Raw genomic sequence first — 57671 nt, forward strand, 5'->3', positions numbered from 1 at the left:
AATGTTGTTAAAATTAAATGCTCCTTCAGAGAGGGTAGTATGTTGAACAGGGTTTTTATTTTCTAAAAAAAAGAGATACGCATCTCCCGTTTTTATTAGAGCGTTATTTTGATCTGTAACAGTACCTGATAATTGATATAATGGTTGCCCATATCCTATCGATGATACTATTAAAAACAGTAGACAATATGTTTGCTTCATTATAGTTTTATTTTAGAAGCAAATAACTATCGAAAATTGATGATAACTACTATGGGATGATGCTGAATAAGGTACTAGTACCGGTATGATTTTATTTTTTTAATAATAAATCTTGTCGATTACTAATGTTTAATTTGCTGTAAATGTTAGTGATATGTGTTTTTACAGTACTTAGACTAATAAATAATTCATTAGCAATCTCTTTATTACTTTTTCCACATACGATAAGATCTTTTACAGCTTTTTCTTGTTTACTTAATGGTATAGGCTTGGGGATAACTACTTTTTTTCGTGATTTTATAAGAGTTAATGAAAGTATAATGATAAGCATTACTCCGTTAGTCCATAAACTGATGTGATACTTTTGAGTAGTGATTTGTTGATTGAGTATCGCTAATTTGTTCTCTAAGTATGCATATGTTGATGATTCTAACTCACTAGATTTTAGTTCTTTTAAAAGACTTATGTAATATTCTGGGTTTGCTTTAATGTCTTTATCTAATAGATTCTGATCATCAAGTTTTTTGATACCAATAAGTTTTACTAATAAAATTTGTAATGAATCTTTTACATAACCTTTAGTTTCTAAAAGGTATTTTTTTGTGTCAAAATCAGAGGTTAAGTTTTCATATTTAGCTTCAAAATTTTTCAATTTTTGCCACTCACGATCTGCATTATTGTCAGTAGTGTATGTTGCAAATAGTTTTTCTTCTTTGTTAAAAAAGATAGTATCATTTTTAGAGACAATAAATAGCCTGAAATTTTTTATAGTAGTAGAGAGTCTTTTTTTTGTTTCAGCAGTTAAGGGATTGAGTTGTATTTTATAAATATGATTTTTTTCTGTAAACAGGTTTTTATCAAACTTAAAAAAACCATCTTTTTTTAGTGGAGAGGATGCAATTGGTAATGTTGTATAGGTATTCGTATTTCCTTCAAAAATAACTTTACTAAGATATACTTTGTCATCCCATTGATTTGGTTTTTCTATAGTTACATATCCCGAAACACAATTTTGACCAAATAGAGATATGTTAAGGAAGAGTAGGAGTATACTAATATAATTAGATCGTTTCATACGTATTGTTATAGAGGATCATTACGAATGTAAAAGTTTTGGGATATAAAACAAAAAAGATTATAATAAAAAAAACCGCTTCAAGCTTTTGACAGCGAAGCGGCTTATTTTAATTTATTGTGTTATTATCACCTCATTATTAGAAGCATTCACACGATACGATATTTTTATTTAATCATATCATAACTACGTTTGATAAAATCAGTCAATTCCTCTCCTGTTAATAGGTTTTGAGAAAGTCTAGCTAAGTCTAATGATTGCTTGATTAAACGTTCTTTTTTCTTATCCGTTTTAGCTTCTTTAATTTGTCCTACCAAATCATGATTTGTATTAACAATTAGGTTATACATTTCTGGCATATTACCCATACCAAACATTCCACCGCCACCACCGGTTTGTTGCATTTCTTTCATACGACGCATAAACTCTGGTTGTGTAATTATAAATGGAGAGGCATCGCTATCCATAGCTTCTAATTGCACTGTATACTTCTCTTTAGGAATTACTTTTTCTAAATCTGTTTTTAGTACTTCTTTTTCTTCATCAGATAACTTAGAGATCGTTTCTTCATCTTTTTTAATAAGGTTGTTAATATGATCTCCATCCACACGAGCAAAAGTGACATTCTCTTTAGAAGTCTCTAACTTTTGGATTAAGTGAGAAACAATAGGAGAATCTAATAATAGAACTTCATATCCTTTATCTCTGGCAGCAGAGATATATGAATGTTGCTCATCTTTATTAGAAGCATAAAGAATAACAAGTTTATTATCTTTATCAGTTTGTGTATCTTTAATTTTCTCTTGTAACTCTTCGAATGTTAGGAATTTACCATCTACAGTTGGGTATAATGCAAATTTATCAGCTTTTTCAAAAAACTTTTCTTCGGATAACATTCCATACTCGATAACGATTTTTATATCGTTCCATTTTTGTTCAAAATCTTCTCTATCATTTTTGAACATACTATTTAGCTTATCTCCAACCTTACGAGTGATATAACTAGAGATTTTCTTAACATTACCATCTGCTTGTAAGTACGAACGAGATACATTAAGAGGGATATCAGGAGAATCAATTACTCCACGAAGCATGGTAAGAAATTCTGGGACTATACCTTCTACGTTATCAGTAACAAATACTTGATTTTGGTATAATTGGATTTTATCTTTTTGCATGTTCATATCCTGTCCTAATTTTGGGAAATATAAAATTCCTGTTAGGTTAAAAGGATAATCTACATTAAGATGGATATTAAAAAGAGGTGCTTCAAACTGCATAGGATATAACTCTCTATAGAAGCTTTTATAATCCTCATCTTTTAAATCAGCAGGTTGTTTTGTCCACGCTGGATTAGGATTATTAATAATATTGTCTACTTCTTGAGTTGGAGCAGGATCTTCTTCCTTAGCATCTTCAGGTTTTGGTAACGTTTCAGTCTTAGTACCAAACTTGATAGATACGGGCATAAATTTATTATATTTTACCAGTAATTCTTTGATTCTATTTTCTTCAAGAAACTCTACATCATCTTCATTGATGTGTAAAATAATTTCTGTTCCTCTTTCAGTTTTATCATGTGCTTCTAGGCTATATGTTGGTGATCCATCACAAGTCCAATGTGCTGCTGGCTCATCTTTATAGGATTTAGTAATGATTTCTACTTTATCTGCAACCATAAAAGCAGAGTAGAATCCAAGACCAAAGTGCCCAATAATTCCTGAGTCTTTAGCACTGTCTTTATACTTGTCTAAAAATTCTTCTGCCCCAGAAAAAGCAACTTGATTGATATATTTCTCAACCTCTTCTGCAGTCATACCAAGACCTTGATCAATAATATGTAATTGCTTTTTATCTTTATCTACTTTAACTTCAATAATTGGATTACCATATTCTACATTAGTTTCACCAATACTAGTTAAGTGTTTTAATTTTAAAGTTGCATCTGTTGCATTAGAAATTAACTCTCGTAAAAAAATCTCATGATCAGAATACAAGAATTTTTTAATTAATGGAAAAATATTCTCTACAGATACATTAATACTTCCTGTTGCCATTTTTATTTTATTTTAATTAAATTATCATCATTAGCAAATTCTTATAGTCAAAAAAAATACCAATACTGCATATATGACAAACTGGCATTTAATCATTTTTTATCTCTTGTTTATAGCTAGTAGTCTGTAATTGACTCTGGATGATTGTTTCATTTTTTTTGAAACAACTTTAACATATATTTTGTTTATCTATTTTTATGTAATGTTAAACAATTAGTATATTTACATATGAAATTTAAACACTTAGATATGGATTCTTTAAGTAATGATCAAATTGTAGATAGCAAGCTAATTATATCAAAGTATATGGATTATGTTTTGGAAAATGATGGTTATCCAAAATCAGTATATAAGTTTTGTAAAAATGTGGAGATAGAGGAAAAAGATTTTTATTCATTTTTTAGTAGTTTGGAAAGTTTAGATAAAGGTATTTGGACAGCTTTTTATGAGACTACAATAGATGTTATGTATAAGAATGATGAATATTTAAGTTTTTCTAATAGAGAAAAAATGTTGACTTTCTTTTTTACATTTTTTGAACTTTTAACATTGAATCGTAGTTATGTCTTATTTGCTCTTAAAAGGTATGATGTTCCTTTTGAGAATTTAAAACAATTAAAAGGGCTACGAAGACATGTTAAAAAATTTGCTAGTGAATTGATAAAAGAAGGAAATGATGAAAAGCAATTTAAAATTATTAAAAACTCAGAAACAGTATATTCAGAAGGAGCTTGGTTGCAGTTTTTATTTTTATTAAAATTTTGGCAAGAGGATGAGTCTATTGCTTTCGAGAAAACAGATATAGCTATAGAGAAATCGGTGAATACAATATTTGATTTATTTGATAATACTCCGTTGACTAATGTATTAGATTTTGGGAAGTTTTTGTGGAAAGAAAAAATGAATTGGAATTAATTAGTTGATTAATTATCGACTATTACTACACTATAAATACAAAATAAAATCTGAGGGATAAATGAAGACAATTGATAAAATACCAACAACAAAGTTAAGTCGTACAGCAGAACTTGTAAAAACAGGTGTAAAAGTTGGAGGAAACTATCTTAAATATTATAGTAAAAAAGCAATTAATTCGGATCTTACTAAAGATGAATTAAATGAAGACAATGCTGCAGATATCTATGATGGGCTTAAAAACTTAAAGGGGAGTGCTCTTAAAGTAGCACAGATGCTATCTATGGAAAAGAATATTTTACCAAGTGCATATGTCGATAAATTCTCATTATCACAATTTAGTGTTCCACCTCTATCAGCACCATTAGTACGAAAGACGTTTAAAAAATATCATGGAAAATATCCAGAAGATTTATATGATTCATTTGCAACTCAATCTGTAAATGCTGCTAGTATCGGTCAGGTACACAAGGCTAATAAAGATGGGAAAAAACTTGCTGTGAAAATTCAATACCCAGGAGTTGCAAATAGTATAGGTTCTGACTTGGCGATGGTAAAACCTATCGCCATCAGAATGTTTAATCTAAAAGGAAAAGATTCTGAAAAGTATTTTAAAGAATTAGAAGGAAAACTGCTAGAGGAGACAGATTATATATTAGAGGTTAAGCAGAGTAAGGAAATTACAGAATCTTGTAGCAAAATTCCTAATCTAAGGTTTCCTAAATATTATGAGACTTTATCCAGTGAACGTATTATTACTATGGATTGGATGGATGGATTACATCTGAGTGAGTTCACCAAAAAAAATAAAGATCAGACAGAAGCAAATAAAATAGGGCAAGCACTTTGGGACTTCTATATGTATCAGATGCATATTCTCAGAGCTGTTCATGCAGACCCACATCCTGGGAATTTTTTAGTTGATAACAATACTAATTTAATAGCAATAGATTTTGGATGTGTTAAAAAAATACCTACAGAGTTTTATACTCCTTATTTTGAGTTAGCAAATCAAAAAAATATTGATGACCCTGTTTTTTTTGATCAAAAAATGGTTCAGCTAGAAATACTTAGAGAAGATGATTCTCCAGAAGAAAGAGAGTTTTTTTCAAAACTGTTTCATGAGATGCTTAGCTTATTTACAAAACCCTTAAATGCAGCAGTATTTGATTTTGCAGATAAGGAGTTTTGGAGTAAAATTACAGAATTAAGTGAGAAGTATTCTAAGGATACAGAATTAAGAAAAATGAATGGTAATAGAGGTAGTAAGCATTTCTTGTATATTAATCGTACATTTTTCGGATTATACAATTTATTGAATGATCTTAAAGCAAAAATTGAAGTTAGAAATTTTGAAAAATATATATAACTACTATTACTTAACTAATTTTACATGATATATTTTATTGTTTTAAAGTTAATTAAGCTTAATTAAAATTATAAGAAAGATGCACGAGAATTCATGCATCTTTTTTTTAGAGTTTTTGGACAAAAAGGTAGCCATATTTTATTAGTTGTTATGCGTGCATAGAATATAGTTGAAGTTTTTTTTATCAAGATCGTAAGAATACATATATTGAACTTTAGTTTTTAATTAAGAACAGAAAAAAAGAGAATTACTATATGTATACTTCAAAAATATCAGGTTTAGGACATTATGTTCCAGAAAATATTGTAACCAATAATGATCTTTCTAAGATGATGGATACCAATGATGAGTGGATTCAGGAACGGACGGGGATAAAAGAAAGAAGGCACATCAAGAAGGGAGATGGTAATTCAACTTCTGTAATGGGAGTAAAAGCGGCCAAAATAGCTTTAGAGAGAGCAGAATTGACTACAGATGATATAGATTTGATTGTTTTTGCGACACTTAGTCCTGATATGTATTTTCCTGGAGGAGGAGTACAAGTTCAGGAGATGATGGGTATGAGAACTATTCCTGCATTAGATATTCGTAACCAGTGTAGTGGTTTTGTATATGCTATATCAGTTGCAGATCAGTTTATAAAAACTGGGATGTATAAAAATGTACTGGTTATAGGAAGTGAAAATCATAGTGGAGGATTAGATATGACGACTCGTGGTAGAGGAGTTTCGGTAATCTTTGGAGATGGAGCAGGAGCTGCAGTAGTAACAAGAAGTGAAGAAGAGGGAAGAGGTATTCTATCTACTCATTTACATAGTGAAGGAGCACATGCAAAAGAATTATCTCTAGAAGGACCAAATACAAGTCACTGGGTTCCTGAGATTATTGCAGAAAACCCTACGGAAAACATCCCTTACTATCCATATATGAACGGTCAATTTGTCTTTAAGAATGCAGTAGTACGTTTTTCTGAAGTAATTAACGAAGGGCTACAAGCGAATAATTTATCAGCTGTAGATATAAATATGTTAATACCACATCAAGCAAATCTTAGAATATCTCAGTTCGTACAGAGACAGTTTAAATTATCAGACGATCAAGTTTTTAATAATATTCAAAAATATGGTAATACTACAGCTGCTTCTATTCCTATTGCACTTAGTGAGGCATGGGAGCAAGGTAAAATAAAAGAAGGAGATGTAGTAGTATTAGCCGCTTTTGGTAGTGGATTTACTTGGGGTAGTGCTATCATTAAATGGTAACTCAATTGTATATGGCTATATAAGAATAAAAATATATTTAAATAAAAAAACGCGAAGATTCCTTGCTTCGCGTTTTTCTGGTTTAACAACTCGGTTATTAATTTTTTAAAGGCTAATTCAAATAAATCATAACCATGATTCTCTTATATAAACGAGGTAAAATTTAATGTGTTACATAAATTTCATTTTTTTACATTTTTTTAACTTTATGTTCTTTTTATAAGAGAATAAAATAGAAATAATAAGTAATAGATCTATTAGTTGAGGTGTTACTGTAATTGAGAATTATAAGATTCCTCCTCCAGATTTTTCGTTGTCATCTCTTCTTTTTCTAGATACTTTTTTGTTTTTTCCATCTCCGAATCGATATGATAATCCTAAGAAAACAGTTTGTGTTTCTCCCTGAAATTTTCCACTCTGAGGATATGGGCTATCACTAGAAAACCTAAATCGCATTGTATTAAAAATATCATTAAAGTTAATACTAGCAGTCCCTTTACCTTTCATAAAATTATATCTTGCACCAGTATTTACAAAATAAAATGGTTTTGTTTTGAATTGTACTCCTTCTTGTTCTCCTCGATAAAACCCAAATATCTGAAAAGTTAAATTTTTAGTTGCTTTTAAGTTATTATTGATTCTAAAACTGTAAAGAATAGCATCTACTTCTTTATTGATAGAATTAACAACTCCTTTCTGGGTTTGCCCATAAAGATCAAAACTGGCATTAAAACTCCACCAACTTGTCGCTTTGTAATTACTGGATATCTCCATACCGTAGGCAGAATTATCATCAAAATTTTGAAAAGTTAATATCTGCCCTTCTTCAACATTTGGATTTTCTATAAGAGCTTGATTAATTTCATCATTAATCAATCGATAAAATACACCTCCTGTAATAGATCCTTTTCCTAATTTTCGAGTATAATTTGCTTCAATAGAATTGGTGAATTGTGGAGCTAGCGATGGATTTCCCATAGATGTAATTCTAGGAGTACTCCACTCTCGTATAGGATTTACCTGATTTAATCCTGGTCGATCAATTCTACGACTGTAACTTAATTGATAACTGTTTTTTTCTCCAGGGGTATAGTTAAGATATCCTGATGGATATATTGTAAAAATATCATCTTCAAATATTTTCTTTCCATTAAAAATAGCTTCTACTTCATAATTTTCTGCTCGTGCTCCTAATTGGTAGGACCATTTTTCAAAATTTTGACCATAAGTTGCATAAAAAGAATGTATATTTCTATCGTAATTGTATTTAGAATTTGGAAAAAGTGTTGATGTATATATATTATCAGTTCTTCTTACTCTAGCTTCATATCCTAATTCTAATTTAGTTTTTTCTGATAATGGGTTTATATAATCTAAATTGATGGTCGTATTTTTTCTTTTATTATTAATAAGATCATTATAGTTGGTCAGTGAACCATTACCTCCAAGAAAACTAAATTTATCATCATTATCACCATCAAAAATATTATAATCAACTTCTAACTCTATATTATGTCCTTCTTTTTTAAAATCATGCTTATAGTCAAAATTATAGGTAGAGCCTAAATTGTCATTATCGCTTATTAGATTTTGTGTTACATCATTTTGATCTTTATTAAAAAAAGTAATATCAGTACTACCAGTAGTTAAACCGTCAAATAAGTTTTGATTCGTATATACAGAAACTGTATTATGATCATTGATAAAATAATCTAAACCTATTTTAAACAGATGGGATTTATTATTATCTAAAAATTTAAAATCTGTTTGATAATTTTCATCTTCTCTCAGTACATACCCTTGATTTAATCTTTTATTAATATTGTTTCCATAATTACCATAAAAATTAACTTTCCCTGTTTTGTAGTTTAAATCCACAGAACTATTAAAACGTGCATTTTTATCAAAATTAAGCCCTAGATTAACAGCTCCATTAAATCCGATATTACTGTTTTTATGTAATATGATATTAATAATACCACTCATCCCTTCTGGGTTATATTTTGCAGATGGATTAGTAATTAATTCTATTTTTTTGATAGAGGTTGAAGGGATTTGCTTCAATAATTGTGTTGCATCTATATTCGTTGGTTTACCATCAATAAGGATACGTACATTTTGATTCCCTCTTAGGGCAATATTACCATCTTGATCTACATTAACAGATGGAATATTATTCATAATTTCGGCAGCAGAGCCCCCTGTTGTTGTTAGATCTTTTCCTACATTAATAACTTTACGGTCAATTTTTTGTTCGATAGTAGTTCGTTCTGCAACTACAGTTACATCATCTAAAGCTTCGGCAGTTTCTTCTAATGGAATAGTTCCGACATTGATATTTTTATTCTTTTTAGAAATTTTTATAGGTTGTGAGTACGTTTTGTATCCTATGAATTGTATTTTTAAAGTATAAGTTCCACTAGGAATATCGGAGATTAAAAAAATTCCATCTTCTGTACTAATACCTCCACTAATCACTTTATTACTTCCATCATAGATAGCAACAGTGGCATAAGGTATAGGCTGGTTTAAATTTTTGTCAATAACTTTTCCTTGTATAGAGCCTACTATATTATTATTACTCGGTTGTGCAATCATAAATAGACAGCAAAAGAAAAAAAAGAGAAAAGTGATTTTTTGATTGATTGTTTTCATCTGAACAGTTATTTGATTGATGTTTGTTATGCATTGTACTTTGTATAACATAATACAAATACATAGTTTTTTGATAAATTTTGCATGTTGATTAACAGTATTGTATAATGGTAAGACGGGAGAGCTTAAACTCTGTTACACCTTTTTTTTAACTTTAACATAATATTAAATAATTAAAAACCGCCCCCTTTAAACAGAGAGGCGGTTTTTTTGTCTAATAATCGAGTTATTAACACTAACTATCAATTACGAATGAAATTCGATTATTATACTATTCAACTACTTTATTATGAAAAAATTACTCTTTGTATATAAGACGTTATGCTGTAATAGGTATTACAATTTTCTTCTATTTTTAACATTTTTCGTTTTATTTTTAACATTTATGTTTTACTTTAATTATTTTTATTATTGATTAGGAACTAAATGAAATATTTACTAATAGGAGAGGAAACAGAAAAATTAAAATTTAGATTGCTCAAAGATGAAGATTTTGAATCTTGGATAAATTTATTTAGTGTAAATAATATCGCTGAATTTTTAGACCTAGACCCAATTTATCTGATAAAGAATTATGTAAAATATGGTTTGATAAGGTGTTTTATAGATACGAAAATAATCTGGGCGGAATAAATGTATTAATTGATAAAAAAACAAATAAACTTGTAGGTCAGTGTGGTCTTTTGGTTCAGACTGTTAAAAATTATAAGAGGTTAGAAATAGGGTACTCTATACTTCTAGAATTTTGGAACCAAGGATTTGCATCAGAATCGGCAATTAGATGTAAGAATTTTGCATTTGAAAATAATTTTGAAAACTCATTAATTTCAATGGTTCATATAGATAACATAGGTTCTGAAAAAGGTGCGCTAAAAAACGGAATGATTTTCGAAAATAAAATAGAATCTTTTAATATTTTTTCTATTGATAAGACACATTGGATGAATACTAAATAATTTATATGGAGATACTTCTTACGATCACTATAAATAACCTAAATCGATTAACAAAAATTATATTATAATTATTAAAAAACACTCATGAGCATCAAAACATTAGTACTGGGAGCTTCTTTAAAAACAGATAGGTATTCGAATATCGCTATTCGTAGATTGATAAGCTATAATCATCAGGTCGTAGCTATTGGTTTAAAAAAAGGAGAAGTTACAGGTGTAACTATACAAACTAGTATAGGAAGTGTAAAAAATATTGATACAGTTACTTTATATCTAAACCCTTTTAGACAACAAGAATATTATGATCAGATATTACAGTTAAAACCTAGAAGAGTAATTTTTAATCCAGGTACAGAAAACCCTGAATTCTATGAGAAATTAAAACAAGCAGGGATAGCGGTAGAAATAGCGTGTACCTTGGTATTACTTTCTACGAATCAGTATTAATCCTAAAAAAGTTAAAATTCCATTAAGAATTAGAATAAAAAAACCAAACTTAAAGCCGAACCAGATCTCACTATTAATGCTAATGATATATGATAAAATAGGAGATAAGATTCCAATAATTGGAACTAAATGATCTTTGACTTTAAATTTAGTAAACAGCCCAAAAGCATATAACCCTAATAAAGGACCATAGGTATATCCAGCAAATACAAAAAGCTTAGCAATTACACTTTCATCTTTTATAATATACTTAAACGCAATTATTACTGTTACTAAGATAAAAGAGAATAGGATATGAATTTTTTTTCTGATTTTAACCTGATCAGCTACATCATAATTCTTCTCAATACCCAGAATATCTATACTAAACGATGTCGTTAATGAAGTTAATGCACTATCAGCACTACTATAAGCTGCTGCTATAAGACCAAGAACAAAAAAGATTGCAATTCCTACACCATTCTGAGTAGCAATTGTAGAGAAAAGTTGATCTTTATGAGCATCAATACCATACTGTGATGCATATTGTGTTAGTAATAATCCAAGTCCTAAAAATATAAAATTTACCACAGTTAGTACAATGGTAAACCAAAACATGTTTTTTTGTGCATCTTTAAGGCTTCTACAGGTAAGATTTTTTTGCATCATATCCTGATCTAATCCTGTCATAACAATAGCGATAAAAGCTCCTGATAAAAATTGTTTCCAAAAATAATTTGCACTTTTAAAATCATCAAAGAAAAATGTTTTAGAAAGATCACTATCTATAATATATGTAAGCAAATTTGACCCCTGAATTCCTAAATCATCAGAAATATAATATATCGCTACTCCCAGCGCAATTAGCATAAATAAGGTCTGTAATGTATCTGTCCAAACAATGGTTTTGATTCCAGATTTAAAGGTGTATAGCCAGATTAGTAAAATAGTTATGATAACAGTAACCCAAAAAGGGATATGTAATGCATCAAATAATATAGATTGTAAAACATTGGCAACTAAAAATAGCCTAAAACTTGCTCCAACTACTCGTGATAGTATAAAAAAAGAGGCTCCAGTTTTATAAGAATACGTACCAAAACGCTCTTCTAGATATGTATAAATAGAAGTAAGATTAAGCCTATAATAGAGAGGTAGTAATACTAAACCTATAACAATATATCCTAATATATATCCTAATACTACCTGCATATAGCTAAATTGTGAAGCTTCTACCCAGCCTGGAACTGAAATAAAAGTAACACCACTTAATGAGGCTCCAATCATCCCAAAAGCAACAATATACCATGGTGATTGTCGATTAGCTTTAAAAAAAGCATCATTTCCTGAATTTTTTCCTGTGAAATACGAAATAAGAAGAAGAACCCCAAAATAAGCTTTAATAAGAAGTAAGATGTATAAAGGTTTCATAAAATTTGATTAAAAATAAATCCAAAATACAAATTAAAACCTTCTATTCAATTAAGTATATGTGTATTTGTTTATAAACCTGTTTTAACGTTCTGTATTTTGTGTCTCCTTCAATTTTAGCACTTATAAAATTAGCACTAAGCACTTATCAATAGAAATGCGACAAATATAAAATACCTCTTTTTTAAACAGTACAGTAGTATATTTTTATCAAGGCATAGGAGTTTAGGTTTTATATAAATTTTTATCAGAACTTAATATTGTATTAGTATTATAATGAATGTAATTAATGGGAATAATAAACCAACCTAAAGATGATTGTTTGATAGAGAATTTTGATACGATAAATTTATATCAAGTAGGGAAAACAAATCTTTCTGAATTTTCTGAATTTGTTTTTGAAATGTACTCATATCACTATTTAAAAAAATATGATTGGCTACCGAATACTAAAGAGTTAGAGGAAATGAAGCAAAGTGATTATAACCATTTTGATGACTCTGTATATTTTGGGTTTAGAAGCTCAAAACAAAAATTTTTAGGAACTATAAAAGCAACAAAAAGGTCTAATAAAAAGACTTTTCCTATAGAATACGAGTTTAATATTGATATCGAAAGAATAATTAGCCAAAAGAACCTAAAAGTAGATGAAGTATGGCATTTAGGGAGATTAGCAATAGATTCTATAGTATTACGGGCTCAGAATTCAACTCTTACTTCGATGCAGATGGTGCGTCTCTTATTAATACACTCTCTACGAGTAATTAACCATAAACCTAATAGTTTAATGATCGCAGAATCAGATGTCTTGATTCATCAAATATTTCAGGATTTAGGGATTCATATGGAGATTGTAGGAAAAGTTAAAGAGTGTTTAGGTAGTCCAACATATCCTGTAATTTTTACGGGAGAGAATATTGATAAATGGCTCAAAAATAATCCTATAGAACAAAGTGTGTTAAAAAATGTTTTGATGTAATTAAGAAAAGTACTTTAACTGTTTTTAGCAAAAAAAATAATAAAATAAAGTGTACTAATGTTAGAAAAATTAATGCCTGAAGAAAAGAAGAAAAGTATTCCTGAAATGCACGATAGTGAGCGATATCATAAAAATGTACTATATATTACACCAGAGCAACAAGATAAAATTAAGGATGTAAAGATTCTTTTTGGAGGGGTTGGCCTTGGAAGTGTTTTGGCGGAGAATTTATTAAGGTTAGGATTTGAGAATTTTGTGTTTATAGATGGAGATGAGGTGGAGCTATCAAATTTAAATCGCCAGAATTACCAAGAAAAAGACATTAATGTATCTAAAGTAGAGGCAATAACACAACGACTTTTGGCTATTAATCCTAATGCAAAAATAGAATATCATCATTTATTTTTAGAACCAGATACTATTCCGGAATATTTACAAGGATGTGATATTGCGGTTAATGCTATTGATTTTGATACAGCAGATACACCCTTTGCTTTTGACCAAGAGTGTAAAGAAAAAGGAATACCGGTAATCCATCCATTAAATTTTGGTTGGGCAGGAGCAGTATATGTCGTTACACCAGATAGTGAACAAATATATGATGTTGCTCGTAATGAAGGTAGTTTTGAGTTAGTTTTGATTCAGAATATGCTTGATTATTTTAAGTATGAGAAAAGTATGGATCTAACATGGTTTTATGATTTTTATGAATCATATAAAGTAAACGCTACAAAAATCACACCACCACAATTAGTAGTAGGTTCTTTTCTAGCAGCTGCATTAGTGACTAATGTAGTATTTAGTTTAGTTAACGGTCTAGAAGTAAAAACGTTCCCAGAACCCTATTTTTTATCTACTAGATGATTATTAGTGGGTAGTATTTATAATCAATGATAGAGTGTGATTATAAATGTTATCTATTTCGTACATCACTTTCGATCATACCATCACGTAGACGAATAACTCTATGTGCATGTTCTGCGACTTCTTCTTCATGAGTAACTAGGATTACAGTATTACCAGCAGCATGAATTTCGTCAAAAAGCTGCATGATTTCTAATGAAGTTTTAGAATCTAAATTTCCTGTAGGTTCATCTGCTAATATGATTGAAGGTTTGTTTACTAATGCACGCCCTACGGCTACACGCTGTCGCTGTCCCCCAGATAATTGATTTGGTTTATGATCCATTCTGTCAGAGAGTCCAACATCTGTAAGCACTTCTTCGGCTCTAGTAGTTCTATCTTTTTTAGAAATACCTGCATATACCATTGGTAATGCAACGTTATCTAATGCAGTAGTTCTGGGTAATAAATTGAAAGTTTGAAAAACAAAACCAATTTCGCGATTACGTATATCTGCCAGTTCATTATCTGTCATCTTGCTAACATCGTTCCCGTTTAGAGTGTATGTTCCTCCTGTAGGAGTATCAAGACAGCCTAGAAGATTCATCAGCGTAGATTTTCCTGACCCCGAAGGTCCCATTATTGCTAGATATTCTCCACGAATAATATCAAGATCAATCCCTTTAAGTACATAAACCGTTTCCTGACCTAGTTGAAAATTTCTGATAATCCCTCTAATCTCTATCACATTTTCCATATGGTACTATATTCTTTACAGATTGTTAAGATACATTGTTTAGACTATATGACGCAGTAGGCAAAAAGTTGTTACACTCTAATGAAAAAATGTTTTTTTAGAACCTTTGGTATCATAAACTATAGTAGGATTTACTGTAAACACATAATCATTTAAATGTTTATAGATACTCCCAATAATACTATGATTTTTGTCATTTTTTAGAGCCCCTGTTACGTTTAATTTTGCACTAAATTACTAACTAACAATACGTAAAATGAAAATACTAAAACGTCCCGCTCCTATTAATGTAGAGATTCCTTTAGACCCAAAGAAAACAATTATGAGTAAAACAGATCCTAAAGGGATTATAGAGTATGCGAATGATTATTTTATGGAGATATCTGGTTATGAAGAGCATGAGCTGATCGGTCAACCTCATAATGTAATTAGGCATCCGGATATGCCTAAAGTAGTTTTTAAATGGTTATGGGAAAGATTAGGGGAAAAAAAGAACATGCATGCTGTTGTAAAAAATTTAGCAAAAGACGGAAGGTTCTATTGGGTAATCACTGATTTTGAAGTTAAGTTAGATGATACAGGTGAGGCATCGTCTTATTTTGCAAGAAGAAAAGCTCCTCCAAAAAAGACGATAGATTTAGTAAGCGAATTATACAGAAAGATTTTATCGATTGAAGAAGCAAGAGGGGTAGAAGTTGCAGAAAAGTACTTAATAGGTTTCTTAGAAGAAAAAGGAATGACTTATGATGAGTATATAGAGAGTATCTGTTTTACTGAAGAAAAGAAGCCTTTAGATATGAAAGATTTACAATACCACAAGCGTAAAGGTTTGTTTGTGAGAATGTTTAAATAAAATAATTTAGAACGAGTATATATGATATAAAGACTACGTACTATTATTTATTGCGCGAAGCTTAGAGGTTATTTATAAAGATCTCTAGGCTTTTTTGTAAAGGACTAAATTAATCTGCTACGATACTCTAATTATAAAATCTTCTTTCACTTGTTCTTGTCGAATAAAAACAAATCCTAAATAAAAAATATCAATTGTTACTGTAACTTTAGAATGTTCTTTTACTTTTTTCCAGGAAAAAGCATTCTCTTGTTTTTGATGAGTAGCATTAAAAATAAGAACACTATTATTATGCATACTAGATAATAAAGTTTCTAAAGTTTTGGTATTATGAATATCAGTTATATCTACATAAATCAGATCATATGTGTTTTTTTCTGATATGCTTGTCTCAATAGCAAGGTTGTTTAGAGTTACAATTTTAGAAATCACCTCAGCGGGTTTTGCTAGAATAAGTGTCGATTTAATATCTAAATATTGAAGTAAGCGATTTAGTAATTTTGCGGTTTGATAATTAATTTCTGGTTTTTTTGTAGACTCCTTAATAATTGATCGTATCGATACATCTGTTTTTCTTTTTTTTGTATTATAAAAACATTTGGTAACTAGATTGTATACAAAAGGCGAGTGTACCCCATGTTGATTGGTCGACTTAAAAAGAAACTTGAAATATGCCTTTATCCTGAAGTACATTTTTTAACCTAAATCAAATTAAGAGGTGTCATCTGAGGAATTCAATAAATTACCCTTCCATTTTTTCAGAAAGCTCTAACCAACGCATTTCTCCTTCTTCAATTTGTTGAATGATTTTTTTTAGTTTTAAAGATTCTTCATTAATCTTTTCGGCATCTAGATTTCCTTTAACAAATAAGGTTTCAATATCTTTTTTCTGAATTTCTAATTTTTTTAGATCTCTCTCGATTCGATTAAACTCTTTTTGTTCGTTATACGAGAGTGTGGTTTTATGATTTTTTTTCCAAGAGTTTTTTGGTTTTGACTCAGTAGTATCAGATGATTTTACTTCGGGTTCTTTACTACTTTCATAAATACGATAATCAGTATAATTACCCGGAAAATCTTGGATAACGCCATTACCTCTAAATACAAATAGGTGATCTACAATTTTATCCATAAAATAACGATCATGGGATACTACAATCAAACATCCAGGGAAATCCAATAAGAAATTCTCTAGCACATTAAGTGTTACAATATCTAGATCATTAGTAGGCTCATCCAGAATTAAGAAATTAGGATTCTGAATCAAAACGGTACAGAGGTATAGCCGTTTTCGTTCACCACCACTTAGTTTTTCTACAAAATCATATTGTTTTTTACGATCAAAAAGGAAGCGTTCTAATAATTGTTGGGCAGAGATTTGTCTACCTTTTTTTAGAGGGATGTAGTCTCCGAATTCTCTAATTACATCAATTACTTTTTGTCCTTCTTTAATAGTAATACCACTCTGCGTATAATATCCGAATTTTATAGTATCACCAATAATTATTTTTCCATGATCAGGAGTAATTGCTCCTGTAATCATATTTAGAAATGTAGACTTACCAGTTCCGTTTTTACCAATGATACCGATACGTTCTCCTTTTTTAAAAACGTATTCGAATTTGTCTAATAATAATCGGTTATCAAAAGATTTAGAAATTTTATGAAGTTCTAGGATTTTACTTCCCATACGCTCCATATTAATTTCTAATTGTACCTCATGGTCATTACGACGTTTATGAGCGCGATCTTTGATTTCATAAAAATCATCAATCCTAGATTTGGATTTGGTAGTACGTGCTTTGGGTTGGCGACGCATCCAGTCTAATTCTTTTTTATAAAGTTGTTTAGCCTTATCAGTAGCGATTTGCTCATTAGCAATTCTAGATTCTTTATTCTCTAGATAATATGCATAATTCCCTTTATAACTATAGAGTTTTCCATTTTCTAATTCTACAATTTCATTACATACATTTTCTAGAAAATAACGATCGTGAGTGACCATAAAAAGAGTAAAGTTCTCTTTTGCAAAATATTCTTCTAACCATTCTATCATTTCTAAATCTAGGTGGTTAGTAGGTTCATCAAGATATAATAGATTAGGTTTGCTTAATAAGATATTGGCTAGTGCTAATCGTTTTTTTTGCCCTCCTGATAATTCGTTTACTTTTTTACTTAAATCATCTAGCTTAAGTTTAAAAAGTATTTGTTTATACTGCGTCTCAAAATCCCAAGCATTAATAGCATCCATTTTTTCGAAAGCATGTTGATATCCCTCTGCATCATCAGGGTTTAGTAATGCTTTTTCATATGCATTAATTACCTGTAGGATCTCATTATCCGAAGCAAAAATAGTTTGCTCGATAGTAAGGTTAGGATCTAAATTAGGCTCTTGTGGTAAGAATGCAACTTTTAGATTTTTACGATAAATGACTTGTCCATCATCTGGTTCTTCATCTCCAGCGACAATGTCTAGGAGTGAAGTTTTTCCGGTTCCATTTTTGGCAACAAAGCCAATTTTCTGACCTTCATTAATCCCAAAAGAGATGTTCTTAAAAAGGATTCGCTCTCCAAATCCTTTAGCGATATTTTCTACTGATACGTAATTCACAATTTTTTATAAAAAAGCAAAGGTACAAAGATGTGGAATAAGGTATGGTGTAAAATGTGTTTTAATACATTTTTAGAAACAGTGATATAAAATGATTGTTATTTCTTTTTGGGCGGTCCTCTTTTTTGAATTCTATTTCTAGTTGCTGGTCTATTTCGTTTAGTGCTTCATTACGGATAGCATCATCAAAGGTTTCTTTAACGATGCCACTGATCTGACCATCTAGATATTGGTTGCTCATTACATTATTTTATCTCTATAGGGATAAAAGCAAAATCAAATGGTAATGGTTTTTTACTTGCTAAAAAATCGTCTAAAAATTGCATAATCTGATTAACAACTTCATTAGGTACATCATTTTTAATGCAATACACCGATAATTTTCCGTACTCATAAGAAAATAATATGCCTACTTTTGTATAACGAGGAGATTCTTTATTAAAAGTAGGGATTCCAAAATTAATATTATATGTGCTAATAGCATTATGAAGTTCCTTTATGAAATCATGAGAATTAATAAACCCTCCATCTTTTGAAAAAGGACCATATTCTATCTTTTCATTACTACAACGATCAAATATTCCTATCTCATTAAATAAGTCAATAGATGCTTTAGATTGAAAAAGAATATCGTTTGTCTCAACATATAATATCCGATTTACAGAATCTAAATGTAATTCATAACTATGCTTCTTTATTATATCTAAATTCTGATGATTAATCTCTAGATATTTTTTTAATCGTTCTAGATCTTTTATGCTTTTTATTGGAGGGTAATTTATGTAGTATGATTGTACTAGTGATGTAAACTCTTTTTTAAGTAGCTCATCATTCATTTCTCCTTTGCAACCTATAAAGGTGCAGACCAGCAAAATACTAACTAATTTTATTGTCTTTTTCATCATAATTAAGTATTAAATTACTAAAAATCCCATATAAAATCTTTTATATATTTGACTACTTGTTCATTTCCTACACTTATAATAATTACATCTTTTGTGCTTCCTTTAAAAACAAATGCATTTTTGTATAATTGATGCCCTCCACCTGTTACAAATGTATCTTGGTACTCAATCGTATTTGCTAAGTTTTTACCCATATTACGTACGGTAAAATAAGCTCTATATGGTATAATTCGACATCCCAAATCCATGGTTCCTTTAAATGTATATTCATTCGAAGCTACAAAAAAACAACAGGTATGTAGACGTAATCAAAAGTAGCGTTTTGTTGTGATTGCAATATGCTATCAATCTTGTTTTGAACAATACCTAATTGATGTTTTGGAACCCCTTTCTTACAGAGGATAGATGTTTTTTTGTTTTTATATTGAAATATAGCAGACTTTTTAAAGCTTTTTTCTAATGTGCTAGAATAGATATAAGCAGTTGAATCTAATGTTTTTATGATTTCATTTTGTAATGTTTTTTCTACGCTTTTTGGATAGTCATCATTATTTAAATTTGAAAAATCTTTAGAGAACCCTATAAACTGTAAGTTGTTACAATAATCATATAAATTTACTTTTTCCAGATCTAAATTTAGCTTGATTTTCTTTTCGTACCACTTTTCATTTTTCTCTGCAATAGTAATCGTGCTATCCTTATTTAAGGTTAATAAATAAAATGGATCATTCATCCCTTTATATTCATAATGCTTTTCTACAAAACGTAAAAAATTCTGAAAATCAGATTTAGATCTTATAGGATAATAAGACACAAAAAAATTAGTCAATATAAGATCCCATTTTTCTCTAGTCTCTTTTTCTTTTTTCTCATTTTTACAAGATAAAACTCCTGCCAAGATAAAAAATACAACAAGAAATTTAATTTTTACCATGAATGAAGTTTTTAATAAAATAATAATCAATCTCATTTTTAGTCTCTAAAATAATAGTAGGGACTTTACCTCTACCTTGAAAATAAAAAGAGTTCTTATATGAATCTCCAAAAACTGTAGCATGATTACCTTTAGCTTCAATTTGAGCTACATTATTTGATTTTTCTTTAACTATGTAAGTTCCTGTTACAGGTATAACACCTCCATTGATACATACAATTGTTTCAAAATGATAATTTCCTATTCCCATTCCTAAATAACCCGTATTTCTTTTAATACCTGATATGCTAAAATCCTTAGGATAGAAGCCCCCAGCATTATTTTTACCTGCAATCATCCTAATATACCCTTCTCTTTGACTTAGTATTGCGTTTTCAATTTTTGGTTTCAACTTGGCTCCTATATAGCTTGATATATTAATACGAGGCCCTCCTGATCCAGCAAAGTCTCTAACCTTATCCATCCAACTAGCATTTTTATTAAAGTGAGGTCGGATGTCTCCAAAGGTTTTTCCTACATACTCATATGCATCGGATACATCAGAATCATTAGGAGAAGAAATATCCTCATCCCAGATATATTCTTTGGTTTCTTTATTACGAATCCAATCGTAGGGTTGTGCGTTTTTTTCTGTATGCACCTGTATATAATCTTGTACCTCGTGCTCTACGTTATTTTTAATATATGCATCGATATACTCATCGATATCATCAGTACTATAAAACACTCCACTATACGCCATCTGTATAGTAATTAACATTTTGGTTTTTTCTATGGCAAAACCACTTTCTAGTCGCTGGTCTATTTCGTTTAGTGCTTCATTACGGATAGCATCGTCAAAGGTTTCTTTAACGATGCCACTGATCTGACCATCCAAGTATTGGTTGACCAAACCTAGTTTTAGTTGTAAGTTGATATCCATGCCTTATGATTTAGTAGGCCAGTTATAAACCTATTTTTATAGCAGTTAAATATATTATTGATGATCTGTAGACAATATTATCAAAGTTCTTAGTGCCATCGATTAATTTATCAATTAATTCATCGTTATTATATCCATCAGCCATTAGTTGATTTATTTTTTTTATTTGAAAGGCCAAGTTAGTGTCTAGTCTATCTTTGTATGCAATCAAAACTCTTTCAGGACAGCCAACAAGTATTTTGTCTACTCCAACAAAAAAACTAAATTCATAAGAATCAAATAATTTATTTATCTTTTTATTCAGTTTTTTTTTATCCGTTTTTTTCAAAAATGATTTATAACTTTCTTTTGAAATACTTACAAGAAACCCGCTTTTAAGATAAATTTCTTCTAATCTTTTCATTAAATTATAATAATCAATTTCTATTTCTTTTTTAATTATTTCATCGCCAAATGTTTTAAAGTTTATTGATTCATTTATGCAATTCTCTAAATCAATCAACAAAGGTTTCTTTGCTTCTTTGCAAGAAATAATTATTAAAAAAAGTAAAGCTAATTTTTTCATGATTTTTTTAATCTAAAAATCCAGACTTAGATTTATTTATAAATGTTCTTTCTAATCTTTTTATTACTCCATTTTCATGTGATCGATGAATCGATAATTCATATCTGTCAAACCTGTTACCAGTTATTGGATGATATAAAGGTAAACGTATATTTGAAGTCTTACCTCCAAATAACTGACCACTTGTAAACTTAGGAGCTAAATCAGTTACTCCTATTTGAATTGTTCTATTTCCACTACCGTCAAAAGTAGATTCTCTTAGAAAAGGTATATTGTAATAAATTAAAGCATTACCTGCACCATAATCTAGATTAGCTTTACCTGATATTCCGTAACCATAATTTGAAAAATATTGATTTGGAAGAAAATGATCTAGTCCAAATACTTTAGAGAGATCACTGGCAAATAAAAATTGATCAAATTTTCGTTGTCCAGTAATAATATTTTTTCCAGCCATTAGATCTAACTTTAAAATCTGGTTTCCATCAAAGATGTTCGCTACACTTTCTCCTGTTACAGTAGTTAGCATCATCAAAGGTTTCTTTAACGATGCCACTGATCTGACCATCTAGATATTGGTTGCTCATTACATTATTTTATCTCTATAGGAATAAAAGCAAAATCAAATGGTAATGGTTTTTTACTTGCTAAAAAATCGTCTAAAAATTGCATAATCTGATTAACAACTTCATTAGGTACATCATTTTTAATGCAATACACCGATAATTTTCCGTACTCGTATAAGAGTAATACTTTAGATTGTGTTGTGAAAGGTCCTTTTTTGTTATATCCTGGCACTCCCAAAGTATTATCAGATACTTTGCTTATTGCTTCATGAATTTTTTTTAAAAAAGAATAATCACCTTTTTTTAATTCTTTTGAACAAAAACCTTTAATCACCATATCACCAGCACATTGATCAAGAACTCCAAGTTTTTCTATTAGGCTAATCGCTGCCTTAGATTTCCAAAAATCATTCTTGGTTTCTATATGTAATACTTTGTGTATAGAGTCTAAATACAAAACGTAATTCTGTTCTTTTATTATATTTAAATCTTGGTAATTAACTTCTAGGTATTTTGAAAACCTTTTTACATCTTCATTATTTTTTATCTTAGGATAATTAAAATAATACCAAGATAAAATAGAGGTAAACTCTTTTTTAAGTAGCTCATCATTCATTTCTCCTTTGCAACCTATAAAGGTGCAGACTAGCAAAATACTAACTAATTTTATTGTCTTTTTCATCATAATTAAGTATTAAATTACTAAAAATCCCATATAAAATCTTTTATATATTTGGCTACTTGTTCATTTCCTACACTTATAATAATTACACCTTTTGTGCTTCCTTTAAAAACAAATGCATTTTTGTATAATTGATGTCCTCCACCTGTTACAAATGTATCTTGGTACTCAATCGTATTTGCTAAATTTTTACCCATATTACGTACGGTAAAATAAGCTCTATATGGTATAATTCGACATCCCAAATCCATGGTTCCTTTAAATTCATATTCATTCGAAGCTACAATACTTTCTCTACGAGTTATAGCATCGATACCAAAATCAACTGGAGAAAAAGTAAAATTAGGATATGGGTAATTAGGATCGCTACTAGTTCTTCTATTAGCTTCTTTTTGTCTCAAAAAAGCATTTTCTATTTTAGGAGCTAATTTAGCTCCTATATAGCTTGATATATTAATACGAGGCCCTCCTGATTTTGCAAAGTCTCTAACCTTATCCATCCAACTAGCATTTTTATTAAAGTGAGGTCGGATGTCTCCAAAGGTTTTTCCTACATACTCATATGTATCGGATAAATCAGAATCATTAGGAGAAGAAATATCTTCATCCCAGATATATTCTTTGGTTTCTTTATTACGAATCCAATCGTAGGGTTGTGCGTTTTTTTCTGTATGCACCTGTATATAATCTTGTACCTCATGCTCTACGTTATTTTTAATATATGCATCGATATATTCATCGATATCATCAGTACTATAAAACACTCCACTATATGCCATCTGTATGGTAATTAACATTTTGGTTTTTTCTATAGCAAAACCACTTTCTAGTCGCTGGTCTATTTCGTTTAATGCTTCATTACGGATAGCATCGTCAAAGGTTTCTTTAACGATGCCACTGATCTGACCATCTAGATATTGGTTGACCAAACCTAGTTTTAGTTGTAAGTTGATATCCATGCCTTATGATTTAGTAGGCCAGTTATTACCATGCTTAGCAGTACCGATTTCTATATCTTTGGCACTAATAACTACCTGTGATGTCATAGCCTTATTGTTCTTACTATGATAGTTTTGTACATAATTGAGACAAAAGGCTTCATCGAATTTGATCGTCTGCATCACAGACATCGCATCGTTATTAAAAAACTGTATTTTTCCACTTTTCATCATGGTAGGGGATACTGCCCATTCTGCAAAAAGATTGACCTCTTTATGATATACAAGGGTTACTGTAAATTGTCCTGCTATAGGTCTAGAGTTGGGTCTGCCGTTATAATCGCTATTTTGATTAATGGCTACAGTACAATCCTCGATAGTAAATGGTATTCCTTCGATTTCTAATTTTCCTAAAAATGACATGTGATATTTGGTTTTAAAAGTTTATATTAATTTATCTTCTTCTCAAAAGTAAATTATTAGTATTAGTTTACCATACAGATATCTGTATGAGGTAGTATATTTTATAGATATGCTATAGTATAAGGGAATGACTTATGTGTTTTATTTATTTGATTTTCAGTAATTTGAATGTTTTTTTGGAGATGTGTTATTTTTCTGTTTTTTTTAGATAAAATTATTGGTTCTAAGAGTATTGTTCATCATTTTATCTATCTACAGTCGAGAAATTAGCACTTACATCGAAGAAATAGACGCTTACAGTCGAGAAATTAGCACTTACATTAAAGAAATAGGCGCTTACAGTCGAGAAATTAGCACTTACATTAAAGAAATAGACGTTTACAGTCGAGAAATTAGTACTTACATTAAAGAAATAGGCACTTACAGTCGAGAAATTAGTACTTACATTAAAGAAATAGGCACTTACAGTCGAGAAATTAACATTTACATTGAGGAAATTAACATTTACAGTCAAGAAATTAACACTTACATTAAGGAAATACAATAACCTTAGGATAACTGTTTACTAAAAAGCGGGGATTACTTATTTTTTCTTCTTGTAATAGCGAGTAAAAAAACACCTATAGCTATAAAAATAGCAATACGAGCGATGTAATTACCAGCTTTTGCATAAAAAGTGATTGTATCATTAGTGATAAGAGTTCCTTTTAGTGTTCCTTGTTTTTGATACCCTAGAGAGGCAACAATAGTACCTGTTTGATCGATAATGGCAGAGATTCCTGTATTAGCACTTCTGGCAATACTTCTACGAGTTTCGATGGCTCTTAGTTTAGCATAGGCCAGGTGTTGTCTATGTCCCTGTGTATTGCCCCACCAAGCATCATTGGTGATGATGGCTAAGAAATCAGCTTTGTTTCTAATATACCCTGTTGTAAATTCTCCATAGATACTTTCATAGCAAATCAATGGTGCGACACCAATACTATCTTTAGTAAAAAAAACTTCTCGTTCTTCTTGTGTTGTTTTCTTGGCTACGGTTCCTCCTAGATCGATCATGGCATCACCAAAAATAGGTTTTAGGGTACTTTGATAAGGGAAATTTTCTACTCCAACAACAAGTTTACTCTTATGATATAACGCATCACTCCCATCAGAACGAACAAAGAAAGCAGAGTTGTAATCATCATAGTAAATTCCATCCTTGTACGTATTGGTTTGCTTATGGATTTTGTTTGTATCATTAAAAACATCAATGAGCGATATCCCTGATAAAAAATTAGCATTAGGGTATTCGTTAAGTAATTTGATCGCTGTTTTTTTTGCTATAGAGCTAGGGAAATTATGTAGTCTGTTACTGTCAGCAAAAACAGTTTCTGGAGCAATGATAAAATCAGTTGTGGGCGTAATTACTGTTCTGGTAAGAGAATCTAATAGTACGCTAATTCGGTTATCGGTGGTATTGTATTTTTCGGTATACGGATCTACATTAGGTTGTAGGATAACGACTTCTATAGGTTTTCCGTTTTCTTTATATGTTTTTAGTATGATGAATGATAGTATAATGGGAATAATAATCATCAACCCATTGCGGATAGCGGATCTGTATAGAATCGTTTTGTCTTTATGTTCTAGATATAGTAGTATGCTTTTAAAAACACCGATGTTTACTACCCAAATCCATAGTGTTCCGCCAAATGTACCAGTATATTCATACCATTGTATCCATGAGGTAAAATCGGCAAATCCATTTCCTAGAGTAAGCCAAGGCCAAGATACTTGCCACTGTAAATGAAAATACTCAAAACCTATCCAAAAACATGCTAAAAATATAGTGCTGATTGTAAATGTGGCTTTTTTGGCTATAATGTGGTATAATAAGAATACAATATTCATTAATAAGCTATTGACTACTACTGCTATCCACATGCCTATTGCGGTAGAGTTATATATCCACCAAGTGGTAATGATATTCCATATAAAAAAAGCGAGAAAACCAAGAGCAAAAATTTTAGTTTTACTGTACTTATTTTTTCGAATAGTATATTCTGCAAGTAACAAAGGGACAAACCCAAAGAATAAAAATAAAGGAAATCCATAGGTAGGCCAGCTTACAGCAAGTAATAATCCGGTCAGAATGGCTAATAAAATGTTTTTCATAGCAGAAGATATACAATACAATAACGAAATTAAACTTATTTAGTTACAAATAATATAATTGAATACTTCTTTTTTGTTAAGCTTATGTGTGATATTGTAAATCTATATGAACAGACTAAAATAGTTTACTACTTTTACAAAAAAATAAAGTGTATGTGGATTAAAAGACAAATTCCGAATTGTATAACGTTGCTTAACCTTTTTAGTGGATGTATTGCGGTTATTTTTGCTGTTCAGGGGCAATTAGAGTTAGCAGCTTTTATGGTTATACTAGGTATTGTTTTTGATTTTTTTGATGGTTTTGCAGCGAGGATTTTAGATGTGAGAAGCGAGCTAGGGTTACAACTCGATTCTTTAGCAGATATGGTTACTAGTGGTGTTGCTCCAGGTTTTATAATGTATCAATTATTATCTCAGGTTTTTGGGAAACCATTTTATGTTATCCCTAACTTATGGGATACGGATCAGGTTATAGCAAGTTTGGATATGTCTTATGTATCTTTATTAGGGTTGTTAATTATATTAGCTTCGGCATATCGTTTGGCAAAATTTAATATTGATACACGTCAGACATCTTCATTTATAGGCTTGCCTACGCCTGCAAATACATTGTTGATTATTAGCCTACCACTTATTCTGCAGTTTCAGCAAGAGGCATGGATCCATGCAATACTCCTAAATAAATGGTTTTTGATTGGTTTAACACTGCTAAGTTGTTATCTGTTAAATGCCGAAATTCCTTTGTTTGCGTTAAAATTTAAAACATGGGACTTTGCAAAGAATAAGATCCGATATGTTTTTCTAATAGTAGCACTAGTTTTAATAGTGTTATTACACTTTATGGCTATCCCTTGTATAATTTTATTGTATGTATTAATGTCTCTTATACCAGATAAAGGAGCATAAAATAAGCGAGACAAGCTCGCTTATGATATATTATAAAGTAGGATATATACTATAGATTTATTACAATAAAGATATTATGAACCGAAATAGAAATAAGAAGAACTACTTATTTAGTTAAAATCTAATTTCTTTTTTCTAAGCTCAAAATTTTGTCCTAGATAGACCTTACGTACCATTTCATCTTCTGCTAATTCTTCAGGAACTCCTGCTTTAAGAATACTTCCTTCAAACATCAGATATGTTCTGTCTGTTATTGCTAGAGTTTCTTGTACATTGTGATCTGTAATCAGGATGCCAATGTTTTTGTCTTTTAATTGAGCTACGATACGTTGTATATCTTCTACCGCCACAGGATCTACTCCGGCAAAAGGCTCATCTAGTAATATAAAATTGGGATCGGTAGCTAGTGCACGAGCAATCTCTGTACGACGACGCTCTCCACCACTTAATAAGTCTCCACGGTTTGTACGGATATGTCCTAAACCAAATTCTTCTATAAGAGCCTCCATTTTATGCAGCTGTTCTTTTTTAGACAATTTAGTAAGTTGTAGTACACTTAGGATATTATCCTCTATACTCAGTTTTCTAAATACAGAAGCTTCTTGCGCTAGATATCCAATACCGTTCTGTGCACGCTTGTACATAGGAAATTTAGTGATATTAGTATTGTCTAAAAAAATGCTCCCTCCATTAGGTTTTACTAAGCCTACAATCATGTAAAAAGATGTTGTTTTACCAGCACCATTAGGACCCAAAAGCCCTACGATTTCTCCTTGATTAACTTCTAAAGAAATTCCTTTTACTACTTTTCTACCTTTATAGGATTTTATCAGATTGTCTGCTTTTAACTTCATATCAGAATGACTTCTTTAATAATAGGGTGTTGCTAAAATGAGTTGGTAAATTTACATTATTCTACTTAATCCTTGTTGATTTAAGAAACTTTTGCTTCGAGTGCATCCCAAAACTCATAGGCGCGACGTAAATGAGGGATTACAATAGTTCCTCCTACCAGTGTAGCAATGCTAAGTGCTTCTACAACTTCTTCCTTACTAAGACCTTCTTTATGACATGTTTCTAGATGATAGGCAATGCAATCATCACAGCGTAGTACGGCAGAAGCCACAAGTCCTAATAGCTCTTTGGTTTTAATATTTAGAGCACCCTCCATATAAGCATTAGTATCTAGATTGAAGATTCTCTTAATTATTTTGTTATTATCCTCTAGAATACGAGAATTCATTTTTTCTCTGTAGCTGTTAAATTCGTCTACAATATCACTCATGTTAGCTTATTTTTCGTTGTTTTTTAATGACTGCTTTAGAAATAAAGATACTTATTTCATATAATACTAAAACTGGTATGGCAACAATAACCTGACTAGCAATATCAGGAGGTGTGATTATTGCAGAAAGGATGAGTACAATGACTAAAGCAAATTTCCTGTATTTTCTTAAGAATTCGGGGGTTACTAAGCCTATTTTTGTAAGAAAAAACATAATAACTGGTAATTCAAATATTAATCCACATGCAATAACTGATGCTCTTACCAAAGCGATATAACTATCAATATCAAATTCATTAAGGACTTCTTTACTTACCTGATATCCTCCTAGGAAATTAATAGATAATGGAGTGATGATATAGTACCCAAAAAGTACCCCTAAAAAGAATAAAAAAGAACAAATAATGATAAAACCTTTAGAGCTTTTTTTCTCATTATCATACATCGCAGGAGCAATAAATTTCCAAAACTCATATAATATATAAGGAAATGCCATAATAAAACCAGCAGTTATCGATGTCCATATATGAACAGAAAATTGCCCAGATACTTTTCTACTTTGTACACTAAATGGTAATTCTTTAAAGCATAAACTTTCGTCTAACCCCATGGTTTTTGACAAATTACATAAGCCTTTATAGGTAGGGAAGTCAGGTTTTTTTGGCCCAAAAATAAGCACATCAAAAATAAATTCTTTTGCAATAAAAGCGATAATACCAGTGATAAGTACTGCTGTAGTAGCTCTGATTAAATGCCAACGTAACTCTTCTAGATGATCTAGAAAAGACATATACTGAGGATCTTTTTTAGTAGTAGCTGCCATTATAGAATTCCTTCTCTCATTAGATCATGGATATGTAATAGTCCCATGTATTTACCATCTTGTTCTGATAATAATTGTGTGATTGCATTTTCTTCTAACTTATCAAGAGCGTCTACAGCCATAGCATTATCATTAATATGCTTAGGATTAGGAGACATAATATCTCTGGCAGTTAATCCTGTAAAAGAAGTATTTGTTGTAAGCATTCTACGTAGATCACCATCTGTTATAATACCAATAATAGCACCATTTTCTGTTACTGCTGTGGCTCCAAGTCTTTTTTCTGTAATTTCTACAATTACAGTATTGATATCAGCATCAGGAGCTACTTCTGGTTTTTCATTTCTAGAAGTAATATCACTGACTCTTAGGTATAATTTTTTTCCCAGAGCGCCCCCTGGGTGATATCTAGCAAAATCACGACTAGAAAACCCTTGAAGATGTAATAAACAAACAGCTACAGCATCACCAATAACAAGTTGTGCCGTAGTACTGGTAGTAGGAGCAAGGTTATTAGGGCAGGCCTCCTTCTCCACATAAGCGTTTAATACATAATCGGCTTCTTTTCCTAGGAAAGAATCTTTATTAGCAGTAATCCCGATCAAAGGGTTTTTGAAATTTTTGATTAGAGGGACTAACACTTTTATTTCTGGAGTATTCCCGCTTTTAGAAATACAAATTACGGTATCATCTTCTAAAATATTTCCTAAATCTCCATGAATAGCATCTGCAGCATGCATAAATACTGCTGGAGTACCTGTAGAGTTCATAGTAGCTACAATCTTAGTAGCAATAATGGCACTTTTGCCAATACCAGTAATAATAACTCTGCCTTTTGAGTTATGAATGGTCTCTACGGCATTGGAGAATTCTTCATCAATAAGTTCTTCTAAATAAGCTATTGCGCGAGCTTCTTCTGCAATAGTTTTTTTTGCGTATGAAATTATAGTTTCCTGAGTCGTCAAAATTTGAAAAATTTTCATGTTATAATTAAAGATTTTATTATCTTTAATTTACGCAAAGGTATACAATACCTTATTAATTTTAAATAATGATAAAAAAAAGCATATTAATTTATGCTTTGTTTATCTTTGGCATGCTAAAATTAAAAATGAAACATCCATTAAATCAGTATTTGGGGGAGTATAGATTTGATGTTAGTAAATTTGTTAATTTAATTGGTATATAAAAGTTAAAATATTTAATGAGTTTGAACGGAACTGACTTGCAAAGTGCTTTAAAAAAACATTTTGGCTTTAGTCAATTTAGAGGACTACAGGAAAAGGTAGTACAGAGTGTCTTAGAAAAAAAGAATACTTTTGTAATAATGCCTACAGGAGGTGGTAAATCCCTATGTTACCAACTGCCTGCTTTGATGTGTGAAGGAACTGCTATTGTAGTTTCTCCCTTGATTGCATTAATGAAAAATCAAGTGGATGCTATTAGGAGTATCTCATCGGTTGATGGGATTGCTCATGTGCTTAATTCATCTCTTAATAAATCTGAGATAAAAAGAGTTAAAGAAGATATCATTAATGGGATTACAAAACTATTATATGTAGCTCCAGAATCGCTAACAAAAGAAGAATATGTAGATTTTTTGAAAGCTCAGAAGATATCCTTTTTAGCGGTAGATGAAGCACATTGTATAAGTGAATGGGGACATGATTTTAGACCTGAATATCGAAATCTACGTAATATAATTAAAAGAATAGGAGAAGATATTCCGATTATTGGACTGACTGCCACAGCAACTCCCAAAGTGCAAGAAGATATTCTTAAAAATCTTGCAATGAGCAATGCAGAGACATTTAAAGCTTCTTTTAATCGCCCGAATTTATTCTATGAAATTCGACCAAAAACCAAGAATGTAGATGCTGATATTATTCGTTTTGTAAAACAAAACTCAGGAAAAAGTGGTATCGTTTATTGCTTGAGTAGAAAACGAGTAGAAGAATTAGCACAAACGCTAGAGGTTAATGGTGTAAAAGCGGTTCCATACCATGCTGGATTAGATGCAAAAACAAGAGCGAGACATCAAGACATGTTTTTGATGGAAGATACAGATGTTGTAGTTGCTACTATTGCATTCGGGATGGGAATTGATAAACCCGATGTTAGATTTGTGATTCATCATGATATGCCTAAAAGTATAGAGAGTTATTACCAAGAAACAGGTAGAGCAGGGCGCGATGGAGGAGAAGGGCATTGTCTGGCGTATTATGCATATAAAGATATAGAGAAACTAGAGAAGTTTATGAGTGGTAAACCTGTTGCAGAACAGGAAATAGGGCATGCCTTATTGCAAGAGATTGTAGCCTTTGCAGAAACTTCCATATCTAGACGAAAATTTATATTACACTATTTTGGGGAAGAATTTGATGAAGTAAATGGAGAAGGTGCGGATATGGATGATAATATACGTAATCCTAAGAAAAAACACGAAGCAAAAAACGAAGTAAAACTTTTGTTAGAAGTTGTTAAAGAAACAGGCGAAATCTATAAATCAAAAGATCTTGTAAATACACTGATTGGTAAGAGTAATGCATTGATTATATCTCATAGAACTCATCAGCAACCTTTTTTTGGAAGTGGTAAAGAAAAAGATGATAAATATTGGATGGCACTTGCTAGACAAATATTAGTAAAAGGGTATTTGCGTAAGGATATCGAAACATATGGAGTGATAAGAATTACAGAAGAAGGAAAAAAGTTTATTGATACCCCATCTAGTTTTATGATGACAGAGGATCATGTTTATAACCAAGCTAGTGATGATTCTATAATAACTGCTACAAAATCTGGAGCTAAAGTAGGAGATGATAAATTAGCAAATATGCTACGAGGTTTAAGAAAAACAGTAGCTAAGAAGTTAGGTGTCCCTCCGTTTGTAGTATTTCAAGATCCATCGATTGAGGATATGGCCCTTAAGTACCCTGTTACCATTGAGGAGTTAGCAAATGTTCATGGAGTAGGAGAAGGGAAAGCAAAAAAATATGGTAAAGAATTTGTAACTTTTATAGCTAAATATGTAAAAGAAAATGATGTAATGAGACCTGATGACTTTGTCGTAAAAAGTACAGGAGCCAATAGTGGTCTAAAATTGTATATCATACAAAATGTAGATCGAAAACTACCTTTGGATGATATAGCCGCTGCAAAAGGAATGGATATGCCAACCTTTATAAAAGAAATGGAAGCAATAGTATATAGTGGTACTAAGCTTAATATAGCATATTGGATTGATGAAATCTTGGATGAAGATCAGCAAGAAGAAATTCATGAATACTTTATTGAAGCTGAAAATGATAAAATAGACACCGCAATAGAAGAGTTTGATGGCGATTATGATGATGAAGAATTACGCCTATATAGAATAAAATTTATTAGTGAAGTGGCGAATTAATACACCCACATGATGAATGAAATACAAAAAGGCTTTAGAGAATTTTCTAAAGCCTTTTTTCTGTTATATAATTCTTACTATGAATAAGTTGGTGTAAAGCGGACCTGTTTATGAGAGATTTTGAAAGACCAACCAAGAAACGTACTCAATAGATTTCTAAATAATACTTTTTAGATTAATAGCATTATCTAAAAAAAAAAATCATCTATTCCAAAACCCAGAAGAAGGCGTTAAAACTAATTGGTTGTGTTTTTTGCTTGATAATAGTAGTCTTGATTATTAGTTAAATATGTTTTTAAAAAACCTGTTTTGATATAATGCGAAAAAATATTTCTTTGTTTTATTTTTAAATTAAAACCATCTACAATTACCTATCTTTGCAACTTAAAAATTAAAGCTTAAAAACACGCAGTTATGCAAGACGGATTATACGCAAAATTCAATACAACAAAAGGAAGTATCCTTGTTAACTTAGAATACAAGAAAACTCCAGGAACAGTAGGTAACTTTGTAGGCCTAGCTGAAGGGAATTTAGAAAATGAGGTTATTCCACAAGGAAAACCATATTATAATGGTTTGAAATTTCATAGAGTAATTGCAGATTTTATGGTTCAAGGAGGAGATCCACAAGGAACAGGCGCTGGTGGTCCAGGATATCAATTTGATGATGAAATACACCCAGATTTAAAACATGATGGACCAGGGGTTTTGTCTATGGCAAATGCTGGACCAGGAACAAATGGGAGTCAGTTTTTTATTACTCATGTAGAAACTTCTTGGTTAGATGGAAAACACACTGTATTCGGAAAAGTAGTAGAAGGACAAGATATTGTAAATGCAATTGAACAAGGTGATGAAATAACATCTTTAGAAATACAGAGAGTAGGAGCAGAAGCAGAAAACTTTAATGCAGTAGAGACTTTTAGAAGTTTTAATGGAGCAAAAGCAGAACGTGAAGCTATAGCCCAAAAAAAATCAGAAGAACTATTACAGGAAGTAGCAGCAGGGTTTGATAAAACAGATAGCGGTTTACGATACAAAATTATCCAAAATGGAGATGGAGTAAAAGCAGAAAAAGGAAAAACAGTTTCTGTACACTATAAAGGAAGTTTGGTCGATGGTACTGTATTTGACTCTTCTTATAAACGTAACCAACCAATTGATTTTCCTTTAGGAATGGGACAAGTAATTTCTGGATGGGATGAAGGTATTGAGTTATTACAAGTAGGAGATAAAGCAAGGTTTGTAATTCCTTCACATCTTGCATATGGCGAAAGAGGAGCGGGAGGTGTTATCCCTCCTAATGCAACACTTATCTTTGATGTAGAATTAATGAATGTAAAATAATATTTTTAAATAATATTTTAAAAATCCCTGATGAAAATTCAGGGATTTTTTTGTAAAAAATGAATTAGTCTTACTACGAATTACCTAATGTCCTTTTTAGAGATTTTTAATATCAACTATTATAAATGTAGATTATTATGTTGATAGGGATTTTTGCTGAGAATTTCATATATATTACCTGTTAAAATGTTTTTTAACATTTTTTAACGCTTTTTATTGTATTTTAACAGAAGTATACAGTGAAATTTTATAACAATGATTTTTGTTAAAAAATAAAAATAAGATGTATAAATCCTCTTTTATTTATATTTTAATAAAAAATTGGACACCCCTAAATATGAAACAAGGACTTATTATTACTTTTCTACTATATAATATTAGTCTTGCCTTAGGACAAGGAAAAGCTGATATTTTAGTTGATATAAACGATCAAATAGAGATTATAGATAGTTATACAGAGTTTGAAACTTTTTTCTTAGACCCCGAAGAATTTCTTGATAAAATGGCAGATCATGGAGCAGAGCTTAATGGATATTATGAGCATGAACGCCTTAAGAAAATTGTAAGAAAAGTAGGAACTAGAACAGCAGATGTAGAAACTACATTTTACTTCTGGAATGATAGGCTAATTCATGTGAATTATAAACAACGACCATATGTAGAAGCAAAAAATGAAAGTGGTCAACGAATTTTGGATTACTCTAATGCGTATACTAAATATGAATCTAATCATTATTTTAATGAGGATAAAGAAATAGAAAAAAAAATAAAGGGGCAGCCATTAAGCGAAGTTGCCACAGAGAAAGACTTTGTAAAGTATGCTAATAAAATGAAATCTTTGTTAGATAATAAATTCTATAATAGAGATATCTACGAAGCATTACAAGGAAAATGGCTTTTTATACAGAATACAGAAGATTACTTAATGTTTGAGGGTACTATACGATTTAATTTCTATAACGGTAAATTCGCTAATCGTTTAAAAACTAAGATAGATGATAATATCTTAATTTGTTTTTTTCCTATGGATGATAGAAATTATCGGTATGAGATAAAAGAAGTGACAGAGAATGTATTGACGCTGATAGACCTTTCTTCTAAAGAAGAATTTGTATATGCTAAAGTAGAGTAACCCTTTATTTTAATAAAATAACAAACAAATAGTATAAACAGTAAATAATACCATCTATAATAAGTGGAGTATTCATTAGAGTAGTACTATCATTCTTTGTATTTCTCCATATCCTTCCTTTATATTAGGGTATTCTAAATTGTAAAAAGAGATAGTGTTAAACCCCATTTTTTAATAAAAAATAAGTGCAGGACTAGTAGTCATAACACCTAACCATATGATTTTCTTTCCTAAGTTAGCAGCATAGTTTTTAGTGAATTCTATTTCTTATTTACCAATTCCCATACCTTTAGCTGCTTTTAAAAGGTATATCTTTTCTAATTGTAATGCTTCAGAGGTGCAGAAACCTGTAACAGCTTGGTGCTTTCTAATTTTTAATACCCCTAAAACGGTATGCTCTTTTTGGATTAAATAGTAAGTAAAAGTATTGGATTGAAAATCGTTTTCAAAAGCTTCTTTATTAAAGTTAGATCAAGATAGTAACTAGGATCTTCATTTTTTCATATATGAGCATAATGTTCAGGGTAGAATTGTTGACTAATACTAATTAGAGTATTGATGTCAGTACTAGAAGATTCTTTAAAGGTTATTCTTTCCATTTTATGTTGCACCCAATACTGGGTTTTTGTTGATCAGAAACTTTGACGTTACGACGTACAGCATCTAATGCTTGGCGAAGATCACGACCATTAACTGGGATTCCGTTGCCAGGTCTGGAGTCATCAAGCTGCCCTCGATAAATTAGTTTTAAATCAGAGTCGAACAAGTAAAAATCAGGAGTGCAAGCAGCATCGTATGCTTTAGCGATTTCTTGATTTTCATCAAATAGATAAGGGAAAGTATAATTGTTTTTTTGTGCAGTTTTCCACATTTCTTTAGGATTGTCTTGTGGATATTTTTTAATATCATTGCTGCTAATAGCTACAAAACCAAATCCTTGTACACGATAATCATTGGCAATGCGAACAATTTCTGCATTTACATGGATAACAAAAGGGCAATGATTACAAATAAACATTACGATAGTCCCTTTTTTACCTTTAATATCTTTTAGGCTGACCGAATTATTGGTAACAGCATCTGTGAGTGTAAAATCGGGAGCGATAGTACCTAAAGGTAACATGTTAGAAGGAGTACGTGCCATAATTTTTATGTGTTCAAAAAATTTAGATTGTAATTTGCAATTTTTGATTACAAATATATTTACATTTCATTACTAAAGAAAATTGCATTCATAAGTAATTTATTAGTACCATACCAGAAACCTCTAAAATTGGTGTTATCGGTAAATAGAATTGTATTTCCTTTGCCAAGGTCATTGTGTCTAAAAGGCACTGTACCTGATAAAGAATCTAAATTATTTTTACTTATATAGCCACTCAATAATGGGTTTTTAGTGTACTGGATAGGATTTTTATAACTTTGTTTATGAGGCTTTATAAATAATCGGGTATTTCTAAATAATGAAATTTTATTGTTTTTGTATCCAAAATTAATAGGGTGAGAGCGATCTATTTTAGCTTCAAAAATAGCTCCACCAATTACTTGAGCTCCATGAAAATCTTGTTTCTGCTCAAAAGAGATATGGACAGCATTTTCTTTTGGTGTGCTAAAACTTATAGTCATAAAATTATTAGCAGCAAAATATTGAGCAGCATTTCTATAACCGATTAATGTACCTCCATTACGAACCCATGTTTTTAATTTTTCTGTCTTTTCTTTACCAAAAAGCGGCTTAGAACTGTTCGGTAATATGATATGTGTGTATTTTGATAGATTAATTGTGCTAAAGTTATCTGTTGCTAATTTTGTGATAGGAATATCATAACGTTGATCCATTAGATGCCAGATTTCGCCAGAATCATAGGGGGTAATACCAGTACCTGTGCATAAGCCAATTCTGGGTAATGATACTATTTTGAACTGAGAACTTCCTAAATCTATGCCTTGTGTAAGACCGGTTTGAACGCCAGTGATATTAATATGGCTATTAGTAGCTATTTTTTGTAAAAATACATGTAACTCGTCTTTGTTTAATCTTTGATCCTGAACAGGAATTAGAATAGTACCATAATCATAATAGTTGGATTCTAAGGAAAAAGGTTTCATACCTACCTTTGCTCTTAATCCTTTTGATAGAATTTGATATAAAGCTTTAGGGCTATAATATTCATGCCATTGCATTAAATAAGCATAGTTACTTTTATTGACCTCACTAGTTTTTTGGTAAGAAAGCTCGGATATTTCGTCACCCATATTTGATAAAGAGCTATTATCAACGTAATCTAGGTTAAAAGCTAATGGAAATGTCCATGCAGATACATCATAAAATAAGCTATCCTTAAACGTAGTCCTTTTTTCAAAAATAGCTTTTAATAACCGTTTTTGCCTTTGCTTTTTAGGCACGACATAACTATATCCTTTTTTAAAAGATTTGCCTTGTGATATGGTATTTTGTTTGAGTTCATGAACTTTGATGTGATGTCTCTTAAGGATTTCTGCTAGATGGTATGAGGATGCAGCATCTTTTTCATTACCAAAAATATAAGCACCTTCTGAAGCTTCTTTTCTTGCATTATTATAAAAATCTCGTTTATATTCTAATAGTTCTTTACGCATTGATTTTGCAGCTTCTAATGTAGATAATGTGGCAGTAAGTTGATTTCTTATCGTAAAAGGAAAAGTAAGTATTCCATTATCAGTTTGTTGTGCATGTCCACGAGAGCTGCCTTGCTCAAATAAGATGCCAATACCTCCATTAATGTCAGGAAAAGTAGAGCCTTTTCCATAATAGAAATCGTCGAAATTTTCTTCAGTATAATATAACGACCCTATATTGTCTAATGCCTTAACATGGTAGTTTGCAATTTTTTTGGTTAATTTTTGATTTAATTGTGGAGTTAGCGGGTGAGTCCTAGATTGGATTCCTGGTTGAAAAAAGAAAGTACTATTAGAACCCATTTCATGATGATCAGTAAGGATATTAGGATACCACTGATGAAATGTTTTGATACGAGCACGAGATTCGGGTAGTTGTACGGGTAGCCAATCGCGATTCATATCAAACCAGTAATGGTTTGTTCTCCCACCAGGCCATATTTCATGATATTCTCGATCTTGTGGGTCTGTACTAATGTTTTTACTTTTATTGGTATTGGCCCAATATGCAAAACGTTGCAAACCATCAGGATTTAGCGAAGGGTCAAACAAGATAACAACAGTGTTTAAGAGATCTTCTATTTCTTCGCCCTGAGCTGCCGCCAGATAATAGGCTGCAATTAGAGAGGCATTAGAACCACTGGGTTCATTACCATGTATAGAAAATCCTTGATATACAATTGCTGGTAATTTTTCTATAGCTAACTGATTAGAATTGCTCTGGGTAAGTTGGATATGTTGTTTTTGTATTTCATCAAGATTTTGATGATTTTTTTCAGAGGTTATAGTGAGTACTATAATCGGGCGATCTTCAAAAGTATTTCCTCTATCTTCTAGAGTTATCCTAGGAGATGTTTTAGCAAGTACTCTCATGTAATTTACAAGCTTATCATGTGTTACATGCCATTTCCCAGGAATATAGCCAAGGATACTTTGCGGAGTTGGAATATCTGGATTATAAGTAATGTTTTTGGGAAGATAATATGCTAAAGAAAGATCATCTTGAGAAAAAGAAATAAAATTTATTGATATGAAAAAAAAAGTAAAGATGAGTTTCATTTGAGTTATTTATTTGATATGTGAAGATAAAAAAAACCGCTTCAGTGAATGAGGCGGTTTACATAATTTTAACTTTAGGTTTCTTATAATAGTATCCTAGATATCATCAAAGCTTACATCTGTAAAGCTTTCTGTGGATGCAATAACTTCTGCTTCATGACCATTATTTTCAACTACATCTTTCTCGTATGATTTTTGAAAATCTTTCTGGTGTCTTTCGCTTATTACTTCCTCTCCTTTTTCTTTAACAATAAAGTCGGTCATCTCATTCAAGATTTCTGTAAAGCCAACGAAATCTTCTTTATATAGATAGATCTTGTGCTTTTTATAGTGAAAAGAACCGTCATCATTGGTGAACTTTTTACTTTCAGTTACTGTTAAATAGTAATCTCCTGCTTTTGTAGCTCTTACGTCAAAAAAATATGTTCTTCTTCCTGCTCGCAAAACTTTTGAGAAAATTTCTTCTTTATCCATCATTTCATTATCACTCATAATCCGTATTTATTAATTAATATGTTATGATAGTTTCAAAAATCCAAAAAAAATGTTAACCGTACAAAAAAAAATTAGATTTCTTTTTCACTAAGTTGTTTTAAATAAAGGTCTTTATAATATCCAGAGCTGTTTATTAGTTGATTATGAGTACCTTGTTGTGTTATTTTGCCATCTTCAAGAACTATAATTTTATTTGCATTTTTTATGGTAGAGATTCTATGACTCACTATAAAAGTGGTCTTGTTTTTAGAAATGCTATGTAGATTATTGAGGATTTCTTCCTCAGTTTCGGTATCTACCGCAGATAAACAATCATCAAAAAGTAATATAGATGGATTCTTTAGGATAGCTCTAGCAATAGAAACTCGTTGTTTTTGTCCTCCAGAAAGCGTTATTCCACGTTCTCCTAAAATGGTATCATATCCTTTGCTAAATTCAATAATATTATCATGTACTACAGCATTTTTTGCTGCTCTATATACTTCATCATTTGTTGCTTTTTCATTTCCGAATTTTATATTATTTTGTATGCTATCGCTAAATAAAAAAGCATCCTGAGGGACATAACCGATCTGCTTTCTTAAATCAGTTAGGTTCATGTTTCTTATAGGTGTTTCTCCAATTTGTATCTCCCCTGATGATACATCATAAAGTCGACCTATTAGATCTAGCAATGTTGATTTTCCAGAACCTGTTTTTCCAGTAATTCCAATTGTTTCTCCATTTTTTACTTCAAGATTTATGTTTTGTAAAGCTGTAATATTAGTGTCATCGTAGATAAAAGAAACATTAGTAAAGCTAATATTACCTTTGATAGGAGTGTGTTGCATTACAGTATTTGTAATTTCGGGTTCTTGACGAAGAAATTCATTTATTCGCACTTGTGAAGCTTCAGCTTGTTGTACTATTGAACTAACCCACCCAACAGTAGCTACAGGCCAAGTAAGCATGTTAACAAATATGATGAACTCTACAATAACACCAAGATCTTGTATGGTACCATTTATGAACTGTTTCCCTCCTATATATATGACTAATATGTTACTAAACCCTATAAGTAAAACCATTAAAGGAAAAAATAGGGCTTGGACTTTTGCTAAGTCTAGGTTTTTGTCTTTACTGATATTTGATAGATCAGTAAAACTTTTTTGAGTTTGTGATTCTATACCATATGCTTTGATGACTGTTATCCCACTAAAAGATTCTTGAGTAAAAGTGGTGAGTTTTGACAAGAATTCTTGTACTATAGAGCTACGGTGATGGATAGCAACGCTTAATTTATATATCAATACAGATAATATTGGTAAAGGGGTTACGGTGTACAACGTAAGTTCGGGAGCAATACTGATCATATATCCAATCACTATAATAAATAATGTAAACGTGTTTACACTATACATAATCGCTGGTCCTACGTACATTCTAACTTTAGAAACATCTTCACTAATACGATTCATAAGATCCCCAGTTCTGTTTTTCTTATAAAAATTCAGAGAAAGTTTTTGGTAATGCTGAAATACTTCATTTTTTAGGTCAAACTCTATAAAACGCGAGACTACAATAAAAGTTTGACGCATTAAAAAAGTGAATAAAGCAGAAATAAGTAAAGCACCTGCTATTAATGCTATATTAGTAATAAGACCACTTTTTACTTCTGCAATATCAGTAATTTCATTAGTAAGATATTGCTCGACAACATCTACAGAATCTCCAACTAATGTAGGTACTAATGTAGCAAAAATCCTAGCTATAATAGTGATAATTAGACCTATAATAAGACGGTATTTATAATTAAGAAAGTACTTGTTTAAATATCGTAATGCACGCATAAAAGATTAGTATTTAAAAACTTAAGTATTAGTAAATTCGTAAAATTTAACAGCTTTTAATTTAAAATTAATAAATATATACTATTTTAGCATCTTGATTTTAAATATAATATAATTTCATTTTTAAATTTTTTACAACATGATAACCGAAGTACTTACTGCAAATCAACTAAAAAAAGAAGCACCAGTATTTGGTCAACTATCTTTTGATAATCATGAACAAGTTGTTTTTTGTCAGGACAAAGATACAGGATTGAAAGCAATAATTGGAGTGCATAACACAATTTTAGGACCTGCACTAGGAGGGACTAGAATGTATGATTATGCAACAGAATGGGATGCTCTTAATGATGTATTGAGGTTATCAAGAGGGATGACATATAAAGCAGCTATAACCGGTTTAAATCTAGGTGGAGGAAAAGCAGTAATTATAGGTGATCCAAAAAAAATAAAAACGCCAGAGTTAATGAAGCGCTTTGGTAAATTTGTACATACATTAGGTGGTAAGTATTATACAGCAGAAGATGTAGGGATGGAAACATCTGATATGGATACTGTAAGAGAGGTTACTCCATATGTAACAGGGATTTCTGAGGCTAATGGTGGAGCAGGAAATCCATCTCCAGTTACAGCTTATGGGGTGTATATGGGAATGAAAGCATCGGCAAAATTTGCTTATGGAGATGATGCCTTAGAGGGTAAACGAGTTTTAGTTCAGGGAATAGGACATGTAGGAGAAGAATTGGTACGTTTGGCATCAGAAGAAGGGGCAAATGTAATTATTAGTGATATTAATGAAGAACGATTAGCAGCAGTAAGTAAAAAATACGGAGTAGATATTTATAGAGGAGATGATTTATATGCAGAAACAGCAGATATTTATGCTCCTTGTGCACTTGGTGCTACAGTTAATGATGACACAATTAATAAATTGAATGTTAAAATAATCGCAGGAGCAGCAAATAATCAATTAGCAAATGAGAATGTACATGGTGCATTGTTACAAAAAAAGGGAATTATATACGCTCCTGACTTTTTGATTAATGCAGGAGGTATTATAAATGTATATGCAGAGATAGAGAAATATGGGAGAGAGCAAATTACTACTAAAACAGAAAATATTTATAACACTACTTTAGATATTTTAAATAAAGCAGAAGTAACAGGTGTTACAACAAATGCAGCTGCAATTAGTATTGCCGAAGATAGAATTGCAACTCGAAAAAAGGAACTGTAATAAGAATAGATTCTTAAAATGAATACAACAACAATAGTTATTAGAATTTTTATTTCTAATAACTATTGTTGTTTTAAATACCCTCTATTATGAAAAATAAATTAGAGTAGAAGTATTTAGGCATAAACATTTTAATTTATTTAGGATAAATAGTCTAATAAAAAAGAAGTTTTGCAGAGGGTAGAATAAAAATAATAGTATTTTTGCAAGGCAAAAGTTAAGAGAGACTTTTGCCCTTTTTTAATATAAAGTTCTTTGTAATTTTCTATGTTAACCAGAAGACATATTAGAGTAAAAGTAATGCAGTCCCTCTATTCGATGGAGCAGGCGCAAAGTGAAAACCTAGATAAAGAAGAAAAATTTCTTCTTTATAGTATTGATCAGATGTATGAGTTATTTCTTATAAATCTTCAACTTCTTATAGAAATAAGAAAGCATGCGGCTGATTTTTTAGTAAAAAGTAAAAAAAAGCATCTTCCTACTTCCGAAGAAAAAAATCCTAATACTAAATTTATAAACAATGAAGTTTTATTGTTGTTGGAGAAAAACCTTCAATTACAAGAAGAACTTGATAAGAAAAAAATGAACTGTTGGGAATTAGATGATGAGTATGTAGCGATATTATGGAAAGAGATAAAAGAAAGTGAGTTCTATACATCTTATATGAGTACAAAACTTAGTTCTTTTAGAGAAGACAAAGATTTTGTACTAGATATTTTTAAAGAAGTTATAGCTCCTAATGATAAGTTGTATGAATATATTGAGGATAAAAAGTTAACATGGGTTGATGATTTACCTCTAGTGAATACCTCTATTATTAAAATGCTACGTAAGGTAAAACTACCTCATGATGAGCATATGTCTTTACCAAAACTTTATAAAGATGTTGATGATAAAAAATTTGCTATCGATATTTTTAGAAAAACAGTACTTAATGGAGCTGATTTTGCAAAAGAAATTGATGGAAAAACTCCGAATTGGGATCAGGATCGTATAGCAGAATTAGATAAAGCGATTATAAAAATGGCTATTTGTGAATTTATAAAATTCCCTTCGATACCTGTAAAAGTAACAATTAACGAATATTTAGAAATAGCAAAAGAGTATAGTACTCCTAAAAGTAGTATTTTTATAAATGGGATTTTAGATAAAATCTCAAAAGAATACCAAGAAAGTGGTAAATTAAACAAAGTAGGTCGAGGACTTATGTAGTATTGTAAAAATATAGTATTTTTAACCCTCAAATAATTAAAAACCCAAGTAATGAAAAAAGGAATCTTAATTTTAGCCGGAGCTCTTGCAATGACATTTGTATCTTGTAAGGATAAAGCGGCAGAGAAAGTTAAAGAAGAAAATGTGGAAATAGCAGCAGATCGTGATGCGAAGAATACAGATTTTCCAGTTATGACTTTTGCTAAAACAGAACATGATTTTGGAACTATTAATGAAGGAGATGTCGTAGAGCATAAATTCGCATTTACTAATACAGGTAAAGCACCATTAGTAATTGTAAGTGCAAAAGGTAGTTGTGGATGTACAGTTCCAGAATGGCCAAAAGAACCAATCGCTCCAGGAGCTACAGGGGAAATGTTAGTTAAATTTAACTCTAACGGAAAACCTAATCAGCAAACTAAGCAAGTTACAATTACTGCAAACACAGAAGCTGGTAAAGAAATTATTAAGATTAAAGCTATGGTAACTCCAAAGGCTCAACCTGTAAGTGGAACACCAGTAAGTAAATAATTTTATGGATCAAATTCAACAGTTTCTACCTTTTATATTAATATTTGTGGTAATGTATTTTTTTATGATACGTCCACAGATGCAGAAAGCTAAAAAGGAGAAAAAATTCGCTGAGGATTTAAAAAAAGGAGATCGAATTGTTACAAAAAGCGGTCTTCATGGAAAAATATTTGATTTCAGTGAAAAACATAACGCTGTTATTATTGAAACAGGGTCAGGTAAATTAACGTATGATAAGTCTGCTATTTCTTTAGACATGAGTCAGAAATTAAATGCACCAGCTGCTGATACTAAAAAATAACATTGTATTTAAAAAAACAAAAAGCGCGATAAATCTCTTATCGCGCTTTTTTTAGTTGTATACTATATTCTAAACTTTTTATGAAGGCTTCATTGTAACAATTCGTTGAGGTAATGGAGCATCATAACTCGCATTCCCTAGTGCTTCTACTATTTTTTGTCTTGTATCCCAATATACATCCCAGTAATTTTCACAAGTGGCATAGGGTAAAGCTAATAGTTCTACGCCGTTAGCACCTAAATTGTTAACAGCTACTCTAGGAGAAGGGTCTTGTAGCACATTATGATCAGATTTCATTACGTCCATTACAACTTGTTTAGCCTTTTCTATATCAGTTCCATATTGAATCCCAAAAGGCATATCTACTCTTAGGTTTCCAATTGTAGTGAGATTAGTTATGGTTCCGGATGTGATAGTTCCATTAGGGATGATCTCTGTTTTGTTTTGAAACGTCTCTAGAACAGTTACAAATACAGAGATTTCTTTGACAAAACCTAGTTTTCCTCCAGTTTCAATAAGATCTCCTACTTTAAAAGGTTTAAATATAAGAAGCATTACTCCTGCTGCCATATGCCCTAAAGAACCATTAAAAGCACCTCCGATTGCTAATCCTACAGCAGCTAATAATGCAGCAAATGTAGCAGTAGGAATTCCTACAATTCCTGCAATGGAAATGAATAGAAGAACCTTTAGTAAAAAACTCATAAGAGTGATAAGAAAGGGTTTTAGAGTAGTGTCAATGTTGCCTTTGTCAAAAGCTTTTCTGATAGCCTTCATGATTATTTTTATAATCCAAAGCCCAATGATTAAAGCCACAATTCCTCCAACAATTTTTAATCCATATTGTCCAGCTCCTTGTTGTATGGAATTAAAAAAACTACCAAGAGAGTCCATAATGGTTCCTCCTGTTTCTGTAGTAGTGGTTACTGTTGTGTCTATAACTTTTTCGGTAGTTTGCATGATTTATATAATGTTAAAATTTATACTATAAATCTACCGCTATGTTAAAAATAGTACTCTTTTTTTAAGGAAGACACATTATGAAAATCGTTTAACGTGAAAAAAAATCGATAAGTAGTTAATCTAGGGGTTTTAGATACGTCACTGTTGTTAAGAGTGCGTATAATACTATGCATTAAAAATTAGGATTAAGAATCAAGAGCCAAGAAAGAGCGCTTCTTGTTTCTTGATTCTTTATTTTAGCATGGTTTATTTTGATTGCTTACCTGTTAATTCTGCAATTTTAACAATTACTTCTACAGCTTTTATCATACTTTCTACAGGGACATACTCATATCGTCCATGAAAATTGTGCCCTCCTGCAAAAATATTAGGACATGGTAATCCCATAAAACTTAATTGAGATCCATCAGTTCCTCCACGTATCGGTTTTATAATAGGAGTGATGTTTAGGGATTTCATAGCTTCTTCTGCGATGTCAACAATATGCATTACAGGTTCAACTTTCTCTCGCATATTATAATATTGATCTTTAATATCTACTTGTATAACTTCATTGGCATGTTGCGTATTAATCTCTGTAGCTAACTTTTTCATAACCTCTTTTCGAGCTTCAAAATGAGTTCTGTCATGATCCCTAATAATGTAGTGTAATTCAGTTTTTTCGACAGCACCTTCAATATTGTGCAAGTGAAAAAAACCTTCTCTTCCACTAGTATGTTCAGGAGTTTCCATTCTTGGTAAAGAATTTATAAAATCTTGTGCGATGTACATACTATTAATCATTTTTCCTTTGGCATAACCAGGATGTACGATCTTACCTTTTATGGTTACTACAGCACCTGCAGCATTAAAGTTTTCATATTCGAGTTCTCCAATCTGGCTACCATCCATAGTATATGCCCAGTCCGCACCAAATGTAGCAACATCAAACTTATGGGCACCGCGACCAATTTCTTCATCAGGGGTAAAACCAACACGAATCTTACCGTGTTTGATCTCAGGATGTTGTACTAGATACTCCATAGCAGTTACGATTTCTGCAATCCCTGCTTTATCATCGGCTCCTAATAGAGTCGTTCCATCGGTAGTAATTAGCGTTTGACCTATATATTGTTTTAGATCATCAAAATAACTAGGAGAGAGTACAATATTTTCTGTAGCATTTAATATAATATCTTTTCCATCATAGTTTTCTATAATTTGAGGTTTTACATTAGCTCCTGTAAAATCAGGAGTAGTATCAAAATGAGATATAAAACCAATAGTAGGGACTTCATAATCTAGATTAGAAGGTAATGTAGCCATGATATAGGCATGTTTATCTATAGTCACGTCTTCTAAACCAATATTTTTTAATTCTTCTACTAGTTTATTAGCAAGATCCCATTGTTTTTCTGTACTGGGAGTGGTGTTGCTTTTAGGATCACTTTCAGTATCAATGGTTACATATCCTATAAACCGATCTGTTATGTGTTGTTTTGAAATCATAATCATGAATGTTTTATATCCGAAGAATCCAAAAATACGTTTTTATTAGAACCTTGGAAGACTTATTTTTGCACTAGCAAAATTATAGATTAATGTATAAACTTCTATTACGTCCGTTATTATTTTTATTTGATCCAGAAAAAGTGCATTATTTTACTTTTGGGATGGTTCGATTTCTGTCTAAAATTCCTTTAGTATCATCAATATTTAGGGGATTGTATCAGGTTAAAGGAATTAAATTACAGCGTGAAGTTTTTGGGTTAAAATTTAAGAACCCAGTAGGATTAGCAGCTGGATTTGATAAAAATGCAGTTTTGTATAATGAGTTGGCTAATTTTGGGTTTGGTTTTATTGAGATAGGAACAGTAACTCCTAGAGGTCAGGAAGGAAATCCTAAAAAAAGATTATTTAGGCTTAAAGAGGATCAGGGTATTATTAATAGAATGGGATTTAATAATGCAGGGTTAGAAGCTGTGATACATCAATTGAAAAAGAATCAAGGAAAACTTATTATAGGAGGTAATATAGGAAAGAATACTGATACGCAGCCAGAGGAGTATACTAAAGATTATCTGCAATGTTTTAAGGCACTACATCCATATGTAGATTATTTTGTACTGAATGTAAGTTGCCCTAATGTAGGAAGCCATGCTAAGCTAAATGATAAAGAGTATTTACAAGAATTAATACAGGCAGTACAACAAGAGAATGTTACTTTTAAGAATCAAAAACCGATTGTATTAAAGATCGCTCCGGATTTAAATACACATCAACTTGATGAAATTATAGAACTGGTTGCTCAAACGAACTTAGATGGTGTTATCGCAAGTAATACTTCTGTTTCTAGAGAAGGGTTAAAAACATCTAAAAATCAATTAGATGCTATCGGTAATGGGGGAGTAAGTGGGCAACCTGTAAAGGATAAGAGTACTGCCGTTATTAAGTATTTATCAGAAAAAAGTAATCGGGCTTTTCCTATTATTGGAGTAGGAGGTATACATAGTGCTAAGGATGCTATAGAAAAATTAGAGGCAGGTGCAAGCCTAGTACAGGTGTATACAGGTTTTATTTATGAAGGCCCTAAGTTGGTTAAGGATATAAATAAAGCGCTGCTTTATAGCACAAACCTTGAAGGTTTATAAAAACCTTGAAGGTTTAAAAATTATGAACTACGAAATTCTCTATACTTTTATTTTGGCGACTTCGGCGCTAGCAATCTCACCAGGACCAGATAATATATTTGTATTAATGCAGAGTGTGGTGAATGGTAAAAAATATGGGTTAGCTGTTGTAGCAGGTCTAATGTCTGGTTGCTTGATCCATACGACATTGGTTGCTTTTGGCGTATCGGTGATTATTAAACAAAGTGAAATCCTCTTTTTTTGCATTAAGCTATTTGGAGCATTGTATTTGTTTTTTTTGGCTTATAAAGTCTTTAGAAGTAAAGCTTCTGTAAATCTCTCAGAAGGTAGTATGCCTAAAAAAAGTATAGGGCAATTATTTAAACAAGGATTTATAATGAATGTCTTAAATCCTAAGGTATCGATATTTTTTTTAGCGTTCTTTCCTGGATTTTTATTTAGTAAAACGATGAGTAATGTTACACAATTCTATGTTCTGGGTTTTCTTTTTATTATAGTTTCATTTACTGTATTTGGGTTAATTGCTGTTTTGGCGGGATCTATTTCTGAATATTTAAAAAAGAATTCAAAAATAGGTGTTGTTTTAAAGTGGCTTCAGATTGTTGTGTTTATAGGGATAGGTGTTTTTATTCTTATTTCGGAGAAATAAGCGGAGATAGAAAAAACCAAGACATTAGTTATTAGTCTTGGTTTTATAGTAGGGAAATTAACTAATTGAATTATAAGTTAGTTTTTTAGGTTATAATATTCTTTGACCTCCCAGAAACTTGAAAAATCAACACTATTAGTATCGCTACTGGCAACTAGTATAAATCTAAGCCTTAAACCAGATTGATTAAAAGTGGCACGTAAGGTAGCTTTTCCAACTTCAATTTTATCAATTTCTAATATTATATCCTGACTAATGCTAAGTGGCAAAGTTTCCCAATAGTCATTACCAGTAACGGTTACATAGGCATAAACAAAACCTGTGTCAAATATTTCTTGTGTTAATTGGGGGATGTCAAAAACATTATCTCCATTAGATATAGTCTGATCTTCAAATAAAACAGAAACTACGTTGGCGTTACCATCTTGTCCGTTTGTACCATCTTGTCCAGAAGTACCTTGTTCACCTTGTGGACCTTGTGGTCCTATTGCGCCGTCCTCGCCATCTGAGCAAGCAAATGCGATGATCATAATAAAAGCGAAAAAAAAGTACTTTAGTGTTAAAATTGTTGTTTTCATAATGTGAATTTTTAAAATTATTGTTTTGATTATATAAAATTTTAATAATGTGTTTTTTATTTAGAATGATTATACCTAACTGAAAAACGTGCCAGAAAACTGGGGACGTTTTTCAGTCCAACTGGATATCATGTCAGAAAACTAGGGAAGGTTTTAGTACAACAGGATGTCGTGCCAGAAAATCAGATAAGATTTTTTGCTCTATTGGAGTGATGTCTGATGTTCTGAGGTGATTTTTATATTATTTATAAGGTTAGTCTAGGTTTTAATCTCTTATAGAGGAATTAATTTTTTAAAAATGTTGTTAATTATACCAGAAGTAGTGTGGTATGCATTTCTTAGTGTTGAACCAAAAATTAGTAGCATAGTATGCTATTTTTAATTAATTGCTACTACTTCACTTCGGGTAATCAAATTTCCATTTGTTTTACGGGTTTCTTCTTTTACCATACCCACACCTTCTGCAATCCATTGTTTAGAATAAAAAGTTTTGGTCATTCCCATGGTTAACGTATTGGTATAGGTAAGTATATAGCAATCAAAAGTTCCGGCAGGAGTAGTAACATATTCTTTTGCAATTACTTTTCTATCAGACATAGTGGTGGTCATATTTATATTCATGATTCCAGCATTTACAGACATGTATACTGACGCATCTGGAAGTTCCTGATCAATTTCAAGAGTATTGGGAATAGAGATATCATCACCAGTAATACTATATTCCATATCACTATATTGATCAAGTATTCCTGGTGCTATAAAAGATTCTGGATCCAAACGAGTAGTTTTATCAGAACAACGTGCTTTAAATGATGAGGAAATAATATGTTTGTTATTTCTGCCATCTGTTAAATCCATTGCAATCGTAATAATACTTTGCCCGCCAGTATGTTCTACTTCGGTAACTTTATACTGGCTAATGATTTCGAGACGTTCTCTTTTATCGTATTGATGTATGGTCAGTTTTTTACCTTCTTGAGAAGGATAAAATTTGCTGCAATTATTCTGTGCAGATACTGATGTTAGTGTCAGTACTGCGATTAAAAATGTAAGATGTTTCATCTGTTTATGAATTGATGATTATTGTTTTGATGTTATTAAAGGGTTAGATTTTAATAAATTCTACCCTTCGGTTTTTTGCTTTTCCAGATACAGAGGTATTATCTGCAATGGGGTTTTCCTCGCCTTTGCCTTCAGTTATGATTCTACTAAATTGGATATCATAGTGTTCTACAAGCATCATTTTGATCGCTTTTGCTCGTTGTTGAGACAGCTTTTTATTATTTTCTGAACTTCCATCAGCATCTGTATGACCTATAATTTTTATTCGTATAGATGGTACATTTTGTAGGGCAGTAGCAATTTCTTTTATGATAGTTTCAGAGCCTCCGGTAATGGTTGCAGATCCTGTTTTAAAAAGAATTGCATTGGTAGATAAACGCCCTTCTGTAATTAGTTTACTTCGATTGTCTTTACCGCTTTTGGCGATCTTAAAATTAGAAATATATACTTCATCTTTATCGATAGCATCTCTCAATCCCTTAGTATGGATTTTGAATACATTAGCTCCTTGGGGAATTAATCTTGGAACATCTACTATTTTATTTTCGTTCATCCAAACACGCATTCGGGTTTTGTTGATCGCAATAGAGATACGAGATTTTCCGTTGATTACAGTACGATAGTCTTTACCTATGGCATTGCGAATTTGACGTTGTCCATTTGCAACTTTTTCTACAACTCCTCGGGATCCGATAAATTGGCAGGGGGAAAGCTCTACCATACACCAATTTTTTGGTTTTTGAAAACTAGTGTTATCTTCTAAAAGAAGTTTAATCCAAGCTTCAGAACTCGTTTTTTTATCTAATCCTTGTGTAAGGAGATCAAACTCGATAGTATAGTTTTCAGGAAGTGTTTCTTTACTTAGTGGGATATATTTAGAGTTACCTCCTAAACGTAACCATTTTTTAGTGTTAATTACTACGATTTCACCAGAACCATTTGTATCCCATTTTGCAGGAAAATCTCCTTGTATGTCATTTATAAAATTATCCTGAAACAGAATAATATTTCCTGGGATGAAATCAGAAGCACGACTAATTTCATAATCCTTAGAATCGCCTATAATGGTTCCCTTTTTCTTCTTGTTTTTTTTCTGCTTATTTTTTCTCTTTTTTCTTTCAAAAATCCCATCAAGACCTTTGTCAGTCTCTTTCTCTGTTTCTCGTTCTACACGTTTTTCAATAGTACGTTTTGCTGCTTCTTCTGCTTTTTTACCTAATTTCTTTAATAGTTGTGCATTGCTTGTTGTGATAGTACATAATGCTATAAGTATGCTGAGTGTTGTTGTAGTTTTCATCGTTGTTTATTTTTGTACTCCTACTAGTTTTTATTGATCTCGTCGGGCTTCTAAGATTTTTTTCTCAATAGCTTTACCTAAAGAATCTTTTTGTTTTTGCGTAAGCTCTTTGGCTTGTAGGTAATACATGTTCTTGTATTCTACTTTTTGCTCAGCAGAGATGTCCATTTTTTCTAATAGTTCTAAAAAACCAATTGTTTTTCCGTTTGATTTCCCGTCGAGGTTTTCTCCAAAAATGCTAGATAGTGTATTGGTTTGCATATCTAAGAAGTTATCTTTTTTTACAGTGTTTTTACCTGTTGTATTGGTATCTGAATTTTGAGCGGTTGTTAACTGTAGGGTAAAGAAGGCGATGATTATTGCTAAAATTGGTATTGTTTTCATGATTCTTACTGTTTTTTAAATTTTACTTCCTTAATTATTTTGTCTTTATGTATGATCTTTAATGTATAGGTTCCGGGTTCTAAGTATTTTATATTTATATATATACTGGTTGTGTGCAAATGATTGAGATGACCTGTATATTTTTTCCTTTTTTTATTCATGTCTGTATGCTCAAATAGATAGATCAGACTTGATGGTTTGATAGGATAGTAAAGCTAGGATATGAAAAGGCAGTTCGTTATAATGTATGTAACAAAGATTATGAATTATGTAACATTGTAAGAATAGGGGTGTTTTCCTATGTTTTTAGGGGTATTTACTCACTAAGTGAGATTTTAATGTTGTAATACCATTTCTTATTTGAAATAACTGTCTTGCATTGTTTCTTTTTACTTCATGCTTCAAAATAAAATACATCGATAGTGATGCTATCCTTGAATTTTTTTTGCCTGAATCAAAAATAATTCAATTCAGATTATGGTTATTTCAAATAAGAACAGATGTAAGGTCTGCCTCTAAATCAAGAATATTTTTTCAAACGAATAGCCATCAGGTTTATTATAAGGTTATTAATTAAAAAAAATGATTATGTGTTTTCTTTTATAGCATATTCAGAAGGAGTACAATTATATACTTTTTTAAAACACTTAGTGAAATAAGAATGATCATTGAAACCAACTGAATAACCAACTTGAGATACGTTGGTATCAGAGTTTTTAAGTAATTGAGCAGCTAACTTAAGGCGTTGGGATCTAATAAATTCTGAAGAAGTTAAGCCAGTTAGTGCTTTTAGTTTTCTATGTAGTTGCATTCGGCTCATGCCTATAGATTTACTAAATTCTTCAATTGTAAAAGAAGATGTTATCATTTGCTTATCTACTATTTTTTGTATTCTGTTTAAGAAATTTTCATCAACAGAAGTTATAGCAATATCTTTAGGGGTTAATACTATTTCTTGGCTGTATCGGAGTTGTAATTTTTTTCTAATAGCCAAAAGGTTAGTAATCTTGGTTGCTAGTATTTTTTGATTAAATGGTTTAATCATATACTCATCAGCACCGGTTTGTAGTCCTGATAATTCGTTTTCTTCTCCAGCCTTTGCGGTTAGTAAAATGATTGGGATATGGTTTGTTCGCTCATCGTTTTTTAGCTCTTTGGTAAGATCTATACCATCTTTTTTTGGCATCATAATGTCTGAGATGATGATGTCGGGAATGTGTTTTATAGCCAGTTCACATCCTTTTTTTCCATTAGTACTACTGATAATACGATATTGATTCTTAAAATTATCTTGAAGTAATTGGTTTAGGTCTTTATTATCTTCAATAATTAATAAAATCGGGCGATCATTATTTTTAAGATCAATTTTTGGTTTATTTGTACAAGTAACAGAGGGGTTATGAATGATAGAAGGGGTAATAATACTTGGTTTTTTTTCTATAACTACTGCATTTTTTATTGTATTTTTATGTAAAGAGATAGTAAGGTTAAAACTAGTCCATTCATTGGGTTTACTATCTACAGCAATAGTTCCTTCATGCAGTTTTACAAGTTCATTAACCAAAGCTAATCCAATACCTGAACCAGATTGAGCATCATGAGTTTGGTAAAAACGTTTAAAAACCAGTTGTTGTTGCTCTTTGGATAACCCTTTTCCTGTATTTTTAATATCTACAAAGAGTTTGTCTTTTTTGATATAAGCATTACAGATAATAGCGCCATTTTCTGGAGTATATTTTATGGCATTAGAGATTAAGTTGGTTACAATTTTATATAAGGCATCCCGATCTAACCAACCTTCTTTATCGTGATTGTTTAAATAAGTAAGAAAATTAATGTTTTTTAAGCTAGCGAGATATTCAAAATCTTTAGCAATAGCACTAATTTGTTGTATTGGTTTTACTTTTTGTAACGATAAAGTCATACTGCCGGCTTCAATTTTAGAAATATCTAATAATTGATTTACTAATTCAGAAATTCGATTACTGTTATTTAAAACTAATTGAAAATCCGCACGATCTTTTTTGCTTAGATCTTTATTCATTAATTTGTTTTGTATGGGACCGGATATTAGTGTAAGTGGAGTTCTGAGTTCATGAGATATGTTCGAAAAAAAATGAGATTTTACTTTATCTAATTGTATGAGTTCTTTCTTTAGTTCTCGTTCATTATTTAGCGCTAACTGACTTTTAATCCTAGATGCTACATTTCTTTTATTATTGTAAGATACAATTCCAGAAAAAATTAAAATTTCGACTAATACAGTATTTAAAAAGTATAAACCGTTACTAGTGATTATGGAGGCAATATTTCCGATGATAAGTAAAAAACTACTGATGAGTACAACTTTGGAAATCAAATCTTTTCGTATAGAGAATAGGGATATAAAAACAACTAAAGTAGTACTACCAAATACTACTCTAAATGCGAAAAAAACATCAATGCGATAATTAAGATAAGGGTTAAGTATAGATACGATTAAGTTGATGCTAGCAAAAAGAATAATACTAGATAAGAAATAGTTAGAGAATTTATATAATCGAGTATAATTAGTCTTAAATTCTAAAATACAGTAAACAAAATAAAAGTAAAAAAATGAAGCCCCGATAACACTAAGTTGATTTATATAGTGAAGAAGCATAGGATGGATGCTATTGAGTAAAGAAAAAAGAAATGGGGTGTCGGGAGCAAAAATTCCGGTTACACAAAATAAATAAAGACTATAGTTTAAAAAGTTTTTATCTCTAGAGATAAAAAAACTTACTAGAAACAGTAAGCATGCAATAGATGTTGCTCCTGAGTAAAACTCTAGATATTTTACTACAGAAACTTCTCTAACTAAATCACCAACAACACTATTATTGTTAATAAGTACAACCCCAAAAGATTCTCTGATACTTAATTTTCCAGTATTAGAGATTGGTTTTTTATTAAAATAAAAGGGTTTAGAAAAATCAATTGAATCTGTAGGTATACTTAATGATGAAGCTTGTTCAATATCATAAGTGATTTTTCCTTTTTTTATAAATGTTCCAGTTTTGTGTTTTTTATAGCCTTTTTTATGAGGGATGTAAAAGTCTGAAGCATCACTAATAAAGGTTAAAAAATATATTATTTTGGCATCTGTTTTTTGATCTATCTTAAAACGATACCAATAAAAAGCATTAGGTTTAGAGTTTTTAAGATGTATAGAAGATATAGGTTCGAATACTTGAGATGTAATTTGATTAAAACTAAGTTTTTTAGAATAGTCTTTGTGAAGTCCTACTTCTTCTACAGGTATATAAATACTATCTTTATTAGTAATTTCTATAGATTTTGTAAAGGCTGGTTTTGATTGAGCAGTAGTATTGGATTGAAGGATTAAAAAAAGTAGAACAAAGAAACTTCTCATGTTTTTAAGTTGGCTTTTAAGTATAGCAATTATAAATAAATCAATTATTTATAGTTATAAAATATGTAACCATTTTATGTTACATATACTATAATTAGCCTTATTTAAAATTACGATAAAAATATTTCTCTATCGTAATTTTAAATAAAGTTCTTATTTTTAGACACTATCCTTTTTTTTAGTTTATGGAGTAAGTTCTCCTTCACCTACAGGTTCTTTACCAGTACTTAGAGAACCCCATTTTAGAGTAGTGTTAAACTTTACATATACAGGATTTTCGTTTCTGAGTGTATCAAGTATAGATAATAACTCTGCTTCATGGAAATAAATATTAAGAATCTTATTAGAATGCTGTATATTCTGAGGGAGTGTTTCTCCATCTTTGATGATTCCAAAATATCCTAAATATTTTGAGTTGGTGTCATATAGATATATAAAACCTATTTGTTTTCCTCCTGAGTAATTACTGATAATTAGAGTGCTGTAATCATCTATTTTGTGCGAAATAACCATTTGTATTAGTTTTAAGAATTAATAATTTTTATGTTAGAATAAAAATAAGAAGCGTTATATAAGGAGGAAAGGGGTAAAGAACTGATTTTAAGAGGGTTTATTACTTGTTTTTGAAAATAAGATACTAATTTTAATCTTACAAAGGAGTAATTTTATAATAGTTGCATCGAAATGATTAAGGTTTTTCTTTTTTTACCCTTTCGTTCTAAGGGTATTGATTACCTCTTAAATTGTTCGAGTTTTATGAAATTATATAGGAGATATATTGATCTACAGGTTTTGAGAAAAAATAATTAGAGTTAGGGTATTATACTGCTAAAAGAGTTTTTATCTAGTGGTACCGAAATTCGTTAAGTTTTGAAAAATAATCATACTTTTATACTCTAGATTGAATTTTTCTTAGTTTACTATTCTAAAATGACTGAAAACGTAAAAATTATTGAATGCCCACGAGATGCCATGCAAGGTATAAAGGAGTTTATTCCTACCGAAAAAAAAGTTCAATACATTCAATCGTTATTGCGTTGCGGTTTTGATACGATTGATTTTGGAAGTTTTGTATCGCCAAAAGCAATACCACAGATGGTCGATACCGCAGAGGTTTTATCACAATTAGATTTATCGGATACCAAAAGTAAGCTATTAGCTATTATAGCCAATGTTAGAGGAGCAAATGATGCTGTACAACATGCTGCAATTGATTATCTGGGGTATCCTTTTTCGATTTCTGAAAATTTTCAGATGCGTAATACGCATAAAACTATTGCAGAGTCTGTAGCCACATTACAAGAGATATTGAATATTGCTGATAAAGCAAATAAGCAAGTAGTAGCTTATCTCTCTATGGGATTTGGAAACCCTTATGGAGACCCGTGGGATGTGAATATTGTTGGAGAATGGACAGAAAAATTAAGTACTATGGGAGTGAAAATTCTTTCTTTATCAGATACTGTTGGTACTTCTACTCCAGAGATTATAGACTATTTGTTCTCTAATTTGATTGTAAAATATCCAGAGATCGAATTTGGAGCACATTTACATACTACACCTACAACTTGGTTTGAAAAAGTAGATGCGGCATATAAAGCTGGTTGCAGGCGGTTTGATGGTGCTATACAGGGGTTTGGAGGTTGTCCAATGGCAAAGGATGAATTAACAGGCAATATGCCTACCGAACGTATGGTTTCTTATTTTACAACTGTTAATGCAGATGCAGATATACGAACATTAAGTTTTGAGTCCTCATATAATGAAGCAACAAAGGTTTTTAGTGCATATCATTAAATTATTTTTTTATAATTAAAAAAAAGAGCTTTTAAAAGTACTGGTTTACTAATCGTATTAGCATTGGTTCTTATGTAATTTATGCGATCTGATAAAAATAAATCAGGATATTCTTTTTACAGATAAAATTTAAGTACAGGACCAAAAATAATTATTATTGAAATTATAAGATTACTTGATTATCAAGACCTCACAGGTTTTTAAACCTATGAGG

At 30.9% G+C, this 57671-nt stretch carries 55 protein-coding genes (1 of these 55 running past the window's edge); 19 read left to right on the forward strand and 36 right to left on the reverse strand.

What is annotated here, in order from left to right:
- From N456_RS02170 to htpG, 3 genes are all read right to left on the reverse strand, one after another.
- A protein-coding gene (locus N456_RS02170) for an outer membrane beta-barrel family protein (RefSeq protein ID WP_062053407.1) crosses the window boundary here: on the reverse strand, window positions 1–201 show its beginning. Its footprint begins 2121 nt before the window's first position; 201 of the gene's 2322 nt are visible here — the first part of the coding sequence; the start codon lies at window positions 199–201; its stop codon lies beyond the left edge, outside the window.
- A gap of 91 nt (window positions 202–292) precedes the next feature.
- Window positions 293–1276 carry a helix-turn-helix domain-containing protein gene (locus N456_RS25210; RefSeq protein WP_062053409.1) on the reverse strand — a complete coding sequence of 328 codons (984 nt, stop codon included), beginning with the start codon at window positions 1274–1276 and terminating at the stop codon, window positions 293–295.
- A 167-nt stretch (window positions 1277–1443) separates the two neighbouring features.
- Window positions 1444–3333 carry a molecular chaperone HtpG gene (htpG, locus tag N456_RS02180; protein ID WP_062053411.1) on the reverse strand — a complete coding sequence of 630 codons (1890 nt, stop codon included), beginning with the start codon at window positions 3331–3333 and terminating at the stop codon, window positions 1444–1446.
- 228 nt (window positions 3334–3561) lie between these two features.
- On the opposite strand from htpG, the gene N456_RS02185 reads away from it, so the two are divergent.
- The 3 genes from N456_RS02185 to N456_RS02195 all read left to right on the forward strand — a co-directional run bounded on the left by N456_RS02185 (window position 3562) and on the right by N456_RS02195 (window position 6879).
- A complete protein-coding gene (locus N456_RS02185) occupies window positions 3562–4248 on the forward strand; it encodes a TetR family transcriptional regulator C-terminal domain-containing protein (RefSeq protein WP_338021343.1) in 687 nt (228 codons plus the stop codon).
- Between the two features lie 61 nt (window positions 4249–4309).
- The gene (locus N456_RS02190) at window positions 4310–5617 is read left to right on the forward strand and encodes an ABC1 kinase family protein (protein WP_062053413.1); all 1308 of its coding nucleotides are present in this window, start codon (window positions 4310–4312) and stop codon (window positions 5615–5617) included.
- 254 nt (window positions 5618–5871) lie between these two features.
- Complete coding sequence (locus N456_RS02195; RefSeq protein ID WP_062053415.1) at window positions 5872–6879, forward strand: 3-oxoacyl-ACP synthase III family protein; 1008 nt, start codon at window positions 5872–5874, stop codon at window positions 6877–6879.
- A gap of 285 nt (window positions 6880–7164) precedes the next feature.
- Here the strand turns inward: N456_RS02195 and N456_RS02200 are convergent, their stop codons facing one another.
- Window positions 7165–9534 (reverse strand): TonB-dependent receptor, encoded by a 2370-nt coding sequence (locus N456_RS02200; protein WP_082422404.1) that lies wholly within the window; start codon window positions 9532–9534, stop codon window positions 7165–7167.
- 596 nt (window positions 9535–10130) lie between these two features.
- On the opposite strand from N456_RS02200, the gene N456_RS02210 reads away from it, so the two are divergent.
- Both N456_RS02210 and N456_RS02215 read left to right on the forward strand, forming a co-directional pair.
- Window positions 10131–10490, forward strand: a complete 360-nt coding sequence (locus N456_RS02210; RefSeq protein WP_062053421.1) for a GNAT family N-acetyltransferase — start codon at window positions 10131–10133, stop codon at window positions 10488–10490.
- An 84-nt stretch (window positions 10491–10574) separates the two neighbouring features.
- Complete coding sequence (locus tag N456_RS02215; RefSeq protein WP_062053423.1) at window positions 10575–10937, forward strand: CoA-binding protein; 363 nt, start codon at window positions 10575–10577, stop codon at window positions 10935–10937.
- Here the strand turns inward: N456_RS02215 and N456_RS02220 are convergent.
- Entirely contained in the window at window positions 10914–12347 is a 1434-nt protein-coding gene (locus N456_RS02220; RefSeq protein WP_062053425.1) for a sodium:solute symporter, read from the reverse strand. The two genes, N456_RS02215 and N456_RS02220, sit on opposite strands and share 24 nt — an antisense overlap.
- Before the next feature lie 289 nt (window positions 12348–12636).
- On the opposite strand from N456_RS02220, the gene N456_RS02225 reads away from it, so the two are divergent.
- The gene (locus N456_RS02225) at window positions 12637–13326 is read left to right on the forward strand and encodes a hypothetical protein (RefSeq protein ID WP_062053427.1); all 690 of its coding nucleotides are present in this window, start codon (window positions 12637–12639) and stop codon (window positions 13324–13326) included.
- Window positions 13327–13383: 57 nt separating this feature from the next.
- Complete coding sequence (locus N456_RS02230; protein ID WP_062053429.1) at window positions 13384–14190, forward strand: HesA/MoeB/ThiF family protein; 807 nt, start codon at window positions 13384–13386, stop codon at window positions 14188–14190.
- Window positions 14191–14239: 49 nt separating this feature from the next.
- Here N456_RS02230 and N456_RS02235 read toward each other — a convergent pair whose 3' ends face one another.
- Window positions 14240–14926: an ABC transporter ATP-binding protein gene (locus N456_RS02235; RefSeq protein ID WP_062053431.1), complete on the reverse strand. Its 687-nt coding sequence runs from the start codon at window positions 14924–14926 to the stop codon at window positions 14240–14242.
- A 256-nt stretch (window positions 14927–15182) separates the two neighbouring features.
- Between N456_RS02235 and N456_RS02240 the strand changes: the two genes are divergently transcribed.
- Window positions 15183–15779, forward strand: coding sequence for a PAS domain-containing protein (locus tag N456_RS02240; protein WP_062053433.1), 597 nt, complete (start codon window positions 15183–15185; stop codon window positions 15777–15779).
- Between the two features lie 117 nt (window positions 15780–15896).
- On the opposite strand, the gene N456_RS24930 is transcribed toward N456_RS02240, so the two are convergent.
- The 14 genes from N456_RS24930 to lnt form a co-directional block, all read right to left on the reverse strand.
- Window positions 15897–16472 carry a hypothetical protein gene (locus N456_RS24930; protein WP_062053435.1) on the reverse strand — a complete coding sequence of 192 codons (576 nt, stop codon included), beginning with the start codon at window positions 16470–16472 and terminating at the stop codon, window positions 15897–15899.
- Window positions 16473–16521: 49 nt separating this feature from the next.
- Entirely contained in the window at window positions 16522–18390 is a 1869-nt protein-coding gene (locus N456_RS02250; RefSeq protein ID WP_062053437.1) for an ABC-F family ATP-binding cassette domain-containing protein, read from the reverse strand.
- A gap of 61 nt (window positions 18391–18451) precedes the next feature.
- Window positions 18452–18631: a hypothetical protein gene (locus N456_RS02255; protein WP_062053439.1), complete on the reverse strand. Its 180-nt coding sequence runs from the start codon at window positions 18629–18631 to the stop codon at window positions 18452–18454.
- A gap of 4 nt (window positions 18632–18635) precedes the next feature.
- Window positions 18636–19292, reverse strand: a complete 657-nt coding sequence (locus N456_RS02260) for a hypothetical protein (protein WP_062053441.1) — start codon at window positions 19290–19292, stop codon at window positions 18636–18638.
- Between the two features lie 20 nt (window positions 19293–19312).
- Complete coding sequence (locus N456_RS02265) at window positions 19313–19543, reverse strand: hypothetical protein (RefSeq protein ID WP_062053443.1); 231 nt, start codon at window positions 19541–19543, stop codon at window positions 19313–19315.
- Window positions 19544–19572: 29 nt separating this feature from the next.
- Window positions 19573–20229 carry a hypothetical protein gene (locus tag N456_RS02270; RefSeq protein ID WP_148639149.1) on the reverse strand — a complete coding sequence of 219 codons (657 nt, stop codon included), beginning with the start codon at window positions 20227–20229 and terminating at the stop codon, window positions 19573–19575.
- A complete protein-coding gene (locus N456_RS02275) occupies window positions 20216–21151 on the reverse strand; it encodes a hypothetical protein (RefSeq protein WP_062053447.1) in 936 nt (311 codons plus the stop codon). Before N456_RS02275 ends, N456_RS02270 begins: the two co-directional genes overlap by 14 nt.
- 22 nt (window positions 21152–21173) lie before the next feature.
- Entirely contained in the window at window positions 21174–21716 is a 543-nt protein-coding gene (locus N456_RS02280) for a hypothetical protein (RefSeq protein ID WP_062053449.1), read from the reverse strand.
- Between the two features lie 7 nt (window positions 21717–21723).
- On the reverse strand, window positions 21724–22284 hold the full coding sequence (locus N456_RS02285; RefSeq protein WP_148639150.1) for a hypothetical protein: 561 nt from the start codon (window positions 22282–22284) through the stop codon (window positions 21724–21726).
- Between the two features lie 23 nt (window positions 22285–22307).
- Window positions 22308–22964 carry a hypothetical protein gene (locus N456_RS02290; protein ID WP_062053453.1) on the reverse strand — a complete coding sequence of 219 codons (657 nt, stop codon included), beginning with the start codon at window positions 22962–22964 and terminating at the stop codon, window positions 22308–22310.
- 20 nt (window positions 22965–22984) lie between these two features.
- Entirely contained in the window at window positions 22985–23923 is a 939-nt protein-coding gene (locus tag N456_RS02295; RefSeq protein WP_062053455.1) for a hypothetical protein, read from the reverse strand.
- Between the two features lie 3 nt (window positions 23924–23926).
- A complete protein-coding gene (gene tssD / locus N456_RS02300; RefSeq protein ID WP_062053456.1) occupies window positions 23927–24325 on the reverse strand; it encodes a type VI secretion system tube protein TssD in 399 nt (132 codons plus the stop codon).
- Window positions 24326–24569: 244 nt separating this feature from the next.
- The gene (locus tag N456_RS23965) at window positions 24570–24869 is read right to left on the reverse strand and encodes a hypothetical protein (RefSeq protein ID WP_148639151.1); all 300 of its coding nucleotides are present in this window, start codon (window positions 24867–24869) and stop codon (window positions 24570–24572) included.
- A gap of 35 nt (window positions 24870–24904) precedes the next feature.
- Window positions 24905–26482 carry an apolipoprotein N-acyltransferase gene (gene lnt / locus N456_RS02305; protein ID WP_062053458.1) on the reverse strand — a complete coding sequence of 526 codons (1578 nt, stop codon included), beginning with the start codon at window positions 26480–26482 and terminating at the stop codon, window positions 24905–24907.
- 153 nt (window positions 26483–26635) lie between these two features.
- Here lnt and N456_RS02310 point away from each other — a divergent pair, with 153 nt between their 5' ends.
- The gene (locus tag N456_RS02310; protein ID WP_062053558.1) at window positions 26636–27388 is read left to right on the forward strand and encodes a CDP-alcohol phosphatidyltransferase family protein; all 753 of its coding nucleotides are present in this window, start codon (window positions 26636–26638) and stop codon (window positions 27386–27388) included.
- A gap of 110 nt (window positions 27389–27498) precedes the next feature.
- Here the strand turns inward: N456_RS02310 and lptB are convergent, their stop codons facing one another.
- From lptB to N456_RS02330, 4 genes are all read right to left on the reverse strand, one after another.
- Entirely contained in the window at window positions 27499–28242 is a 744-nt protein-coding gene (gene lptB, locus N456_RS02315) for an LPS export ABC transporter ATP-binding protein (RefSeq protein WP_062053460.1), read from the reverse strand.
- Window positions 28243–28322: 80 nt separating this feature from the next.
- A complete protein-coding gene (locus N456_RS02320; protein ID WP_062053462.1) occupies window positions 28323–28673 on the reverse strand; it encodes a carboxymuconolactone decarboxylase family protein in 351 nt (116 codons plus the stop codon).
- A 1-nt stretch (window position 28674) separates the two neighbouring features.
- On the reverse strand, window positions 28675–29496 hold the full coding sequence (gene tatC / locus N456_RS02325; RefSeq protein ID WP_062053465.1) for a twin-arginine translocase subunit TatC: 822 nt from the start codon (window positions 29494–29496) through the stop codon (window positions 28675–28677).
- The gene (locus tag N456_RS02330) at window positions 29496–30479 is read right to left on the reverse strand and encodes a KpsF/GutQ family sugar-phosphate isomerase (RefSeq protein ID WP_062053466.1); all 984 of its coding nucleotides are present in this window, start codon (window positions 30477–30479) and stop codon (window positions 29496–29498) included. The genes tatC and N456_RS02330 overlap by 1 nt, the downstream gene beginning before the upstream one ends.
- Window positions 30480–30700: 221 nt before the next feature.
- On the opposite strand from N456_RS02330, the gene N456_RS02335 reads away from it, so the two are divergent.
- The 3 genes from N456_RS02335 to N456_RS02345 all read left to right on the forward strand — a co-directional run bounded on the left by N456_RS02335 (window position 30701) and on the right by N456_RS02345 (window position 35381).
- Window positions 30701–32902 carry a RecQ family ATP-dependent DNA helicase gene (locus N456_RS02335; protein WP_062053468.1) on the forward strand — a complete coding sequence of 734 codons (2202 nt, stop codon included), beginning with the start codon at window positions 30701–30703 and terminating at the stop codon, window positions 32900–32902.
- A 414-nt stretch (window positions 32903–33316) separates the two neighbouring features.
- On the forward strand, window positions 33317–34249 hold the full coding sequence (locus tag N456_RS02340) for a peptidylprolyl isomerase (protein ID WP_062053470.1): 933 nt from the start codon (window positions 33317–33319) through the stop codon (window positions 34247–34249).
- Between the two features lie 337 nt (window positions 34250–34586).
- A complete protein-coding gene (locus N456_RS02345; protein ID WP_148639152.1) occupies window positions 34587–35381 on the forward strand; it encodes a hypothetical protein in 795 nt (264 codons plus the stop codon).
- Between the two features lie 586 nt (window positions 35382–35967).
- Here N456_RS02345 and N456_RS02350 read toward each other — a convergent pair.
- The 4 genes from N456_RS02350 to N456_RS02365 all read right to left on the reverse strand — a co-directional run bounded on the left by N456_RS02350 (window position 35968) and on the right by N456_RS02365 (window position 41422).
- Window positions 35968–36525: a thioredoxin family protein gene (locus tag N456_RS02350; RefSeq protein ID WP_062053474.1), complete on the reverse strand. Its 558-nt coding sequence runs from the start codon at window positions 36523–36525 to the stop codon at window positions 35968–35970.
- A gap of 59 nt (window positions 36526–36584) precedes the next feature.
- Window positions 36585–39098, reverse strand: a complete 2514-nt coding sequence (locus N456_RS02355) for a M14 family zinc carboxypeptidase (RefSeq protein ID WP_082422406.1) — start codon at window positions 39096–39098, stop codon at window positions 36585–36587.
- 96 nt (window positions 39099–39194) lie between these two features.
- A complete protein-coding gene (locus N456_RS02360) occupies window positions 39195–39590 on the reverse strand; it encodes a PUR family DNA/RNA-binding protein (RefSeq protein WP_062053476.1) in 396 nt (131 codons plus the stop codon).
- A 74-nt stretch (window positions 39591–39664) separates the two neighbouring features.
- Window positions 39665–41422 (reverse strand): ABC transporter ATP-binding protein, encoded by a 1758-nt coding sequence (locus N456_RS02365; RefSeq protein ID WP_062053478.1) that lies wholly within the window; start codon window positions 41420–41422, stop codon window positions 39665–39667.
- 139 nt (window positions 41423–41561) lie between these two features.
- On the opposite strand from N456_RS02365, the gene N456_RS02370 reads away from it, so the two are divergent.
- The 4 genes from N456_RS02370 to yajC all read left to right on the forward strand — a co-directional run bounded on the left by N456_RS02370 (window position 41562) and on the right by yajC (window position 44703).
- The gene (locus N456_RS02370) at window positions 41562–42659 is read left to right on the forward strand and encodes a Glu/Leu/Phe/Val family dehydrogenase (RefSeq protein WP_062053480.1); all 1098 of its coding nucleotides are present in this window, start codon (window positions 41562–41564) and stop codon (window positions 42657–42659) included.
- 300 nt (window positions 42660–42959) lie between these two features.
- Window positions 42960–43871: a transcription antitermination factor NusB gene (gene nusB / locus N456_RS02375; protein ID WP_062053562.1), complete on the forward strand. Its 912-nt coding sequence runs from the start codon at window positions 42960–42962 to the stop codon at window positions 43869–43871.
- A 51-nt stretch (window positions 43872–43922) separates the two neighbouring features.
- Window positions 43923–44402 (forward strand): DUF1573 domain-containing protein, encoded by a 480-nt coding sequence (locus N456_RS02380; RefSeq protein WP_062053482.1) that lies wholly within the window; start codon window positions 43923–43925, stop codon window positions 44400–44402.
- A 4-nt stretch (window positions 44403–44406) separates the two neighbouring features.
- Window positions 44407–44703: a preprotein translocase subunit YajC gene (gene yajC, locus N456_RS02385; RefSeq protein ID WP_062053484.1), complete on the forward strand. Its 297-nt coding sequence runs from the start codon at window positions 44407–44409 to the stop codon at window positions 44701–44703.
- A 78-nt stretch (window positions 44704–44781) separates the two neighbouring features.
- On the opposite strand, the gene N456_RS02390 is transcribed toward yajC, so the two are convergent.
- Together N456_RS02390 and pepT are read right to left on the reverse strand one after the other, a co-directional pair.
- The gene (locus N456_RS02390) at window positions 44782–45663 is read right to left on the reverse strand and encodes a mechanosensitive ion channel family protein (RefSeq protein ID WP_062053486.1); all 882 of its coding nucleotides are present in this window, start codon (window positions 45661–45663) and stop codon (window positions 44782–44784) included.
- A gap of 249 nt (window positions 45664–45912) precedes the next feature.
- Complete coding sequence (pepT, locus tag N456_RS02395) at window positions 45913–47154, reverse strand: peptidase T (RefSeq protein WP_062053564.1); 1242 nt, start codon at window positions 47152–47154, stop codon at window positions 45913–45915.
- A 92-nt stretch (window positions 47155–47246) separates the two neighbouring features.
- Here pepT and N456_RS02400 point away from each other — a divergent pair, with 92 nt between their 5' ends.
- Window positions 47247–48296, forward strand: coding sequence for a quinone-dependent dihydroorotate dehydrogenase (locus tag N456_RS02400; RefSeq protein ID WP_062053488.1), 1050 nt, complete (start codon window positions 47247–47249; stop codon window positions 48294–48296).
- A 22-nt stretch (window positions 48297–48318) separates the two neighbouring features.
- A complete protein-coding gene (locus N456_RS02405; protein ID WP_062053566.1) occupies window positions 48319–48945 on the forward strand; it encodes a LysE family translocator in 627 nt (208 codons plus the stop codon).
- Window positions 48946–49022: 77 nt separating this feature from the next.
- Here the strand turns inward: N456_RS02405 and N456_RS24830 are convergent, their stop codons facing one another.
- The 6 genes from N456_RS24830 to N456_RS02435 all read right to left on the reverse strand — a co-directional run bounded on the left by N456_RS24830 (window position 49023) and on the right by N456_RS02435 (window position 56173).
- Window positions 49023–49523 (reverse strand): collagen-like protein, encoded by a 501-nt coding sequence (locus N456_RS24830; RefSeq protein WP_062053490.1) that lies wholly within the window; start codon window positions 49521–49523, stop codon window positions 49023–49025.
- A 378-nt stretch (window positions 49524–49901) separates the two neighbouring features.
- A complete protein-coding gene (locus tag N456_RS02415) occupies window positions 49902–50585 on the reverse strand; it encodes a TapB family protein (RefSeq protein WP_062053492.1) in 684 nt (227 codons plus the stop codon).
- Between the two features lie 43 nt (window positions 50586–50628).
- Window positions 50629–51882 (reverse strand): OmpA family protein, encoded by a 1254-nt coding sequence (locus N456_RS02420; protein WP_062053494.1) that lies wholly within the window; start codon window positions 51880–51882, stop codon window positions 50629–50631.
- 30 nt (window positions 51883–51912) lie between these two features.
- Complete coding sequence (locus tag N456_RS02425) at window positions 51913–52266, reverse strand: hypothetical protein (protein ID WP_062053496.1); 354 nt, start codon at window positions 52264–52266, stop codon at window positions 51913–51915.
- A 586-nt stretch (window positions 52267–52852) separates the two neighbouring features.
- Complete coding sequence (locus N456_RS02430) at window positions 52853–55660, reverse strand: ATP-binding protein (protein ID WP_062053498.1); 2808 nt, start codon at window positions 55658–55660, stop codon at window positions 52853–52855.
- A 183-nt stretch (window positions 55661–55843) separates the two neighbouring features.
- Window positions 55844–56173, reverse strand: coding sequence for a hypothetical protein (locus tag N456_RS02435; RefSeq protein ID WP_062053500.1), 330 nt, complete (start codon window positions 56171–56173; stop codon window positions 55844–55846).
- A 417-nt stretch (window positions 56174–56590) separates the two neighbouring features.
- Between N456_RS02435 and N456_RS02440 the strand changes: the two genes are divergently transcribed.
- Window positions 56591–57457 (forward strand): hydroxymethylglutaryl-CoA lyase, encoded by an 867-nt coding sequence (locus N456_RS02440; RefSeq protein WP_062053502.1) that lies wholly within the window; start codon window positions 56591–56593, stop codon window positions 57455–57457.
- Window positions 57458–57671: the final 214 nt, after the last annotated feature.

It is taken from the genome of Aquimarina longa SW024 (assembly GCF_001401755.1).
GTDB classification, from domain to species: Bacteria; Bacteroidota; Bacteroidia; order Flavobacteriales; family Flavobacteriaceae; genus Aquimarina; species Aquimarina longa.

Bases quoted from the DNA above. Each gene is read 5' to 3' on its own strand.
- N456_RS02230 (WP_062053429.1), top strand. From the start codon at position 13,384: ATGTTAGAAAAATTAATGCCTGAAGAAAAGAAGAAAAGTATTCCTGAA.
- N456_RS02380 (WP_062053482.1), top strand. From the start codon at position 43,923: ATGAAAAAAGGAATCTTAATTTTAGCCGGAGCTCTTGCAATGACATTT.
- N456_RS02345 (WP_148639152.1), top strand. From the start codon at position 34,587: ATGAAACAAGGACTTATTATTACTTTTCTACTATATAATATTAGTCTT.
- N456_RS02355 (WP_082422406.1), bottom strand. From the start codon at position 39,098: ATGAAACTCATCTTTACTTTTTTTTTCATATCAATAAATTTTATTTCT.
- N456_RS02405 (WP_062053566.1), top strand. From the start codon at position 48,319: ATGAACTACGAAATTCTCTATACTTTTATTTTGGCGACTTCGGCGCTA.
- N456_RS02215 (WP_062053423.1), top strand. From the start codon at position 10,575: ATGAGCATCAAAACATTAGTACTGGGAGCTTCTTTAAAAACAGATAGG.
- N456_RS02435 (WP_062053500.1), bottom strand. From the start codon at position 56,173: ATGGTTATTTCGCACAAAATAGATGATTACAGCACTCTAATTATCAGT.
- N456_RS02195 (WP_062053415.1), top strand. From the start codon at position 5,872: ATGTATACTTCAAAAATATCAGGTTTAGGACATTATGTTCCAGAAAAT.
- N456_RS02225 (WP_062053427.1), top strand. From the start codon at position 12,637: ATGGGAATAATAAACCAACCTAAAGATGATTGTTTGATAGAGAATTTT.
- tatC (WP_062053465.1), bottom strand. From the start codon at position 29,496: ATGGCAGCTACTACTAAAAAAGATCCTCAGTATATGTCTTTTCTAGAT.
- N456_RS02265 (WP_062053443.1), bottom strand. From the start codon at position 19,543: ATGGATTTGGGATGTCGAATTATACCATATAGAGCTTATTTTACCGTA.
- N456_RS02295 (WP_062053455.1), bottom strand. From the start codon at position 23,923: ATGGATATCAACTTACAACTAAAACTAGGTTTGGTCAACCAATATCTA.
- N456_RS02400 (WP_062053488.1), top strand. From the start codon at position 47,247: ATGTATAAACTTCTATTACGTCCGTTATTATTTTTATTTGATCCAGAA.
- N456_RS02220 (WP_062053425.1), bottom strand. From the start codon at position 12,347: ATGAAACCTTTATACATCTTACTTCTTATTAAAGCTTATTTTGGGGTT.
- N456_RS02290 (WP_062053453.1), bottom strand. From the start codon at position 22,964: ATGAAAAAGACAATAAAATTAGTTAGTATTTTGCTAGTCTGCACCTTT.
- tssD (WP_062053456.1), bottom strand. From the start codon at position 24,325: ATGTCATTTTTAGGAAAATTAGAAATCGAAGGAATACCATTTACTATC.
- N456_RS02425 (WP_062053496.1), bottom strand. From the start codon at position 52,266: ATGAAAACAATACCAATTTTAGCAATAATCATCGCCTTCTTTACCCTA.
- N456_RS25210 (WP_062053409.1), bottom strand. From the start codon at position 1,276: ATGAAACGATCTAATTATATTAGTATACTCCTACTCTTCCTTAACATA.
- N456_RS02430 (WP_062053498.1), bottom strand. From the start codon at position 55,660: ATGAGAAGTTTCTTTGTTCTACTTTTTTTAATCCTTCAATCCAATACT.
- N456_RS24930 (WP_062053435.1), bottom strand. From the start codon at position 16,472: ATGTACTTCAGGATAAAGGCATATTTCAAGTTTCTTTTTAAGTCGACC.
- N456_RS02330 (WP_062053466.1), bottom strand. From the start codon at position 30,479: ATGAAAATTTTTCAAATTTTGACGACTCAGGAAACTATAATTTCATAC.
- lnt (WP_062053458.1), bottom strand. From the start codon at position 26,482: ATGAAAAACATTTTATTAGCCATTCTGACCGGATTATTACTTGCTGTA.
- htpG (WP_062053411.1), bottom strand. From the start codon at position 3,333: ATGGCAACAGGAAGTATTAATGTATCTGTAGAGAATATTTTTCCATTA.
- N456_RS02350 (WP_062053474.1), bottom strand. From the start codon at position 36,525: ATGGCACGTACTCCTTCTAACATGTTACCTTTAGGTACTATCGCTCCC.
- N456_RS02365 (WP_062053478.1), bottom strand. From the start codon at position 41,422: ATGCGTGCATTACGATATTTAAACAAGTACTTTCTTAATTATAAATAC.
- lptB (WP_062053460.1), bottom strand. From the start codon at position 28,242: ATGAAGTTAAAAGCAGACAATCTGATAAAATCCTATAAAGGTAGAAAA.
- N456_RS02190 (WP_062053413.1), top strand. From the start codon at position 4,310: ATGAAGACAATTGATAAAATACCAACAACAAAGTTAAGTCGTACAGCA.
- N456_RS02320 (WP_062053462.1), bottom strand. From the start codon at position 28,673: ATGAGTGATATTGTAGACGAATTTAACAGCTACAGAGAAAAAATGAAT.
- N456_RS02275 (WP_062053447.1), bottom strand. From the start codon at position 21,151: ATGGATATCAACTTACAACTAAAACTAGGTTTGGTCAACCAATACTTG.
- N456_RS02200 (WP_082422404.1), bottom strand. From the start codon at position 9,534: ATGAAAACAATCAATCAAAAAATCACTTTTCTCTTTTTTTTCTTTTGC.
- N456_RS02415 (WP_062053492.1), bottom strand. From the start codon at position 50,585: ATGAAACATCTTACATTTTTAATCGCAGTACTGACACTAACATCAGTA.
- nusB (WP_062053562.1), top strand. From the start codon at position 42,960: ATGCAGTCCCTCTATTCGATGGAGCAGGCGCAAAGTGAAAACCTAGAT.
- N456_RS02390 (WP_062053486.1), bottom strand. From the start codon at position 45,663: ATGCAAACTACCGAAAAAGTTATAGACACAACAGTAACCACTACTACA.
- N456_RS02260 (WP_062053441.1), bottom strand. From the start codon at position 19,292: ATGAAAAAGACAATAAAATTAGTTAGTATTTTGCTGGTCTGCACCTTT.
- yajC (WP_062053484.1), top strand. From the start codon at position 44,407: ATGGATCAAATTCAACAGTTTCTACCTTTTATATTAATATTTGTGGTA.
- N456_RS02335 (WP_062053468.1), top strand. From the start codon at position 30,701: ATGAGTTTGAACGGAACTGACTTGCAAAGTGCTTTAAAAAAACATTTT.
- N456_RS02360 (WP_062053476.1), bottom strand. From the start codon at position 39,590: ATGAGTGATAATGAAATGATGGATAAAGAAGAAATTTTCTCAAAAGTT.
- N456_RS02340 (WP_062053470.1), top strand. From the start codon at position 33,317: ATGCAAGACGGATTATACGCAAAATTCAATACAACAAAAGGAAGTATC.
- N456_RS02440 (WP_062053502.1), top strand. From the start codon at position 56,591: ATGACTGAAAACGTAAAAATTATTGAATGCCCACGAGATGCCATGCAA.
- N456_RS02280 (WP_062053449.1), bottom strand. From the start codon at position 21,716: ATGAAAAAATTAGCTTTACTTTTTTTAATAATTATTTCTTGCAAAGAA.
- N456_RS02370 (WP_062053480.1), top strand. From the start codon at position 41,562: ATGATAACCGAAGTACTTACTGCAAATCAACTAAAAAAAGAAGCACCA.
- N456_RS02235 (WP_062053431.1), bottom strand. From the start codon at position 14,926: ATGGAAAATGTGATAGAGATTAGAGGGATTATCAGAAATTTTCAACTA.
- N456_RS02420 (WP_062053494.1), bottom strand. From the start codon at position 51,882: ATGAAAACTACAACAACACTCAGCATACTTATAGCATTATGTACTATC.
- N456_RS02240 (WP_062053433.1), top strand. From the start codon at position 15,183: ATGAAAATACTAAAACGTCCCGCTCCTATTAATGTAGAGATTCCTTTA.
- N456_RS02285 (WP_148639150.1), bottom strand. From the start codon at position 22,284: ATGGTCAGATCAGTGGCATCGTTAAAGAAACCTTTGATGATGCTAACT.
- N456_RS02255 (WP_062053439.1), bottom strand. From the start codon at position 18,631: ATGAGCAACCAATATCTAGATGGTCAGATCAGTGGCATCGTTAAAGAA.
- N456_RS24830 (WP_062053490.1), bottom strand. From the start codon at position 49,523: ATGAAAACAACAATTTTAACACTAAAGTACTTTTTTTTCGCTTTTATT.
- N456_RS02310 (WP_062053558.1), top strand. From the start codon at position 26,636: ATGTGGATTAAAAGACAAATTCCGAATTGTATAACGTTGCTTAACCTT.
- pepT (WP_062053564.1), bottom strand. From the start codon at position 47,154: ATGATTTCAAAACAACACATAACAGATCGGTTTATAGGATATGTAACC.
- N456_RS02270 (WP_148639149.1), bottom strand. From the start codon at position 20,229: ATGGTAAAAATTAAATTTCTTGTTGTATTTTTTATCTTGGCAGGAGTT.
- N456_RS02185 (WP_338021343.1), top strand. From the start codon at position 3,562: ATGAAATTTAAACACTTAGATATGGATTCTTTAAGTAATGATCAAATT.